This window comes from Deinococcus seoulensis (genome assembly GCF_014648115.1).
Taxonomy (GTDB): domain Bacteria; phylum Deinococcota; class Deinococci; order Deinococcales; family Deinococcaceae; genus Deinococcus; species Deinococcus seoulensis.
Map to the genome: position 1 here is coordinate 1 of NZ_BMQM01000014.1, position 56,731 is coordinate 56,731.

At 70.5% G+C, this 56,731-nt stretch carries 50 protein-coding genes (1 of these 50 cut by a window edge); 31 read left to right on the forward strand and 19 right to left on the reverse strand.

Going from position 1 to position 56,731, the window contains the following annotated elements; genetic code table 11:
• Positions 1 to 117 precede the first annotated feature (117 nt).
• The 3 genes from IEY70_RS11025 to IEY70_RS11035 all read left to right on the forward strand — a co-directional run bounded on the left by IEY70_RS11025 (position 118) and on the right by IEY70_RS11035 (position 6,813).
• A complete protein-coding gene (locus tag IEY70_RS11025; protein ID WP_189065074.1) occupies positions 118 to 1,338 on the forward strand; it encodes a transposase in 1,221 nt (406 codons plus the stop codon).
• Positions 1,339 to 1,516: 178 nt separating this feature from the next.
• The gene (locus tag IEY70_RS21035) at positions 1,517 to 1,921 is read left to right on the forward strand and encodes a hypothetical protein (protein ID WP_229777855.1); all 405 of its coding nucleotides are present in this window, start codon (positions 1,517 to 1,519) and stop codon (positions 1,919 to 1,921) included.
• Entirely contained in the window at positions 1,918 to 6,813 is a 4,896-nt protein-coding gene (locus IEY70_RS11035) for a DUF4132 domain-containing protein (protein ID WP_189065075.1), read from the forward strand. The genes IEY70_RS21035 and IEY70_RS11035 overlap by 4 nt, the downstream gene beginning before the upstream one ends.
• Before the next feature lie 41 nt (positions 6,814 to 6,854).
• Here IEY70_RS11035 and IEY70_RS11040 read toward each other — a convergent pair whose 3' ends face one another.
• Together IEY70_RS11040 and IEY70_RS11045 are read right to left on the reverse strand one after the other, a co-directional pair.
• The gene (locus IEY70_RS11040) at positions 6,855 to 7,922 is read right to left on the reverse strand and encodes an aldo/keto reductase (RefSeq protein WP_229777856.1); all 1,068 of its coding nucleotides are present in this window, start codon (positions 7,920 to 7,922) and stop codon (positions 6,855 to 6,857) included.
• Positions 7,922 to 8,731, reverse strand: coding sequence for an SDR family NAD(P)-dependent oxidoreductase (locus IEY70_RS11045; protein ID WP_189065076.1), 810 nt, complete (start codon positions 8,729 to 8,731; stop codon positions 7,922 to 7,924). Before IEY70_RS11045 ends, IEY70_RS11040 begins: the two co-directional genes overlap by 1 nt.
• A gap of 75 nt (positions 8,732 to 8,806) precedes the next feature.
• Here IEY70_RS11045 and IEY70_RS11050 point away from each other — a divergent pair, with 75 nt between their 5' ends.
• Complete coding sequence (locus IEY70_RS11050; protein WP_189065077.1) at positions 8,807 to 9,262, forward strand: winged helix-turn-helix transcriptional regulator; 456 nt, start codon at positions 8,807 to 8,809, stop codon at positions 9,260 to 9,262.
• Between the two features lie 40 nt (positions 9,263 to 9,302).
• Here IEY70_RS11050 and IEY70_RS11055 read toward each other — a convergent pair whose 3' ends face one another.
• Entirely contained in the window at positions 9,303 to 10,508 is a 1,206-nt protein-coding gene (locus IEY70_RS11055; protein ID WP_189065078.1) for a PucR family transcriptional regulator, read from the reverse strand.
• A 172-nt stretch (positions 10,509 to 10,680) separates the two neighbouring features.
• On the opposite strand from IEY70_RS11055, the gene hpaE reads away from it, so the two are divergent.
• The 7 genes from hpaE (at position 10,681) to hpaI (ending at position 17,622) form a co-directional block, all read left to right on the forward strand.
• Complete coding sequence (gene hpaE, locus IEY70_RS11060) at positions 10,681 to 12,204, forward strand: 5-carboxymethyl-2-hydroxymuconate semialdehyde dehydrogenase (protein ID WP_189065079.1); 1,524 nt, start codon at positions 10,681 to 10,683, stop codon at positions 12,202 to 12,204.
• A 1-nt stretch (position 12,205) separates the two neighbouring features.
• Positions 12,206 to 13,699 carry a 4-hydroxyphenylacetate 3-monooxygenase, oxygenase component gene (gene hpaB / locus IEY70_RS11065; RefSeq protein ID WP_189065080.1) on the forward strand — a complete coding sequence of 498 codons (1,494 nt, stop codon included), beginning with the start codon at positions 12,206 to 12,208 and terminating at the stop codon, positions 13,697 to 13,699.
• Between the two features lies 1 nt (position 13,700).
• Complete coding sequence (gene hpaD, locus IEY70_RS11070) at positions 13,701 to 14,669, forward strand: 3,4-dihydroxyphenylacetate 2,3-dioxygenase (protein WP_189065081.1); 969 nt, start codon at positions 13,701 to 13,703, stop codon at positions 14,667 to 14,669.
• 178 nt (positions 14,670 to 14,847) lie between these two features.
• On the forward strand, positions 14,848 to 15,633 hold the full coding sequence (locus IEY70_RS11075) for a fumarylacetoacetate hydrolase family protein (RefSeq protein WP_189065082.1): 786 nt from the start codon (positions 14,848 to 14,850) through the stop codon (positions 15,631 to 15,633).
• On the forward strand, positions 15,633 to 16,025 hold the full coding sequence (locus IEY70_RS11080; RefSeq protein ID WP_189065083.1) for a 5-carboxymethyl-2-hydroxymuconate Delta-isomerase: 393 nt from the start codon (positions 15,633 to 15,635) through the stop codon (positions 16,023 to 16,025). Before IEY70_RS11075 ends, IEY70_RS11080 begins: the two co-directional genes overlap by 1 nt.
• The gene (gene hpaH, locus IEY70_RS11085; protein ID WP_189065084.1) at positions 16,022 to 16,834 is read left to right on the forward strand and encodes a 2-oxo-hept-4-ene-1,7-dioate hydratase; all 813 of its coding nucleotides are present in this window, start codon (positions 16,022 to 16,024) and stop codon (positions 16,832 to 16,834) included. Before IEY70_RS11080 ends, hpaH begins: the two co-directional genes overlap by 4 nt.
• Entirely contained in the window at positions 16,831 to 17,622 is a 792-nt protein-coding gene (gene hpaI, locus IEY70_RS11090) for a 4-hydroxy-2-oxoheptanedioate aldolase (protein WP_229777857.1), read from the forward strand. The genes hpaH and hpaI overlap by 4 nt, the downstream gene beginning before the upstream one ends.
• A 13-nt stretch (positions 17,623 to 17,635) precedes the next feature.
• On the opposite strand, the gene IEY70_RS11095 is transcribed toward hpaI, so the two are convergent.
• The 4 genes from IEY70_RS11095 to IEY70_RS21045 form a co-directional block, all read right to left on the reverse strand.
• Positions 17,636 to 17,980 (reverse strand): type II toxin-antitoxin system PemK/MazF family toxin, encoded by a 345-nt coding sequence (locus IEY70_RS11095; protein ID WP_229777859.1) that lies wholly within the window; start codon positions 17,978 to 17,980, stop codon positions 17,636 to 17,638.
• A 29-nt stretch (positions 17,981 to 18,009) separates the two neighbouring features.
• Positions 18,010 to 18,387, reverse strand: coding sequence for a helix-turn-helix domain-containing protein (locus tag IEY70_RS21040; RefSeq protein ID WP_229777860.1), 378 nt, complete (start codon positions 18,385 to 18,387; stop codon positions 18,010 to 18,012).
• Positions 18,388 to 18,621: 234 nt separating this feature from the next.
• Positions 18,622 to 19,875 carry a vWA domain-containing protein gene (locus tag IEY70_RS11100; protein ID WP_229777862.1) on the reverse strand — a complete coding sequence of 418 codons (1,254 nt, stop codon included), beginning with the start codon at positions 19,873 to 19,875 and terminating at the stop codon, positions 18,622 to 18,624.
• 172 nt (positions 19,876 to 20,047) lie between these two features.
• Complete coding sequence (locus tag IEY70_RS21045) at positions 20,048 to 20,722, reverse strand: MerR family transcriptional regulator (RefSeq protein ID WP_229777863.1); 675 nt, start codon at positions 20,720 to 20,722, stop codon at positions 20,048 to 20,050.
• Between the two features lie 366 nt (positions 20,723 to 21,088).
• Between IEY70_RS21045 and IEY70_RS11110 the strand changes: the two genes are divergently transcribed.
• From IEY70_RS11110 to IEY70_RS11120, 3 genes are all read left to right on the forward strand, one after another.
• Positions 21,089 to 21,688 (forward strand): TetR/AcrR family transcriptional regulator, encoded by a 600-nt coding sequence (locus IEY70_RS11110; protein ID WP_189065086.1) that lies wholly within the window; start codon positions 21,089 to 21,091, stop codon positions 21,686 to 21,688.
• 285 nt (positions 21,689 to 21,973) lie between these two features.
• On the forward strand, positions 21,974 to 22,786 hold the full coding sequence (locus IEY70_RS11115; RefSeq protein WP_189103894.1) for an SDR family oxidoreductase: 813 nt from the start codon (positions 21,974 to 21,976) through the stop codon (positions 22,784 to 22,786).
• On the forward strand, positions 22,787 to 23,362 hold the full coding sequence (locus IEY70_RS11120) for an NADPH-dependent FMN reductase (protein ID WP_189065087.1): 576 nt from the start codon (positions 22,787 to 22,789) through the stop codon (positions 23,360 to 23,362).
• 31 nt (positions 23,363 to 23,393) lie between these two features.
• Here the strand turns inward: IEY70_RS11120 and IEY70_RS11125 are convergent, their stop codons facing one another.
• From IEY70_RS11125 to IEY70_RS11155, 7 genes are all read right to left on the reverse strand, one after another.
• The gene (locus IEY70_RS11125) at positions 23,394 to 25,481 is read right to left on the reverse strand and encodes a hypothetical protein (protein WP_189065088.1); all 2,088 of its coding nucleotides are present in this window, start codon (positions 25,479 to 25,481) and stop codon (positions 23,394 to 23,396) included.
• A gap of 231 nt (positions 25,482 to 25,712) precedes the next feature.
• Positions 25,713 to 25,946 carry a hypothetical protein gene (locus IEY70_RS11130; RefSeq protein ID WP_229777864.1) on the reverse strand — a complete coding sequence of 78 codons (234 nt, stop codon included), beginning with the start codon at positions 25,944 to 25,946 and terminating at the stop codon, positions 25,713 to 25,715.
• A 137-nt stretch (positions 25,947 to 26,083) separates the two neighbouring features.
• On the reverse strand, positions 26,084 to 27,085 hold the full coding sequence (gene rhaS, locus IEY70_RS11135; protein ID WP_189065089.1) for a rhamnose ABC transporter substrate-binding protein: 1,002 nt from the start codon (positions 27,083 to 27,085) through the stop codon (positions 26,084 to 26,086).
• A gap of 68 nt (positions 27,086 to 27,153) precedes the next feature.
• On the reverse strand, positions 27,154 to 28,143 hold the full coding sequence (locus IEY70_RS11140; RefSeq protein WP_189065090.1) for an ABC transporter permease: 990 nt from the start codon (positions 28,141 to 28,143) through the stop codon (positions 27,154 to 27,156).
• Positions 28,140 to 29,183: an ABC transporter permease gene (locus IEY70_RS11145; protein WP_189065091.1), complete on the reverse strand. Its 1,044-nt coding sequence runs from the start codon at positions 29,181 to 29,183 to the stop codon at positions 28,140 to 28,142. Before IEY70_RS11145 ends, IEY70_RS11140 begins: the two co-directional genes overlap by 4 nt.
• The gene (locus IEY70_RS11150; protein WP_189065092.1) at positions 29,183 to 30,748 is read right to left on the reverse strand and encodes a sugar ABC transporter ATP-binding protein; all 1,566 of its coding nucleotides are present in this window, start codon (positions 30,746 to 30,748) and stop codon (positions 29,183 to 29,185) included. The genes IEY70_RS11145 and IEY70_RS11150 overlap by 1 nt, the downstream gene beginning before the upstream one ends.
• Before the next feature lie 58 nt (positions 30,749 to 30,806).
• Complete coding sequence (locus tag IEY70_RS11155; RefSeq protein ID WP_189065093.1) at positions 30,807 to 31,124, reverse strand: L-rhamnose mutarotase; 318 nt, start codon at positions 31,122 to 31,124, stop codon at positions 30,807 to 30,809.
• 144 nt (positions 31,125 to 31,268) lie between these two features.
• Between IEY70_RS11155 and IEY70_RS11160 the strand changes: the two genes are divergently transcribed.
• The 8 genes from IEY70_RS11160 to IEY70_RS11195 all read left to right on the forward strand — a co-directional run bounded on the left by IEY70_RS11160 (position 31,269) and on the right by IEY70_RS11195 (position 41,076).
• On the forward strand, positions 31,269 to 32,045 hold the full coding sequence (locus IEY70_RS11160) for a DeoR/GlpR family DNA-binding transcription regulator (protein WP_189065094.1): 777 nt from the start codon (positions 31,269 to 31,271) through the stop codon (positions 32,043 to 32,045).
• 30 nt (positions 32,046 to 32,075) lie between these two features.
• Positions 32,076 to 33,287, forward strand: coding sequence for an L-rhamnose isomerase (rhaI, locus tag IEY70_RS11165; protein WP_189065095.1), 1,212 nt, complete (start codon positions 32,076 to 32,078; stop codon positions 33,285 to 33,287).
• Positions 33,288 to 33,434: 147 nt separating this feature from the next.
• A complete protein-coding gene (locus IEY70_RS11170; RefSeq protein ID WP_189065096.1) occupies positions 33,435 to 35,516 on the forward strand; it encodes a bifunctional aldolase/short-chain dehydrogenase in 2,082 nt (693 codons plus the stop codon).
• Positions 35,506 to 36,981 (forward strand): rhamnulokinase, encoded by a 1,476-nt coding sequence (locus IEY70_RS11175; protein ID WP_189065097.1) that lies wholly within the window; start codon positions 35,506 to 35,508, stop codon positions 36,979 to 36,981. The genes IEY70_RS11170 and IEY70_RS11175 overlap by 11 nt, the downstream gene beginning before the upstream one ends.
• Complete coding sequence (locus tag IEY70_RS11180) at positions 36,978 to 37,721, forward strand: (Fe-S)-binding protein (RefSeq protein WP_189065098.1); 744 nt, start codon at positions 36,978 to 36,980, stop codon at positions 37,719 to 37,721. Before IEY70_RS11175 ends, IEY70_RS11180 begins: the two co-directional genes overlap by 4 nt.
• A complete protein-coding gene (locus IEY70_RS11185) occupies positions 37,718 to 39,142 on the forward strand; it encodes a lactate utilization protein B (protein WP_229777865.1) in 1,425 nt (474 codons plus the stop codon). The genes IEY70_RS11180 and IEY70_RS11185 overlap by 4 nt, the downstream gene beginning before the upstream one ends.
• Complete coding sequence (locus tag IEY70_RS11190; RefSeq protein ID WP_229777866.1) at positions 39,139 to 39,795, forward strand: LutC/YkgG family protein; 657 nt, start codon at positions 39,139 to 39,141, stop codon at positions 39,793 to 39,795. The genes IEY70_RS11185 and IEY70_RS11190 overlap by 4 nt, the downstream gene beginning before the upstream one ends.
• 312 nt (positions 39,796 to 40,107) lie before the next feature.
• Positions 40,108 to 41,076 (forward strand): GGDEF domain-containing protein, encoded by a 969-nt coding sequence (locus IEY70_RS11195; protein WP_189065101.1) that lies wholly within the window; start codon positions 40,108 to 40,110, stop codon positions 41,074 to 41,076.
• 73 nt (positions 41,077 to 41,149) lie between these two features.
• Here IEY70_RS11195 and IEY70_RS11200 read toward each other — a convergent pair whose 3' ends face one another.
• A complete protein-coding gene (locus tag IEY70_RS11200) occupies positions 41,150 to 41,389 on the reverse strand; it encodes a hypothetical protein (protein WP_189065102.1) in 240 nt (79 codons plus the stop codon).
• 191 nt (positions 41,390 to 41,580) lie between these two features.
• Between IEY70_RS11200 and IEY70_RS11205 the strand changes: the two genes are divergently transcribed.
• Positions 41,581 to 43,932: an ATP-binding protein gene (locus IEY70_RS11205; protein WP_189065103.1), complete on the forward strand. Its 2,352-nt coding sequence runs from the start codon at positions 41,581 to 41,583 to the stop codon at positions 43,930 to 43,932.
• 94 nt (positions 43,933 to 44,026) lie between these two features.
• Positions 44,027 to 45,232: a hypothetical protein gene (locus IEY70_RS11210; RefSeq protein ID WP_189065104.1), complete on the forward strand. Its 1,206-nt coding sequence runs from the start codon at positions 44,027 to 44,029 to the stop codon at positions 45,230 to 45,232.
• Between the two features lie 40 nt (positions 45,233 to 45,272).
• Here the strand turns inward: IEY70_RS11210 and tal are convergent, their stop codons facing one another.
• From tal to rutA, 3 genes are all read right to left on the reverse strand, one after another.
• On the reverse strand, positions 45,273 to 46,205 hold the full coding sequence (gene tal / locus IEY70_RS11215; protein WP_189065105.1) for a transaldolase: 933 nt from the start codon (positions 46,203 to 46,205) through the stop codon (positions 45,273 to 45,275).
• Between the two features lie 215 nt (positions 46,206 to 46,420).
• Positions 46,421 to 47,488, reverse strand: coding sequence for an NAD(P)-dependent alcohol dehydrogenase (locus IEY70_RS11220; RefSeq protein WP_189065106.1), 1,068 nt, complete (start codon positions 47,486 to 47,488; stop codon positions 46,421 to 46,423).
• Between the two features lie 291 nt (positions 47,489 to 47,779).
• The gene (gene rutA, locus IEY70_RS11225; RefSeq protein WP_189065107.1) at positions 47,780 to 48,841 is read right to left on the reverse strand and encodes a pyrimidine utilization protein A; all 1,062 of its coding nucleotides are present in this window, start codon (positions 48,839 to 48,841) and stop codon (positions 47,780 to 47,782) included.
• Between the two features lie 345 nt (positions 48,842 to 49,186).
• Between rutA and IEY70_RS11230 the strand changes: the two genes are divergently transcribed.
• The 4 genes from IEY70_RS11230 to IEY70_RS11245 are packed head-to-tail and all read left to right on the forward strand — an operon-like array spanning position 49,187 to position 53,040.
• Entirely contained in the window at positions 49,187 to 50,011 is an 825-nt protein-coding gene (locus IEY70_RS11230; protein WP_189065108.1) for a FadR/GntR family transcriptional regulator, read from the forward strand.
• Complete coding sequence (locus tag IEY70_RS11235) at positions 50,008 to 50,763, forward strand: isochorismatase family protein (RefSeq protein ID WP_229777867.1); 756 nt, start codon at positions 50,008 to 50,010, stop codon at positions 50,761 to 50,763. Before IEY70_RS11230 ends, IEY70_RS11235 begins: the two co-directional genes overlap by 4 nt.
• Positions 50,760 to 52,043 carry a CaiB/BaiF CoA transferase family protein gene (locus IEY70_RS11240; protein WP_189065109.1) on the forward strand — a complete coding sequence of 428 codons (1,284 nt, stop codon included), beginning with the start codon at positions 50,760 to 50,762 and terminating at the stop codon, positions 52,041 to 52,043. The genes IEY70_RS11235 and IEY70_RS11240 overlap by 4 nt, the downstream gene beginning before the upstream one ends.
• A 7-nt stretch (positions 52,044 to 52,050) precedes the next feature.
• Positions 52,051 to 53,040 (forward strand): hydroxymethylglutaryl-CoA lyase, encoded by a 990-nt coding sequence (locus tag IEY70_RS11245; RefSeq protein WP_229777868.1) that lies wholly within the window; start codon positions 52,051 to 52,053, stop codon positions 53,038 to 53,040.
• A 34-nt stretch (positions 53,041 to 53,074) separates the two neighbouring features.
• Here the strand turns inward: IEY70_RS11245 and IEY70_RS11250 are convergent, their stop codons facing one another.
• On the reverse strand, positions 53,075 to 53,782 hold the full coding sequence (locus IEY70_RS11250) for a FadR/GntR family transcriptional regulator (protein ID WP_189065110.1): 708 nt from the start codon (positions 53,780 to 53,782) through the stop codon (positions 53,075 to 53,077).
• Positions 53,783 to 53,958: 176 nt separating this feature from the next.
• Here IEY70_RS11250 and IEY70_RS11255 point away from each other — a divergent pair, with 176 nt between their 5' ends.
• The 3 genes from IEY70_RS11255 to IEY70_RS11265 all read left to right on the forward strand — a co-directional run.
• A complete protein-coding gene (locus IEY70_RS11255) occupies positions 53,959 to 54,723 on the forward strand; it encodes a hypothetical protein (protein WP_189065111.1) in 765 nt (254 codons plus the stop codon).
• A 124-nt stretch (positions 54,724 to 54,847) separates the two neighbouring features.
• Positions 54,848 to 55,948, forward strand: a complete 1,101-nt coding sequence (locus IEY70_RS11260) for an ATP-grasp domain-containing protein (protein WP_189065112.1) — start codon at positions 54,848 to 54,850, stop codon at positions 55,946 to 55,948.
• Positions 55,945 to 56,731 carry the 5' portion of a phosphoribosyltransferase domain-containing protein gene (locus IEY70_RS11265; protein WP_189065113.1) on the forward strand. It continues 374 nt past the right edge of the window, so 787 of the gene's 1,161 nt are visible here — the first part of the coding sequence; its start codon is at positions 55,945 to 55,947; its stop codon lies beyond the right edge, outside the window. Before IEY70_RS11260 ends, IEY70_RS11265 begins: the two co-directional genes overlap by 4 nt.

The window sequence follows — 56,731 nt, forward strand, 5'->3', positions numbered from 1 at the left end:
TCTTCACAAACAGAAAGTGTCCCCTATCGGGGACGCTTTCTCATAATTTCTGTCAGGCGGTCAGGGTCTCCTATACGGTGAAGTTGAAACGACACCACCGAAAGGAGACCTGCCCCCATGTTACCCCTACTGCTGCTCTTCCTGGGATTGCCTGCCCATCAAACCCGCTTCTTCGCTCACCTCATTCCCCTCTGGCAAGCCATACCAGGTCGGGTCAACGCCAGGAACTTCAGCCGCTATAGCGAGTGGGATGAACGCACCTTCCGTCGATGGATGCACAAGACGCTGCCCTGGGGTGAACTGCACTGGGGACTGGTGCGACTCCTGATTCGCTGGGGGGTCCTCGGTTCACGCTTCATCCTGGCCATCGACGCCAGTTTCATTCCCAAGTCAGGCAAGAACACCGAAGGGCTCGGGGCATTCTGGAACGGCTCACAGAGCCGTTCCGAGACCGGACTGGAGTTGTCCTGCCTGGCCCTGATCAGCCTCACCGGACAGCATGCCTTCCCGCTGGACATCCGCCAGACCCGGCCCAAACAGGACCGGGCGGATCGCCTCGAACAGTATCTGGAGCAACTGAAAGACGTCTTCAGCCAGCGACGCACTTGGCTGTCCGGTCATCTGCGCGCGGTGGTTGCCGACGGTCAGTACGCCAAGAAGATGTTCATGGACGCCGTCCATGCCGAAAAGATTGCCTTCGTCACCAAGCTCCAGTCGAATGCCAATCTGCTCTACCCGTTTACGGGCGAGCATCCCACACGCCGGGGTGCCCGGCGGAAGTGGGGTGGCAAGGTCGATTTCAAAGACTGGAGCGGGTGGCAGAGCGTCCCGGGTGACGCTCAGGAGCGGGTGTGGACGCGGGTGGTGTGGGCGCCGCACTTCGACCGCTTTCTGCGGGTGGTGGTGATCGAGCGTCTGGACCGGAAGGGTCAGGTGAAGGCCCATGTGGTCCTGTGCAGCACGGATACGACCATGCCGGCGCAGGAGATCCGGGCGCTGTACAGCGCCCGGTTCCAACTGGAGTTCGTCTTCCGTGATGCCAAGCAGTTCGCGGGGCTGACGACCTGCCAACTGCGGTCGACGACGGGGCTGGAGAATCACTGGAACGCCGCGTGTTTCGCGTTGTCGCTGGGTCGTGCGGAGCAACTGCTGGAGCGGTCTGCCCGTACGGGCAGACCGGCGGGCGTGGTGCCGTTTTCGTACGAGGATGTGAAGCGCCGCGCGTATAACAGGCTGTTTGCCTCGCGAATTATGGCCAATCTGGGTCTTTCACGGCGATTCGCTGAATTGGAGGAACATCCGTCCAGGCCGCTGGATCTCGGCGTCAAAGCTGCTTGAACCTGTCCGCACCATTGGTCATGCGGAATTCGTCTGACCGCCTGTGGTCGGCCTGCCAGAGCAGCCCATGCGCAGCAGGCGAGGTGTGACCCCGTATTATGCTATTTACATATTTGATCTCGTGGGGTAGGGTGAAAAGTGAAAACCTTACTCTTCCATCTCCCTTCCGAGGTTCCCCATGATCGTCGAGACGAAACTGATCGGCCGCCGCACTCCCTTCGAACGCCGCCCCATCGACCTCCCGGACGGCCCGCACACCCTGGCGGGCCTCCTCACGCACCTCGTCGAGCATGAGGTCGCGGCGTACCGGGAACGCCAGGACAGCGTGGGCGTGCTGCGCGTCCTCACCGAACGCGAGTTGCAGGACGCCGCCCAGACCGGCCGTGTCACGGTCGCCCCGCAGGAACGCGGCGGCGACGTGCACACGCCCGACGCGGTCCGCACTGCGCTGACCGCCTTCCGGGACGGCCTGTACTACGTGTTCATCGACGAGCAGCAGGTCACGGAACTCGACGACCCCGTCACCATCCGCCCCGACAGTACCCTGCTGATCGTGCGCCTGACCGCGCTGGCGGGCGGATGAGCGGGGACGTGCAGGACCTGCTGCGCGCCAGTCAGCAGCCCTGGAAGGCGGCGTTCGAGGCGCGGCTGGCTTCCCTGCCCACGGAACTGGCCGGGCCGCTCGGCGCACTCCACCGGGGAAGCAGCGACCCGCAGGTCCGCGAGGGCCAGCAGCAGGCCGTCACGGACCTCCTGCACACCAGCACGCCAGAAGTCCGGCAGCTCATCGCGGCCGCGTTCTTCCCGCAGTTCCCGGAGCTGGCGGCCCGCACGCTGGAGGCCCTGCTCACCCGCCACCCGTACCCGCAGGGGTACGCCCGCCGCGCCTTCCGCGCCCCCGGTCACCGGCTGGCCGCCGCGCACGCGCAGGCGTGGCTGTGGCAGACCTGGCACGCCACCCGCGAGTACCCGCAGCCTATCGGGTGGTTCGCGGTGCACGCGGGCCTGCTGAACGCCTGGCAGGCGCACGGCCTGGGCCTGCTGCTCGGGCAGGCGATCAGCGACGGCAACGAGGAAGTGTACGGCGTGCTGCGCGACACGGCGGGCACGCAGCACCCGGTGGCGCGCATGGGCCGCCACGTGCCCGGCGCCCTGCTGAGCAGCACCCGCGAGGACGCCTGGACGCTCGCCGAGGGCCTGCTGCTCGCCGCGCAGCGCCAGGAGGGCCTGCGTCAGGTGATCCTCGAGACGGTGGACGAGGCCAGCCCGGACGCCTTCACCCGCCTGCTGCGCCTGATCCTGAAAGAGGACCTGCTGCGCTTCGCCGCGACCCTGCGCGCCGCGTGCGTGTGGTTCGGCCTGAACTACGACGTGACCGACCTGAAAACGGTACGCGCCCACCTCACGCAGGCGCTCGCCTTCCTGGGCGACCCGGCTGCCGCCCGCGCCACTGTGACGACCGGGGCGGGCGTGGACACGTACCTCGCGCTGTTCACGCTCGCCATGCGCGACGCCGTGCACGCCGCCGACCTCGCCCGCCCGCTGCTGGGGGACGCCGACGCCGCCCGCCGCATGGCCGCCGCGCAGTACCTGACGGCCGCCGAACTCCTCACGGACGACGACCGCCGGACCCTTCTGCGCGACCCGGACCTGCGCCTCGCCGCGCTGGCGGGCAGCGCCGTGAACCGCTGGGCGGGCAGCGACCTCTTCACCTTCGAGGCATTTGAAACCTACGCCCAGCGCCTGCCGGAATCGGCGCGGCACGACCCGCTCCTGTTCCCGTGGCTGGGGCAGATTCCGGCCCGCGACTCCGCCCTGGACGCCCTGCCCACCCTGCGCGGCGGGCGGCCCTTCACGGTCCTCGCCCCGCACCTGAACGGCATGAGCGTGTACGGCAAGACGGCCGTGCTGCGCGCCCTGGGCGAACAGGCGAAGGCGGCGCCGCTGGACGCCCCGACCCGCGCCCTGCTGCTGACCCTGCTTCAGGACCGCAACAGCAGCGTCTCGCAGGAAGCCGTGACCGTCATGGCGCACTTCACGCCCGAGCCCGCCGAGATCGGCGCCGTGCACACCCTGCTGAAACGCAGGAGCGCCGACCTGAGGCGCGGCCTGATCCGCCTGCTCGCCAGCGACCCCGCCCAGGCGCAGGCCAGCGCCCACACCCTGCTCGGCGGGAACACCGACCAGCGGCAGGCGGCCCTGCAACTCCTGATCGAGACGGGCGGCACCCTGCCCGGCGACTTCCGCCCGAAGAACGTCACCGAGCAGACCCTGCTCGCGCGCCTGACGGACCCCGGCTCGCAGGTCAGCCTGCACGACGGGCTGGGCCTGTTCGACCCGTCCCGCCTGACCCGCCCCGCGCCCCTGCACGCGCGCACGCGGGACTACCCGGCGGAATTGCAGCGCGGCGCGGCCCTGCTGCGCAGCCTGGACGCCCTGATCGTCCAGCACCGCGAGACGCCCCTGGTGGGCGTCGGCTGGGACGGCCGCGAGACCGTGCTGCTCGGCAACGTCAGCCCCTGGTACCTGCGGCCCGGCCGGGACGGGCAACCCATGCCGCTCGATGACCTGTGGCAGGCGTGGTGGAACGCCCGCCCGGACGCGCAGGACGGCGACCTGACCCGCATGCGCTGGACGCTGGCGCACTTCGTCGCCCGCAACGACACCACCGAAAGCGAACTGCAGAGCGAACTGGACGGCGCGGAACTGGGTCCTGCCACGCAGGTCGCGGCCGACATCTCCGACGCGGACGGCAGTGGAGCTGATGCCGATAGTTCCGATGCCCCCACTGCAACGCAGGTATTCCAGGACTTCCAGCGTATCTTCCGCCTCACGCTCGGGCCTCTTGTCGCCATGCGGCTGGAGCACCCGGACATCGCACGCGTGATCGTGGACGCCCTGCACGATCAGCACGCCACGCACACCGACACCGAGATGGCGCTGGACGCCTGGGAGACGGCCCTGAGTCACGTGCCGCTTGACCTCGAGTTGTGGGTCGATCCCAGATATTCCTGGCGCAGGGACGACCCCCGCGACCTGCTCGACCCGCTGCGCCCGCGTGGTGCCTGGGTCAGCTGGACGGCGGAGCACGTGCAGCGCCTGTGGAACGTGACCCTGCACCTGGGGCAGGCGTTCCCGGAGCTGCCGCGTCAACGGCCGGACACCGCGCTGCTGCTGCGCGCATACGAGCACGGCTGGGCGAACCGCGACGACCTGCTCGACCAGCTGATCGGAGCACGCCCGGAACGCGCAGGGTATTCCTCCGGCAGCGACTTCCGTGACCTGGGCGCCTACACGCGCCGGACCGTCCGGGCGGACCTGCCCACCCACCCGGACTGGCTGAGCGCCGTGAACGCCGTGCGCGAGAGGGTGCTGGAGGTGGAACTGGCGCGCGGGGATCTGGAGACGCCGGCCACGCGGCCCGCGCTGGCCCTGCAGGGCGCGCACGGTGCGGACCTGCCGCTGCGTCTGCTGGCCGCCCTGGGCAAGAATTCCCTGAAGCGCGGCTACCAGGGCCGCAACGAGAGCCGCGACGTGACGTTCAGTCACCTGATCCGCGTGTCGTTCCCGCTGCCGGGCGACACGCCCGCCGGGTTCCGCGCGCAGGCGCAGGCGCTGAAACTGACGGACGCGCGTCTGCTGGACCTCGCGATGTTCGCGCCGCAGTGGGCGCCGCTGGTGTCCGGCGCACTCGGCTGGCGGGGGTTGCAGGACGGCGTGTACTGGCTGCACGCGCACACCCGCGACAGCAACTGGAGCGTCCCGCAGGACGTCCGTGACGCGTGGGAGGCCGAGATCACCGAACGCACGCCCCTGAGCGCGGCCGACCTGACCGAGGGCGCCGTGGACGTCGAGTGGTTCCGGCGGACCCACGGGGCGCTGGGCGCGCAGCGGTTCGCGGCGTTGCTGGACGCCGCGAAGTACGCCAGCAGCAGCGGCGGGCACAAGCGGGCCGAAACGTTCGCCCGCGCGGTCCTCGGCGAGCTGGACGAAACGGAACTGCGCGCCCGTATTCACGACAGGCGCAACCAGGACGCCGTGCGCGCCCTGGGCCTGCTGCCCCTGCCACGCACGAAGGGGGCGGCGCGGGCGAAGGCGTCGGCGGCCCGTCACGTGACGGAACGCTACCGCGTGATCAGCGAGTTCCGGCGCGGCGCGCGGCAGTTCGGCGCTCAGCGGCAGGCCAGCGAGCGCCGCGCGGCCGACATCGGCCTGCACAACCTCGCCCGCACCGCCGGGTACACGGACCCGCAGCGGCTCGTGTGGGCCATGGAGGCCCGCACCGCGCCCGACTGGACGCAGACCGTCACCGTGGACGGCGTGACGCTCGGCATCGCCCTGACGGACGCCGGGGAGGCCAGCCTGACTGTCCGGCGCGACGAGAAGACCCTCAAAACCCTGCCGCCCGCCCTGAAGAAGGTGCCGGAGGTGATCGCCCTCCGGGAGAGCGTCACCGAGCTGAATGCCACGCGTCTGCGCATGCGCGCCGCGCTGGAGGACGCCATGATCCGCGGCGACCACCTGCAACCGCAGGAACTGAGTGACCTGGCCGCGCACCCCGTCATCGCGCCCATGCTGCGCAGCCTCGTGTGGGTCATGAACGAGGAGCACGCCGGGTGGTGGCAGGGCGACACCCTGGGCACGCCCGGCGGCCCCCGGGTGATCGGCGAGCACGCCCTGCGGCTCGCGCACCCGCACGACCTGTTCACGCTCGGGCAGTGGCCAGCCTTCCAGGCGCAGGTCATGGAACGCAGCGTCACGCAGCCGTTCAGGCAGGTGTTCCGCGAGTACTACCCGCCCACCCCGGCCGAGGCGGACGCGAAACGCAGCACCCGCTTCGACGGGCATCACGTGCAGCCCGGCAAGGCCGCCGCCCTCCTGAAAACACGCGGCTGGGTGCCGGTGCCCGAGGAAGGCGTCCGCAAGACCTGGCACGCCGAGGGCCTCAACGTGTGGATCGACACCAGCCTCGGCTACGGCACCCCGAACGAGGTCGAGGGCACCCCGCTGAACGCCGCGTACTTCCTGCCGCACGGCGCGACCGAACCCCTGACGCTCTCACAGGTGCCGCCCCGCGTGTTCAGCGAGACCATGCGCGACCTCGACCTCGTCGTGTCCGTCGCGCATGTGGGTGGCGTGGACCCGGAAGCCACGCAGAGCACCACCGAGATGCGCGCCGCCCTGCTGCGCGAGACGCTGCGCCTCCTGCAACTCGGCAACGTCCGCCTGGAGAACGACCACGCTCTGATCGACGGGCATCACGCGCGCTACACCGTGCACCTCGGCAGCGGCACCGTGCACCGCCAGCCCGGCGGATCCCTGTGCATCATTCCCGTGCACAACGCGCACCAGGGCCGGGTGTTCCTGCCGTTCGCGGACCCCGACCCGCGCACCGCCGAGGTCGTCAGCAAGGTCCTGCTGCTCGCCGAGGACCGCAGGATCCAGGACCCCACCATCCTCGAACAGCTGCGCTGACCGGCCGGGCGGGGCGGGGGACCGGGTCAGGGCGTGGTGCTTCAGCCCGGCACAGGCCAGCCCTGGACCGACACGCCGCCGAAGACAGCGCGTTGCAGGCCGGGCGAGAAGAAGTCGGGGCCGGGCGAACTGACCCGGTCCAGCGTGCCCAGGTGCTCTGGCGTGAGCTGCACCTCCAGCGAGGCGAGGTTCGCCGCGAGCTGCGCGGGTGTGCTGGCCCCGATCAGGGTGGATGTCACGCCCGGTTGCGCCGCCGCCCACGCGAGGGCCACCTGCGCGGGCGTGTGGCCGGTCTGCGCGGCGACTTCCCGCAGGGTGTCCAGGATCGCCCAGTTGCGGTCCGTGAATTTCGTGAACGGACCCTGGAACGGGTTGCTGCCGCTCAGGCGTCCCTGGCTGGCCGTGTCGGCGCGGGTGTACTTGCCGGTCAGGAACCCGCCGGCCAGCGGACTCCAGGGCACGAGGCCCATGCCGCTGTCGGCGGCGGCGGGACGATGCTCGGCTTCCAGTTGCCGGGCCACCAGTGAGTACTCCAGCTGACTGGCGACCGGTCCCGGCACGTGGTGCGCCTGCGCCAGCGTGGCCATCTTCGTGGCGTACCACGCGGGGATGTCCGACAGGCCGAAATAACGGATCTGCCCCGAGCGCACCAGATCACCCATGGTCTGCAAAACCTCTTCTGCGGGCGTGACCATGTCGTACACGTGCAGCCAGTACAGGTCGACGTAGTCGGTCCCGAGGCGCCGCAGAGACGCATTGAGGGCGGCGTGGATGTGCTTGCGGCCGTTCCCGCCAGCGTGCGGGTTGCCGGGCTGGACGTTGAAGCCGGACTTGGTCGCCAGGACCACCTGATCGCGGACGCCGCGCTCGGCGATGAAGCGGCCCACGAGTTCCTCGCTGCGCCCGCCGGAGTACACGTCGGCCGTGTCGATGAAGTTCCCGCCGCCCTGCAGGTAGGTGTCGAACACCTGCCCGGACACGTCGTCCGGGGAACCCCAGGCGGCGTTCCCGAAGGTCATGGTGCCCAGCGCCAGCGGGCTGACGATCAGGCCGGAGCGGCCCAGCGTGCGCCCGTCGCTCAGCTTCACGCGTGTGGTGGGGGTGCGCATCAGAAGCGCAGCCGGGTGTGGCTGATGCCGCCGTCCACGTCCAGAACGCTGCCGTGAATGAAGGCCGCCTCGTCCGTGAGCAGGAAGCGCACGGCGTGGGCGACATCGACCGGGCGCACGGGCCGGGCGGCGACCGTGGCGGCCGTCATGGCGTCCAGGACCGCGCCGTGCGCGGCGTTGCCGGGGGTCAGGGTGACGCCGGGCGCGACCGTGTTCACGCGCACGCCGCGCGGCCCGTACTCGGCGGCCCAGTTGCGCCCGAGCTGTTCGGCGGCTGCTTTCGAGGCGGTGTACAGCGCGCCGCTGGCCGTGCCGGTTCGGGCCATCCACGACCCGATGTTGACGATGTGGCCACTGCCGCGCGCGGCCATGCCCGGCGCGATGGCCGCCACCAGCACGTGCGGGGCGCGGATGTTGACGTTCAGGATCGCTTCGAGGTCGTCGTCGGTCAGGTCCTCGGTGGCGGTGACGGGGTACACGCCGGCATTGTTGACCAGGATGTCCACCTGCCCGCCGAGGGCGTCGGTGGCGTGGCGCGCGAAGGTGCGCACGTCGTCGGGCGTGCCGGACAGGTCGGCGGTGACGGCGGTCGCCTGCCCGCCAGCCCGCAGGATGCTGTCGGCGACGTGCCGGGCGCGGGCAGCGTCGCGTCCGCTGACGATCACGTGTGCGCCCGAGGCGGCCAGGACGCGCGCGGTGGCCTCGCCGATGCCGCCCGTGGACCCGGTGACGATGGCCGTGCGCCCGGCGAGGCGGGTGTCGGTGGGAAGACTGGAGAGCAGGTCGTCGTTGCTGGGTAGGGTCTGCATGGGGCGCCTCCTGGGGCAGTTGCCAGAGCGGTTGTATTGTGCAACTGGTTGCACGCTACCGTAACTGGTGCAATCATGCAAGCAGTGAAACCGGCCGCCCCCCCACCCCCCACCGGAACGCCCCGGTCAGGCTGCCCCGTCAGCCTCGGCCTCGACATCTTCGGAGACCGCTGGACCCTCCTGATCGTGCGCGACCTGATGTTCAGCGGCAAACGCCACTACCGCGAGATGCTCGCCTCCGACGAACATATCTCCTCGAACATCCTCGCCGACCGCCTCAAAACCCTGCTGGGCGAGGGCATCATCACCAAAACCGCCGACCCCACCCACCAGCAGAAAGTCATCTACAGCCTCACCGAGAAGGGCGTCTCACTGCTGCCCATCCTGATGGCGATCAGCGACTGGAGCCACGCCCACCGCCCCGTCAGCGACGCGTACCTTCCCGCGCCCGCCCCGGCGACCCTGCCGCCCGCCTGGCAGCAGGAACTGGACCGCGTGCGCGCCGCGCACCTGAACCCGGAACTGCTGTAGGCCAATCCGTCAGCCCCGGTGCCGTCAGGGCACTTCCTCCTCAGGGCACCTCCCCGAACGCGAGGTACACCCGCGCGACGAACGCCGGGTCGCCCAGCTGCCCGCCCAGCAGCTCCTCGATTCGCTTCAGGCGGTAACGCAGGGTGTTCAGGTGCAGGTTCATCTCATCTGCCAGCACGGCCAGTGAGCCCGTGTGGCCCAGGTAGGCGCGCAGAGTGGCGGCCAGTTTCCCGTCCGGGTCCCCGGCGCGCAGTCGGGCCTGCCAGTCGGCGGCGTGCGCGGCCCGCTCTGGGCTGTCCAGCAGGGGCCGCAGGGGGTCGGGCTGCGTGAAGGTGGCCGACCCGCGCGGCCCGGCGTGCGCGAGGGCCTGCGCCGCCTCCCGCAGCGCCGCGCCCACCGCGCCGGGGTCGGCGTGCGGGCGGCTCACGCCCAGGCGGAACGGGGCGGCTGTGGCGTTCAGCAGCGCCTCGTGCAACCCGGCCGCCCCGGCCGGATCGGCGGCGGGCCACAGCCACACGCTCACGTCACTGTCCCCCTGTGCGCGTACGGCGGTCAGGCTGGTCAGCCCCCGGCGGTAGAAGAAGCCCTCACCGACGCTGCACAGCACGTCCAGCTGCGCCGTGCGGGCCTCCCGCGCGCGGGCTGAACGCGGGGGCGGGCCGTCCAGGCGCAGCGCGGCGACCGTGAAGCCCTCGCCGGGTGGGAGTTGCGCCGCGTCCCCCGAGAGCAGTGCCTCGAACTGCCGCTCGCCGACCCGCCGCCGCGCCGCGCCCGCCGCCGCCGCCTGAAGCCGCGCCAGCCGCAGCAGTTCCGCGATCAGCGCCGCCAGATCCGCCCAGCCGGGATCGGCGCGCAGGTGTAGCGTCCCGACCGGGCGCCGCTCGAACGCCAGGGGCACCTCGGTCAGTTCCGCGCCGTCCGGAGCGTGCCCGGCGTGCGCCACGACGTCGCCCCAGCTGGCCCGCACGGTCACCTCGCCGCCCGTCACCCCTGCCAGCCAGCGGGCCAGCGCCGCCTCCGGTTGCGGGTGGTTCAGGGCGCGCTGCGCGCCGTCCAGCAGGGCGCGCAGGCCCGGCAGGTGCGGCCTTAGCGTGTCTGCCTGGAGGCGAGTGAACGCGGCGCGGACGTCCGCTGCCGGAACGTCAGGCACCGCACGAACAGCCGCTTCCACGTCCAGCACAACCTCATCGCCTGCTGTGTGGGAGAGGCCCAGCGCCTCCCGCAACGCCGCGAGCGTCACCGTCATGCCGTCCACCCCAGCCTGTGCATTGTCGATCTGGGCATTGTCGGATCATACAAAAGCCCTTGTGGTTTCTGTGCATCACGCCGTTGAGCCTCTCGCCCGCGCGGGCCTACGCTGCGGGGAAGCACAACTCACGTTCCGGGCGCATCCCGACGCGCCCCTCTCTGGAGGGTTCATGACCACCATTCCGTCCCCGTCCCCCGTGGACGCCCTGCACGACCGCCTGCGCGAGCCGCTGCGCCACTTCATCGGTGGCGAGTGGGTCAGCGCGCAGTCCGGCGACACCTTCGACTTCCACGCGCCCAGCGACAACCGCGTGCTGGGACAGGCCGCCAGTGGCGACGCGCGCGATATCGACCGCGCCGCGCAGGCCGCGCACGCCGCATTCCCCGCCTGGAAAGCCCTGAGCGGCAAGAAGCGCCGCGCGCTGCTGTACCGCGTCGCCGACCTGATTGAAGCCCGCGCGCACGACATTGCCGTGGCCGAGAGCACCGATACCGGGCAGCCCATCCGCTTCATGAAGAGTGCCGCCGTGCGCGCCGCCGAGAACTTCCGCTTCTTCGCCGACCGCGCCGAGGGCGCCCAGGACGGCCTGAGCCTCCCCACCGACGGTTTCCTGAACTACACCGTCCGCCAGCCCATCGGGCCGGTCGGCGTGATCACCCCCTGGAACACGCCGTTCATGCTGAGTTCCTGGAAGATCGCGCCCGCCCTGGCCGCCGGGTGCACGGTCGTGCACAAACCCGCCGAGTGGAGCCCGGTGACCGCCACGATCCTCGCGGAGATCATGCACGAGGCGGGCATTCCCGCCGGGGTGGTGAACCTCGTGCACGGCTTCGGCGAGAGCGCCGGGAAGGCCCTGACCGAGCACCCGCTGATCCGCGCCATCGCGTTCATCGGCGAGAGCCGCACCGGCAGTCTGATCCAGAAGCAGGGCGCGGACACCCTCAAACGCGTGCACCTCGAACTGGGCGGGAAGAACCCGGTCGTGGTGTTCGACGACGCCGACCTGGACAGGGCGCTGGACGCCGCGATCTTCATGATCTACTCCCTGAACGGACAGCGCTGCACGAGTTCCAGCCGCCTGCTCGTCCAGCGCGGCGTGCACGACCAGTTTGTCGAGCAGCTGGCCGCGCGCGTGGCGAACATCCGCGTGGGCGATCCGCTGGACCCCGCCACCGAGGTCGGCCCACTGATCCACCCCCGGCAGTTCGAGAAGGTCTGCTCGTACTTCGACGCGGCCCGCGCGGACGGCGCGACCATCCGGGTGGGCGGCGAACGCATCGGGGACACCGGGAATTACGTGCGCCCCACCCTCTTTACCGACGCCCGCAACGACATGCGCATCGCCCAGGAGGAGATCTTCGGCCCGGTCCTGACCGTCATCCCGTTCGACACGGACGGGGACGCCCTGCGGCTCGCGAACGACGTGCCGTACGGCCTCGCGGCGTACCTGTGGACGAACGACCTGACCCGCGCGCACACCTTCGCGCACGGCCTGGACAGCGGCATGATCTGGGTGAACAGCGAGAACGTCCGCCACCTCCCCACCCCGTTCGGCGGCATGAAGGCCAGCGGCATCGGCCGCGACGGCGGCGACTACTCCTTCGACTTCTACATGGAAACGAAGAACGTCGCCATCAACCTGGGCGGCCACCGCGCCCAGCAGCTCGGGATGCCCAGCAACAAGGAGAATTGAGATGGCCCGCACCGGACAGCAGTTCCTCGACCGCCTGCGCCTGAACCCGCCCCACCTGTACATCGACGGGCAGCGGGTGGAGGACGCCACCACGCACCCCGCCACGCGCAACATCGCCCATTCGCTGGCCGGGCTGTACGACCTGCAACACGACCCGCGTTACCGTGACGTCCTGACCTTCGAGGAGGGCGGCGAGCGGCACGCGACGGCATTCATGGTGCCCCGCACCAAGGAGGACCTGCGACGGATCGGCGAGGCGCACCGCCTCCGCGCGAACTACTCGCTGGGCACGCTGGGCCGCGCGCCGGACTACATGAACACGAACGTCATGGCCGCCGGGATTGCCAGCGCGTACTTCGACCAGTGCGAGTCCAGCGGCGAGCCGGGCTCGGGCCGGAACTTCAGTGAGAACATGCGCCGCTACTTCGAGTACGTGCGCGACCACGACCTGTGCCTCACGCATGCCCTGACGAACCCGCAGGTGAACCGCAGCAAGCAGGCGTCTGAGCTGCCCGACCCGTACATCGCCATGGGCATCGTCGAGGAAACCGAGGCCGGTGTGATCGTGCGCGGCGCGCGCATGCTCGCCACCCTCCCCATCGCGGACGAGATCCTGATTTTCCCCTCGACCGTGATCAAGGAGAACGGCGACCGCAGCCGCTACGCCATCGGCTTCGGGCTGCCCACGAACACGAAGGGCCTGTACTTCCAGTGCCGTGAACCCTTCGACCTGGGCCGCGACGTGGAAGACCACCCGCTGTCCAGCCGTTTCGACGAGCAGGACGCATTCGTGATTTTCGACGACGTGCTCGTGCCGTGGGAGCGCGTGTTCCTGATGTACGACATGACCCTCGCCAACCAGGCGTACGCCAGGACCGACGCCGTGCTGCACATGGCGTACCAGGTCGTGAACCAGAAGGTCAGCAAGACGGAAGCGTTCCTGGGCCTCGCGCAGAGCATCGTGGACACCGTCGGCAGCGGGCAGTTCCAGCACGTGCAGAGCAAGGTCAGCGAGATCATCGTGACCCTGGAGATCATGAAGGCCCTGCGGGTGGCCGCCGTGGAGGGCGCGCAGCTCAACGCGTACGGTGTCATGACGCCCGCGCGAGGCCCGCTGGATGCCGCGCGGAACTACTACCCGGCGATCTACCCGCGCCTGAACGAGATCATCCAGCTGCTCGGCGCGTCCGGGATCATCATGATGCCCAGCCGGGCCGACCGCGAGGGGCCACTCGGGGCGTTCATCGAGAAGCACCTGCAGGCCACGAACGCCAGCGCCGAGGAGCGGCTCAAGCTCTTCCGCCTCGCGTGGGACCTGACCCTGAGCAGCTTCGGCGCGCGGCAGAACCTGTACGAGAAGCACTTCTTCGGCGACCCCATCCGCATGCACAGCGCCCTGTACGAGGTCTACGACAAGAAACCCTACGTGCAGCGCATCCGCGAGTTCATCCACCAGCCTCAACCCAACCAGTCCAAAACCGTGGCGGCGGACTGACATGCAGACGCCGAACACCATCCGCATCGCGCACGGCATCTTCTACGTCACCGACCTCGCCGCCTCCCGCCACTTCTACGTGGACCTGCTGGGCCTGAACGTCCTGCATGAGACCGACGGCGCCCTGTACCTGCGCGCCAACGAGGACCGCGAGTGGACGCTGAAACTCGAACTCGCGCCCGAGGCCGGCGTGAAGCACCTCGCCTACCGCGTGGGCACGGACGCCGACCTGGACGCCCTGACCGTGTTCCTGGACGCACAGGGTATTCCGTGGCGCTGGGAGACGGAACTCGACCGGCCGCGCCTGCTGCGCTTCCAGGACCCGTACGGCGTGCCCGTCGCGTTCTACGCTCAGTCCGTCAAGCACCCCTGGTTGCTGCAGGACTACCACCTGCACCGCGGCGCGGGCCTGCAACGCATCGACCACATCAACGTCATGACCCCGGACGTGGAAGGCGTGATGCGCTGGTACATGGACCACCTCGGCTTCCGCCTCAGCGAGTACACCGAGGACGACCACGGACGCATCTGGGCGGCCTGGATTCAGCGGCGCGGCAGCGTGCACGACCTCGCCCTGACCAACGGCATGGGGCCGAGGCTGCATCACTTCGCGTACTGGATGCCGGACATGGGGAGCATCATCCGCACCTGCGACATCCTCGCGGGCGCCCGCATGCCCGAACACATCGAACGCGGCCCCGGCCGCCACGGCGTCAGCAACGCATTCTTCCTGTACATCCGCGACCCCGACGGGCACCGCATCGAGCTGTACACCTGCGACTACCTGACCGTCGACCCGGACTTCGAACCGATCCGCTGGTCGCTGAACGACCCGCGCCGCCAGACCCTCTGGGGCGCCAAAACCCCGAAAAGCTGGTTCGAGGAAGGCTCCCTGCTCGAAGCCTACGACGGCGGCTGGGTGCAGCCCCGCGAGAGCGACCTGAAAGGCCTGCCCGTCCACGTGATTTAAGTTGAGTGAACCCCTCCGCCCCCTGACGGGGGCACCTCTGCTCCGCAGCTCTACGAGTCCCCTCGAAGGGGAGGCTAAAAAACTCTCCTGCGCGGTTTGGCTCCCCTCTAAGGGGAGCTGGCCGCGAAGCGGCCTGAGGGGTCCCCCCGCGACTCCGTTCCCAACCGAGGTTTCCCTGATGAAAACTGCGAATTTTATGGCCCGAGGTCGTCAGCACCGTGGCGTGCTGCAAGGCGGCATGCTGATCGACGCGGCGGGTGAGGCGCACCGTCCGGACGAGGTGCAGTTCCTGCTGCCGGTGAATCCCGGGAAGGTGATCGCGCTGGCGCTGAACTACGCCGATCACAACGCGGAGCTGGGCTTCAAGACGCCGGAGGAGCCGGTGATGTTCCTGAAGCCGAACACGAGTCTGTTGCCGCACGGCGGGACGGTGGAGTACCCGCGTGGGGCGCAGTTCATGCACTACGAGGTGGAACTGGGCATCGTGATCGGCCGGGACGCGCGGCGCGTGAAGGTGAAGGACGCAGAAGACTACATCGGCGGGTACACCATTGCGAACGATCTGGTGGTGCGTGATTACGTGAGCAACTACTACCGCCCGCCCATGCGTGCCAAGGGCTGGGATACCTTCGGGCCGCTGGGGCCGTACCTCGTGTCGGCGGACGAGGTGCCGGACCCCTACAACCTGGGTCTGCGCGCCTTCGTGAACGGCGAGCTGCGCCAGGAGGGCAACACGCGCGACATGATCCTGCGCGGGCCGGAACTGATCGAGTTCATGAGCCGCTTCATGACCCTGCAGGCGGGCGACGTGATCCTGACCGGCACACCGAAAGGTGTGTCGCACGTGAAGCCGGGGGACGTGATGCGCCTGGAGATCGACGGGCTGGGCGCGCTGGAAAACCCGGTGGCCTGGGAGTCGGAGGATGCCGAACCGCTGATCGCGCAGGAAGGGCAGCGGATCTGATGCCGCACCTGACCGTCGAGTACACCGACAACCTGAATGCGCCGCGCGTGCCGGAGCTGCTGCGCGCCCTGAACGGGGTGCTGCTGGCCCGTCCGGACGTGTACCCGCCGGGCGGCATCCGCGCGCGCGCGCACCGCCTGACGGAGTACGTGGTGGCCGAGGGCGCGCATGACGACGCGTTCGTGCACGTCACCCTGAAGATCGCCGCCGGGCGCAGCGAGACCGTGAAGGCCGAGACGGGCGCGGCGCTGTTCGAGGTGCTGAAAAACCACTTCGCGGCGGACTTCGAGTCCCGCTTCCTGGCCCTGTCGCTGGAGATCGCGGAGTTCAGCGAGGCCGGGACCTTCAAGCACAACAACATCCACGCCCGCTACCGCAGGGAGCAGGCATGACGGGCCTCTCTGACGCGCAGGTGCAGGACGCCGCGCGCCGCCTGCACGCCGCCGAGCAGACCCGCACGCCCATGCGGCAGCTGTCCGGCCAGTACCCCGGCCTGACCATCGCAGACGCATACCGCGTTCAGGACGCCTGGGTGAGCCACAAGCTCACGCAGGGCCGCCGGGTGATCGGGCACAAGATCGGCCTGACGTCGCGCGCCATGCAGCAGGCCGTGAACATCGACGAACCCGACTACGGCACCCTGCTGGACGACATGGTGTTCAGCGAGTTGCAACCCATCCCGTCCGGGCGGTTCATCGTGCCGCGCGTGGAGGTGGAACTGGCGTTCATCCTCGGCAAGGACCTGCGCGGGCCGAACGTGACGGTCATGGACGTGCTGGACGCCACGCGCTGGGTGGTCCCCGCCGCCGAGATCATCGACGCGCGCATCGAACGGGTGGACCGCGAGACCGGCGCGACCCGGAAGGTGACGGACACCATCAGCGACAACGCCGCGAACGCCGGGATCGTCCTGGGCGGGCGGCCCGTGCGGCCTACCGATGTGGACCTGCGCTGGGTGGGCGCGCTGCTGTTCCGCAACGGCGTGATCGAGGAGACCGGCGTGGCGGCCGGCGTGCTGAACCACCCGGCCGAGGGCGTGGCGTGGCTCGCCAACCGTCTCGCGCCGCATGGCGTGACGCTGCGGGCAGGGGAGACGGTGCTGGCCGGGTCGTTCGTGCGCCCGGTGGACGCCGCGCCCGGCGACATCTTCCACGCGGATTACGGCCCGCTGGGCAGCGTGACCCTGAGGTTCGCGCGGTGAGCGCCCCCGACCTGCACAACCCCCTGAAGGCGGCCCTGGCGCGCGGGGAGTTCCAGCTGGGCCTGTGGCTGGCGCTGGCCGACCCGTACAGCGCCGAGATCATCGCCGGGGCGGGCTTCGACTGGCTGCTGATCGACGGCGAACACGCGCCGAACGACGTGCGCAGCACCCTTCTGGTGCTCCAGGCCCTCGCGGCGTACCCGGTGATGCCCATCGTGCGGCCTCCCATCGGGCAGACGCACCTGCTCAAGCAGTACCTCGACCTGGGCGTGCAGACGCTGCTGATTCCCATGGTGGAAAGCGGCGCGCAGGCCCGCGACCTCGTCGCCGCGACCCGCTACCCGCCGCGCGGTGTGCGGGGCGTGGGCAGCGCGATTGCCCGTGTCTCGCGCTGGAATGCCGTGCCGGACTACCTGCACCGCGCCGACGAGCAGGTGTGCCTGCTGGTGCAGGTCGAGAGCGCCGCCGGACTCGCCGCGCTGGACGACATCCTGGCCGTCGAGGGCGTGGACGGCGTATTCATCGGCCCGGCGGACCTGAGCGCCAGCCTGGGCCACCTCGGGAACCCCGCGCACCCGGACGTGCAGGCCGCGATCCTCGACGCGGTCAGGCGCACCCGCACGGCCGGGAAGGCGGCAGGCATCCTCTGCACCGAGGCTCAGGTGCCGCACTACCGCGCGGCGGGCTGCACGTTCATCGCAGCGGGCGTGGACACCACCCTCCTGGCCCGCGCCGCCCGCGACCTGGCCGGGCGATTCCAGTCCGACACCGGCCAGGACGTGTACTGACACGGAGTCCTTATCAGAGGCTCAGGATGCTGCGGAGCGCGGTGTGGACAGGCGCGTACTCGGTGGTCGTCAGGGTGTTCAGGCGCCTTGCGACCTGACCGGCGTCGAGTGCGCGCAACTGGTCGGTGAGGACGACTGAATCGACCGGCAGACCACCGGCGCCAGCGGGGAGGATGGGGTAGAGGCCGGGGGCTGCACTGGCCCACGGTTGCCCCCGGTGGGTCGTCACTGGAACCACCAGGATCATCGGGTACCGGTCGGTGCCGGCGCGCTGCGGCAGACCGACAACCACGGCAGGACGGTACCCTTCCTGCTCGCGGCCGTTCGGGACCTGCTGTGGCAGCCGGGCAACAATCACGTCCCCGGGTTTGAGGGCGACCGATCCGCTCAATGTTCCGCCGCGATTTCGCCGCTGGCCGTGACGTGTACCGCCTTGCCCAGGGTGAGGGGGTCGACTCCGCCCCAGTCGTAGGGTTCTTCGTCGGCGAGGCGTGACAGGTCGGCTGTCTGCCATGAGGTGTCTTCGGCACTGCGGGTTTCCACGATGGCGATCAGGTCGTTCGGCGTGACGTCTTCGCCCGTGACGCGCCGTAGTCCGGCGATCACCTGAGAGAGGACATCGAAGCTGACCGACTGGGGTGTCTCTTCAGCGGCGAGTCGGTAGATCGTTGCCTGCCGCATTTCGGGAAGGGCTTTCGCCAGCCTGTACGGCGTGATCCCGTGGGCCTGGAGGTAGGCTCTGAGTTTCCACTGTGCCTGCATCATAGGAGAAGCATACTCTGGAGTACCTGTCAGGAGGAGTACTCTTGAGCGTACTATCGCCGAATGCAGGTAGGCAGGCACCGAGGCGGGACGCGCCTGATCAAGCCCGGCTCCCCTGCAGAACCCGGCTGTTGAGGTCGCGATGATGTGGCGGGTGACCCCGAACTGTGACGTGAGGGAGGGGAGAAGTGACCTGAACCGGCACTCCTCCCCTCCCTCATGCGTCGTGTGCCGTGGTCAGAGTTCGGGTTTGCTGCGGCGGACGTTGTAGCTCTGGCTGGCGGCGCGTTTGCGGGCCAGGAGCTCGTCGGTGGCGAAGTCCTGGTCGAGGCTGAGGAGTTCGTCCACGTCGCTCTGCAACCCGTGCAGGTGCAGGGCGCTCAGGCGCTGGCTCTCGCGGGTCAGGGTGGTGCGGGACTGCTGGATGTTTCCGGCGGCGGCGTACGCGACGGCCTGCTCGCGGACGCGGGCGGCGCGCAGGCGTTCGGCGGCCAGGGCCACGCGGGGGTCGTCGGGCAGCGCGGCGTACGAATCGGCGTCCAAGACCGGGAGGGTCAGTTGCGCGCGGAGGGTCTGCCGGAGGCTCTGCCGGTCGTTCCAGGCGAGGCGTACGCGGGTCACGCCGGTGGCGGGCGCGGCGCTCTGCGCGGGCACGTGCAGCGTCAGGACGAGATCGAGCGGCTGTCCGGCCTTCAGGTTCGGGAGTTGCCAGCGGCCGTACGAATTGCGGGGCAGGTCGTTCAGTACGTCGCAGCGCAGGCTGCCGAGCGCCGGGTTGGGTTCGATGCCCAGGCTGACGGTCTGCCCGGTGGTGCGGGTCAGGCCCTGCAACTCGGCGCTGAAGAACGCGGGGAGGCCTTCCTCGTTCTCGATGTGTTCGTAGTTGCCGTCCCCGGCGTCGGCCATGGCCTGCAGCAGCGTCTCGTCGTAGTGGCGGCCCAGGCCGACGGTGCTGGTGCTGACGCCGCGCGCGGTGAGGCCCCGGACGTGCTGCGCGATCACGTCGGTGCGGGTCTCGCCGGCGTTGGCCTGCCCGTCGCTGAGGATCAGGACGCGGTTGAGGGCCTGCGGGTCGAGGTGCTGCGCGGTCAGCATGGCGCCTTCGAGCCAGCCGCCGTACAGGTTGGTGCTGCCCCGGTCCGTGACGCCTTCCACGGCGCGGCACAGGGTTTCGGGGTCCGTGACGTGCTGCGGGGCGATGACGGTGTCGATGGAGTCGTCGAACGCGACGACGCTGACGCGGTCGTGGGGTTGCATCAGGCGGATGGCGGTCTGCGTGGCGCGGCGGGCCATCTCGATGGGCTGGCCGCTCATGGAGCCGCTGCGGTCGATGATGAACGACAGGTTCAGCGGGGGCCGCGTGCCGTTGCCGCTGGGGGCGGGGGCCGGGTGGACGCGCAGCAGGACGGTCAGTTCGCTGTCCTGTCCGGCGGGCAGGGCGGCGCGCAGGGGCAGGAGTTCGAGGGTGGGCATCTGGGGGAGGTGGGTCATGGCGGGCTCCTGTGGGTGCAGAGGGGGATCCACCGGCCGGTCAGGGTCGGGTGGCGTGTGGTGCGGGCCGGGCTGGGTGGAACTGAAACAAGTCTGACACTGACAACAGTAATTGTCAACAGTCTAGGTTGTGTTCATTCTCTCGCCTGCACCTACCCGCAGTGTCACCCGCCTACGCGTCATCCCCTGACGCGCCCCGCTGCCGCCGCTGCACGTCACTCAGTGACTCGCGCACCTCACCCAGCAACTCGTCCCAGTCCGCCTCGTCACGCGGCCAGCGGAACCGCTCTCCCACCAGCACCTCCAGCCCACTGCGCACCAGCACCTGCGACCGCACCTGCACCGACCGCGCCGCCCGCCGCTCCGGCACCGCCCGCGCCGTCAGTTCCGGCGGCCGTATGTTCAGGCTCTCGGTCACCCCAGTGCCCCGCAACCTCATGAGGTACTCCATCGCCGCCCCGCCCTGAACAGAACGGCGTGCCTGACTTCCCACCACCACGGCCTCGTGCTGGCCCGCCTCCGCGCCCCACTGCGCCAGCCGCTCCAGATCCGCCTCCGACCGGCCCGACAGCGCCGCGAACAGCGCCTTCCCGCTCAGACCGTCCGCCATCAGGCGCCGCAACGCCAGCAGGTGCAGCAGGTGCAGGCGGTCATACCGCGCCTCACGGCCCTCCCGGCGCGGCGCCGGAAGTAACCCCGACGTGGTGTAATGCCGCACCAGCCGCGCATTCACCTCATCCTTCGGCCGCCCCGCGCGGTCCTCGGGCAGCAGGCGCGACAACCACACGTTCGCCTCCGCGACGAACTCGTCGATTCCGCCCACCCAGTCCTGCGCGATTCCCAGCATCCACCCACACTACCAGCGTCCGGGCGTCACTGACAACGCAGAGTGGCAACGTCCGGGAACGGCAGGCGTGCCGTGACGCTGGCCTGATGGGTGTCTCGTTCCGTCCTGTTCCAACGCCTCCTGGAAGCGGCGGCAGGGCAGTGGAGGGCGGCTACAGGCTGCTGTCTGAAGCAACGCTGGCCTCTTTCGGCAGGTAGGAAGGCTGCTGGATTCCGGGACGCTGGGGTTCGGGAGTTCCTGGCACGTCCGGGGAAGGCCGTGCCGGATGGGCCGGGTGTTCGGGCCAGCGACGGCGTTCTTCAGCTCGTATTAATCTTGGACGGATCTATATTTACACCCGTCCATTTTCGTGGCATGATCTGACCTGTGGAGGTCACCCCAGCACCCGGACGCCGTGAACGCAAGAAACTCGAGACCTGGCGAACGATCCGCCACGTCGCCCTGAACCTGATCCTCGAACGCGGCTACAGCAACGTCAGCCTCGAGGACATCGCCCGGGCCGCCGACGTCTCCCGCGCCACGCTGTTCAACTACTTCCCGTCCAAGGAAGCCATGCTCTTCGCACCCGACCCCGAGGAACAGCAGCGCTGGCAGGCCTTCCTGGACGCCCGCCCCCACGAAGAACACCCCTGGACCACCCTGGAAGCCTTCTTCCTCGACTACACCGCCGGGTACGAGACGAAACTCCGACTGCAGAAGCAGCTGCAGGCCGAGGTCGCCGCGCTCCGCCAGGGCAACCAGGACGTCAGCGAACGCCTCAGCACCTTCCTCACCGACTGGCTCGGCGCGCGCCTGCACGCCCAGCGGCGCGACCCGCAGGACGCCGCCCTGCTGAGTGCCCTGGCCTTCACCGTCATGGGCGTCGTCTTCGCCCGCTGGCAGGCCGACGAGCCGTTCAGCGTCTTCCAGGACCTGCTGCGCACCACCTTCCGCCGCGCCGGACAGGGCCTGACCTCCACCCTCTGATACGGGATGAAATTGACTTGCTTCCAGTCTGGTCGCGTTCCGTTGTCCCCTCTCCCCTCGTGGGAGAGGGAGGGACTCGCAGAGCTGCGCAGCTGAGGAGCGAAGCGACGGAAGGGCGAGGGGGCCACCGGGTGACCCTGTCTGGTTTGGAATCAATTCAGTCCCGTATGACCTCCACACGCTGACCCGCCCCACCTGATCCATCTACAGCCCCCCCCTCAGGTTCCGTCCCGCACGGCGCCACACTCCTCTCATACCCCAATCTCGGGGAAAGGCAGGTTCATCATGTCCAGAGTCTGGTTCATCACCGGCGCGTCACGCGGCTTCGGCCGGGAATTCGCCCTCGCTGCCCTGAATCGCGGGGATCGCGTCGCCGCCACCGCCCGCACCCTCAGCACCCTCGACGACCTGAAAGCCCACGGTGAGGCGTTCCTGCCCATCGAACTCGACGTGACCGACCGCGCCGCCGATTTCGCGGCCGTGCAGCAGGCGCACGCGCACTTCGGGCAGCTGGACATCGTCGTGAACAACGCCGGGTACGGCCACTTCGGGTTCTTCGAGGAGATCAGCGAACAGGAAGCCCGCGACCAGCTGGAAACCAACGTGTTCGGCGCCATGTGGATCACGCAGGCTGCGCTGCCGATCATGCGCGCCCAGGGCGGCGGGCACATCATTCAGGTGTCCAGCATGGGCGGGCAGGTGGCGTTCCCCAGCCTGAGCATCTACCACGCCTCCAAGTGGGCGCTGGAAGGCATGAGCGAGGCGCTCGCGCAGGAGGTCGCCGCGCAGGGCATCCGGGTCACGCTGGTGGAACCCGGCGCGTACGGCACCGACTGGGCCGGCACGTCCGCCAACCACTCGCAGCCCAACCCCGTATACGACGGGTTCCGTCAGGCCATGGCGGAGCGCGGCGCCGGTACGCAGATGGGCGACCCGGCCGCCGCCGCCCGCGCCCTGCTGAACGTCGTGGACAGCGAGCACCCGCCGCTGCGCGTCCTGTTCGGCACGCAGGCCTACGACGTGGTGCAGGGCATCACGGCGCAGCGCGTGCAGACCTGGAAGGACTGGGAAACCGTGTCCCGCGAGGCGCAGGGCTGAATGCCGCGCATCGGTGTCATCGTCGGCAGCACCCGCCAGGGCCGCTTCGCGGATCAGGTCATGGCGTGGCTCACGCCGTTCCTGGAGGGGCGAACCGACCTGAGTTTCGAGACCCTCGACCTGCGTGACTTCGACCTGCCGTTCTTCGACGAGCGGGCCTCGAACGCCTACGCCCCCACGCAGAACGCAGAGGGCCGCCGCTGGCAGGAGACGCTGGCCGGATTCGACGGGTTCATCTTCCTGGTCGCCGAGTACAACCACGCCCCGACCGCCGCCCTGAAAAACGCGCTGGACTACGCGTACCCGGAATGGCAACGCAAACCCGGCGCCTGCGTCGGCTACGGCGGGGTCGGCGGCGCCCGCGCCGTGGAGGGGCTACGGACCATCCTGATCGAACTGCAGATGGCGCCCGTGCGGCACGCCGTGCACATCGCCGGGAACGACTTCTACGCCGCCGTGACCGGACAGCGGCCCCTGGGTGCCCTCACGTACCTGGACGCCAGCGTGAACGCCATGCTGGACGACCTGTCCTGGTGGACGCACGCGCTGAACGCCGCCCGCACCGCCACGGCCTGACTCGCCCCTGGCCCCTGAACCGGACTCCGATTCAGGTCAGGGCGTTCAAGATGGCGCTGAGGTCCCGGTGGAGTTCCCCGGTGCGTTCGTAGTGCCGGTACGGGGCGGGGAAGGTCGCCAGGAGCCACTCGGGGCCGCGCGCCGCGAGGGGGTCACGCAGATGCGGGACACCCAGGTCGGTGAACATGCGGGCCAGCGCGGCGGCGTACGCGGCGGGCGTGCGCGGGTCGCTCCGGTCGGTGAAGACCTTCCTGGGCGGGCTGGCGGCGCGGGTGGCGCGGCGGTACACGTCCAGCGCGTGCCGCGCGGCCCGCACCTGCTCGGGGTCGAGTTTGCCGGGGGGTTGATGCACGGCGCGGCTCACGGCGCGGCGGTGCCGGGGCGGCACGAGGCTGGACAGGCCGCGCCCCCAGCCGTCCTGCAGTTCGGGGCGCTCGGCGCTGAGCGGATCGGTGCGCAGCGGATCGGCGTTCGGCAGGTCGGTGCCCGGCGTGACCGGGGCGGGCGGCGGAGTCTGCGCGTTCGGCTGTTTCGGGGGCTTCTTCGGTGATGCCCCCGGTGCCTGCTTCGACTGTGCCTGCTTCGGCTGCACCTGTTTCAGCTGTGCGGGGGCCGGTTTCCCGCCTTTCCCTGGCGCCGCTTTCGCCTGCGCCGTCCCGGCTGGCGCGGCGTTCACTGCGGCGGCCTTCCGGCCGGGCCGGGCGGCGGGCGGCGTGGGGGCCGGGGCGTCCCGGCGGGTGCCGTTCAGGGCGCGGCCGATCAGCTCCGATTCCTGAATGGGTTTGCCGTCACGGTAACGTTGCCACAACCCGTCGAGGACGATCAGGCTGGTCGCCTGCCGCCGCTGGTGCAGCAGTTCACGGGCGCGTTCCACCCGTTTCTCACGGCCCAGCAGCAGCGCCACGTACGTCAGGAACTGCCGCGCGGTCCGGGGCACGCCCGGCTCACCCTGGTCCGGCAGGGCCAGCAGCGTCTGCCGCAGCGCGGCGTAATCGTCGGCTCGCAGCGCCCCGGTGTTCACGCCGGCCTCCACGCGCCGCCACTGCGCGGCGCTGAACACGGCCTTCAGGCCCCACAGCCACGCGCGCGCGCCCTGCACGTGCGGGTCGCCGCGCACGTCCAGCAGTTCCAGGCCACTCTCGGGTTCGATGACCCGTTCTATGCGCGCGGCCCGCACGGCCGGCCTGAGCCGCTCGGGCGGCCCCAGGTCCCGCAGGCGTTCCAGGACCGCCTCGCTGCGCGTCAGCGTCTGCAGCAGCGTCAGGTCCTCCAGGCGGAAGGGGCGGCGCCCACGGATGGTTTCCAGCAGGAAGTCACGGGTGTCGTCCGGCAGGTCCAGGTGCTCCTGCACCGCCCCCCAGTGCCCCACGAGATTCGTGAGGCGACTGGCGCGCAGGTACTCCTCCCACTCGGTGTGATCCATGCGGTTCCCCGCCCCGGCGCGGGCGCGCAGGGTGCGGCGCGGCCGGGCGTCCGGCGAGACCTGCGGCTGGAACGCGGCGGGCGAAGGCGTGAACGCACTCGGGGCGGGCAGTTCGCTGCGCGTGCGGGTCAGGACCCGCAGTTCGGTCAGCAGTGCCAGCGGCAGGGGTTTCTCGGCGTCCTGCAGGCGCTGGAGTTTCTCACGCAGGTCCGCGCTCAGGCCGCCGCTGCCCGCCATGGCCGGCAGCACCCAGTCGAACCCCTGCGCGCGCAGGTACTCCCGCCAGTTCCCGGCGCTGGCCAGCAGGTCCGCCTGCGTCTGCGTCTGCGTGCGCCGCACGTGCGCGCCCACCTGATCGGTCAGGTGCGCCCCGACCTGCCGCCCGCGTTCCTCGCCCAGCACCCGCGCGAACACGCAGGAACTCCCGATCGGGCCGATCTGCTCGCCGTCCAGGGTCGTCACGCGGAACTCGTACCGCAGGTGATGCCCGGACCCCGGCGGGCACAGCAGGCACTTCAGGTGCGCCTGCCGCGCCCCGTGATCCACGACGTGCAGACCCAGGAACAGGTCGAAGGCCACCGGCTCGGCGCGCCCCGGCACCACCAGCGAGGCGTGCGAGAGACCCTGATCGGTCAGTTGCTGATGAACGCTTTCCAGGGTGGAACGCGCGGCGGGAACGTGTGCAAGCAGGTACATGACAGGCAGAAGGCAGCTTTCCGGAGGGGAGAGGGCACGCCCACACGCAGGTCTTCGGCGTGGGCGGCGGGGCGGGAGAGACTCGGACTGGAGCTGCCGGGCAGCCTGCGCGGCCAGCTCCGGTCGCCGGGCAGCGAACGCCCCAGAGTATGACACGGGGCGCCCGTCCGTTGTGCACCGGGCTGTTGTGCACCGGGCCGCCTGACGCGGGCTACCTGCGCCGCCGCCCGCTCAGCAGACCTGCACGACCGGCAGGCCCCGCAGCGCCCCGAACTGGTGAACGCGGTCCGCGACGTGCCCCACGCCGACCGCGCAGTGGTGCGCCGGCCCCTGCGCGTTCCACGCCTCCACGAACGCCCGCGCGCCGATGGGAAAGCGGTAACGGCTGTTCGTGTTCCCGATCTCCAGGATCGGGCCGGGCACCGACTGCCCCTGCGCGACGAGGAGTTTCAGGCCGCCAGCCATTCGCAGCGCTCCGTTGCGGCGAGGGCAGGAATGCGCCGCCCTCGCCTTCACTGCGGCCGTTCACCGCCCGGTGACTCGCTCCGCTCGGGTCAGGGCTGGGGAGGGCGCAGTTCCCTCCCAGCCCTGACCGCCGACGTTCAGAAGTCGAACTTGTCGATGTTGGCCTTGTCGAAGGTGTAGGGCGGCCCGACGATGATCTCGCCGTTCTTGCCGATGGTGTACTCGCCGAGTTTCCCGGCCTTGAACTTCTCGCCCTGCTTGCCGCTGATCTGCCCGCTGACGAGCGCGGCGGCGGCGTACGTGGCAAGGTAGCCGACGTCGGCGGGATTCCACAGCTGGAAGGCGGTGACGGTGCCGTCCTTGACGAACGCGCGCATCTGGTTGGGCGTGCCGAGGCCGGTGAGCATGACCTTGCCCTTGCTGGGGCTGGTGGACAGGTAGCGCGCGCCGGCGCTGATGCCGACCGTGGTGGGCGAGATGACGCCCTTCAGGTTCGGGTACGCCTGGATCAGGCCCTGCATCTCGGTGAAGGACTTCTGGTCGTCGTCGTTGCCGTACGCGATCTTGACGAGTTTCATGTCCTTGTACTTGGGCAGTTTGAGTTCTTCCTGCATCCACTTGATCCAGGTGTTCTGGTTCGTGGCGTTCGGCGTGGCACTCAGGACGGCGATGTCACCCTTGTATCCGATGAGCTTGCCGAGAAGCTGAACCTGCGCGCGGCCGATGCCCTCGCTGTTCGCCTGGTTGATGAACAGCGTGCGTCCCGACACGGCGGTGTCGGAGTCCATGGTGACGATCTTCATGCCGCTCGCCTTGGCCCGCGCGAGGTACGGCAGCAGGGCGTTGGCGTCGTTCGCGGCGAGGATCAGGGCGTCCTGCCGCTGGGCGATGGCGGTGTTGATGTAACTGACCTGACTGCTGGCGCCCGCGTCGGACGGACCGACGACCTTGACGACCGCGCCGGTCTCCTTGCCGGCCGCGGCGCCGCCGCCCGTCTGGATGACGTTGTAGGGGTTGTTGATGTTCTTGGGAAGCAGCGTGATCTTCAGGCCCTTTTTCAGGGCGGGCGTCTGCGCGTAGGCCAGGGTGGCGAGGGAGCCGAGGGCAAGTGCGGACAGCAGCAGGGAACGCTTTTTCATACGACCTCCGGGTGGAGTGAGGGGGCGGACTGGGGATGGGTCGGTGGCGTGTGGTGCGGGCGGGTGGCTCAGGGGCTCACGGTGGCCTCCCTGGATGTCCGCCGCTGCCGGGCGGTCTGCACGCGGGCCACGAGGTTCGGGACGAGCACCGACCCGATCAGGAGCAGGCCGGTCACGATGGTGAGGATCTCGTTGCTGACGTCCACGATGGTCAGCGCGCCGTTGATCAGGCCGATCAGGAACACGGCCAGCACCGCGCCGACCACCGAGCCGCGCCCGCCGAAGATGCTGACCCCGCCCAGCAGCACGGCCGCGATCACGCCGAGTTCGAAGCCGGCCGCGTTGTCGCCGCGCGCACTGGCGAAGCGGAAGGTGTACACCACGCCGGCCAGGGCGGACATCAGGCCGGACATCACGAACAGCAGCAGCTTGGTGCGTTCGACCCGCAGCCCGGAGAAGCGCGCGGCGACCTCGTTCGCGCCGATGGCGTACAGCGAGCGCCCGAACGGCGTGGCGTGCAGGATCACGGCGGTCAGGATCGCCAGTGCGACGCCCAGCGCGATGGGAATGGGAATCAGCGTGCCGGGCACCGTGCCGAAGCCGAAGTTCGTGTAGGCCTGCGGGAACTCCGCGACGGCGCGGTCGCCGAGCAGCACGAAGGCCAGTCCGCGGTACAGGGCGAGCGTGCCGATGGTCACGGCCAGCGACGGCAGGCCCAGCCGCGTGACGAGCAGACCGTTGAGCAGGCCCGCCAGCCCACCGGCGACGAAGGACGCGAGAATCGCCAGCGGCATGGGCACGCCCGCCGCGAACAGCACGCCCAGCACGGCCGAGCACAGGCCCAGGATGCTCGCCACGGACAGGTCGATCTCGGCCACGATCACGAGCAGGGTCATGGTCAGCGCCATGAGCAGGATCTCGCTGAAGTTCGCGGTCAGGAACGACAGGTTCTGGGTGGTCAGGAAGTCCCTGGAGAGCAGGCCGCCGCCGAGCAGCGCGACGATCACGAGCAGGGCCAGGGTGGTCTCCCAGCCGGGCAGGTTCCGCAGGGTCTTCATTTTGTCCTCCTGTCACGTTCCGGGGCGGCCTGAAGATGCCGCGCCGCGCGCCGGGCGACGAGCATGTCCACGCTGATCGCCCCGAGCAGCAGCGCGCCCTGGATGGCCTGCTGGTAGAAACCCGGCGCGCGCAGGGTCACCAGGGCGCTGCCCATCACGCCCAGCAGCAGCGCGCCGATGCCCGCGCCGAGCAGCGTGCCGACCCCGCCGCCGATGCTCACGCCGCCCACCACGGCCGCCGCGATGACCTGCAACTCCAGGCCCGTGCCGGCGGTGGCGTCCACGGTGCCGAAGCGCGCGAGGTACAGCACGCCCGCCAGTCCCGCGATGGCGCCGCTCAGGACGAAGCCCGTCATGGTGCGCCGCGTGACGCTGATCCCAGCCAGCACGGCCGCCTCGGCGTTCGAGCCGAGCGCGTAGTACTCGCGCCCGCCGCGCCACGAGCCCAGGTACGCCCCGAAGCCCAGCATGACCACCAGCACCAGCAGCACGAGGTTCGGGACGCCCAGCACACTGCCGGTGCCGAAACTCAGGAACCCGGCCGGCAGGTTCGAGGCGTTGATCTGCCCGCCGTCCACGACGGCGTACGTGACGCCCCGGAAGACGTACAGCGTGCCGAGCGTGGCGACCAGCGCCGGTACCCGCCCGTACGCGACGAGCAGGCCGTTCACGGAACCCAGCGCGGCCCCCAGCGCGAGGCCGAACAGCAGCGCCAGCGGGACCGGCAACCCCGGGTACGCCATGAACAGCGACCCGGTCAGGAACGCGCTCAGGCCGACCACGCTGCTGATGCTGAGGTCCACGTGCTTCATCACGAGTACAGTGGTGGCGCCGACGACCAGCAGCGCGATGATCGCCACGTTCAGCAGCAGGTCGCGCACGCTGCCCGCTCCCAGGAACAGCGGGTTGATGGCCGCCGTGCCCAGCGTGACGAGCAGCAGCAGCCCGATCAGTCCGGCCTCGCGGGCGCGCAGCAGCCGGGTCAGCAGGCCCGGCGCGTCCGACGTGGCCGGGGTGGGGACAGTGTCACTGCGGGTCATCACGCTGCGCCGTCCACGGCCCCGGCCCGCTGCCCGGTCGCGAGGTACATCACGGCCTCCTCGCTGCCCTGCGCGCGGCTGAGTTCCCCGACCAGGGTGCCCTCACGCATGACCAGAATCCGGTCGGCCATGCCGAGCACCTCCGGCAGGTCGCTGGAGATCATCAGCACCGCGAGGCCCTGCGCGGCGAGTTCCGCCAGGGTGCGGTGCACCTCGGCCTTCGCGCCCACGTCGATGCCGCGCGTGGGTTCATCCACGATCAGCACGCTGGGGTTCGTCGCCAGCCACTTTGCGAGCACGACCTTCTGCTGGTTCCCGCCCGACAGGCTGCTGGCCGGGTCGCTCAGGCGGTGCGCCTTGAGTTGCAGCTTCGACGTCCACTCCTGGGCGTTTCGGGCCTCGGCTGCGCGGTTCATCAGCAGGCCGCCCGTCAGGCGGTTCAGGACCGCGAGGTTCGCGTTGCGTTCGATGCTCATGTCCATCACGAGGCCCTGCGCGCGGCGGTCTTCGGGCACGAGGCCCAGCCCGGCGTCCATCACGGCGCGCGGATTCCCGGCCGGCAGGACGTGCCCGCCGACCCGCACCTCGCCGCCCACGCGGGGATCCACGCCGAAGATCGCGCGGGCCACCTCGCTGCGGCCCGCGCCGACCAGTCCGGCCAGCCCGACGATCTCGCCCCGCCGGACCTCGAAGCTGATGTCGCGGAACACGCCCGGCTGCGACAGGTTCCGGACGCTCAGGGCGACCTCACCCACCTGCGCGTCGCCGCGCGGGTACAGTTCGCCCAGGTCACGGCCCACCATCTGCCGCACCACGATGTCCGTGTCGTAGTCGGTGACGGGGCCGCTGCTGACCCACGTGCCGTCGCGCATGACGGTCACGCGCTGGCACTCCGCGAAGACCTCCTCCAGCCGGTGCGTGATGAACAGCACCGCCGCGCCCCGCGCGCGCAGCGAGCGCACGACCCGGAACAGCCGCTCGGTCTCCTGGAGGGTCAGGGCGGCCGTGGGTTCGTCCATGATCAGCACGCGCGCGTCCAGCGACAGCGCCTTGGCGATCTCCACGAGCTGCTGATCCGCGATGCTCAGGCCCCGCACGGGCCGCGCCGGGTCGAGCGGCACGCCCAGTTCCGCGAGCAGGCCCGATACCCGCGAGCGCATGGCCCGCACGTCGATCCGCCCGAGCGCGCCGCGCGGCTGACGGCCCATCAGGACGTTCTCGGCCACGCTCAGGTCCGGGAACAGGGTGGGTTCCTGGTAGATGATCGCGATCCCCGCGTCCCGCGCGTCGGCGGGCGAGTGGAAGTGCTGTTCCGCGCCGCCCACCACCAGCGTGCCCGAGTCGGGGCGGTGCACGCCCGCCAGGATCTTCACGAAGGTGCTCTTGCCCGCGCCGTTCTCGCCCAGCAGCGCGTGCGCCTCGCCGGGGAACAGTTCGATACTCACGTCCCGCAGCGCCTGCACCGGCCCGAAGGACTTGCTGGCGTTCGTGAGGGTCAGGAGGGAGTGGGCGCGGCCCGTGTCGGTTCCCCCTGGGGTTCCGACAGCCACCGTGACAGAACCCATGACCGGCGCCGCCTGTGCGGACGGGCTTCTTTCGCCTCTCGCTCTGCTCGCCGGGCGATTACTCAAGGTGAAACACCTCCTCCAGTTGCAGGAATCCCTGGTCCGGCGTGCCCTGAAGTTCCACGAAGAACGGGGCCATCTCGGCCTGCCAGCGGGCGTTCACGTCGGTGCGGGCCATGCCGTCGCGGGCGGCCTGGAGGCTGGGTGTTTCGAAGTAGCCGGTCAGCAGGCCGTCAGGGCGCAGGAACAGTGAGTAGTTATGCCAGCCGGTGCTCCGCAGGGCGGCGAGCATCTCGGGCCAGACGGCGCGGTGGCGGGTTCTGTACTCGTCCAGGCGGTCTGGGCGCACCTGAAGCTGGAAGCAGACTCGTTGCATTGAAGCGGACATGATCCTCCGTGTCAGCCGGGGGTGGCTGTGGTTGTGTTGTGTGTCTGGAATTGACTGCTCGCATTGAACACTATCTAACAGAACATTGCAAGACCTTGTCATATTTTGTTCGATTTATGTTAGGATCTGGACATGTCCAACGAACTCACGGGCCTGCTCCCAGGCAGGCAGCAGGACATCCTGCGCCGCGCACTGACCAGCAAGATTGTGCGCATCAAGGACCTGTCTGCAGAACTCGGCGTGCACGAGATGACCGTCCGCCGCGACATCGACGCCCTGTGTGAGCAGGGCAAACTTCAGCGCGTGCACGGCGGCGCGCAACTCCTGGAACGCACCGCCGAGGAACTCTCACAGACGCTGCGCGCCGGGCAGAACGTCGAGGCCAAGGAACGGATCGCACGCGCCGCCCTGAACCTCATTCAGGACGGCGACACCGTCGCACTCGACGCCAGCACCACCAGCCTCGCCCTGGCACGCCTGCTGCCCACCCGTAAAGTGCAGGCCATCGCGTGCTCACTTGACGCCGCAAACGTGCTGGCCGCCGGAGGGGTGCCGTTCCTGATGGTCGGCGGGAACTTCCACGCACCGGCGCGCTCCTTCGTGGGCGCGTTCTTCCTCGACACGCTGGCGCGCCTGCATCCGGACCTGGTGTTCTTCAGTGCCAAGGGCTACTCGCCGGGCGCCGGCTTCACCGACCCGCACCTGCCGGAGGTCGGCAGCAAGCAGGCCCTGATCCGCTCGGGCAGCTCCGTGGTCGCGCTTGTGGATCACAGCAAGTTCGGCCGCCGCGCCCTGGCGACCATCGCCACGCACGCCGACGTGAACACCGTGATCACCGACCGCGAACCAGGCGACGAGTACCGCTCGCAGTTCGACGCCGACGACATCCAGCTCATCCTCGCCCCCTGACCTGCCCCCATACGCCCAGACGGAGACCCCATGACCCAGTTGACCGACGACCTGAACGCCGCCCTCTCCCGACAACGCATCGAGACTCCCAGCTGGGGGTACGGCAACAGCGGCACGCGCTTCAAGACCTTCGCCGCCCCCGGCGCGGCCCGCGACGTCTTTGAAAAGCTCGACGACGCCGCCGAGGTGCACCGCCTGACCGGCGTCGCGCCCAGCGTCGCCCTGCACATCCCCTGGGACGAGGTCGACGACTACGCCGCCCTGGGCCGGTACGCGCGGGAACGCGGCGTGGAGATCGGCGCGATCAACCCGAACGTCTTCCAGGACGACGTGTACCGCCTGGGCAGCGTCACGCACCCGGACGAGGCCGTGCGCGAACAGGCCGTTTCTCACCTGCTCGACTGCGTGGACGTCATGCGGCAGACCGGCAGCCGCGACCTGAGCCTGTGGTTCGCGGACGGCACCAACTACGCCGGGCAGGACGACCTGCGCCGCCGAAAGCACGCCATGCGCGCCGCCCTGAAACGCGTCCACGACGCCCTCCCAGAGAACGCCCGCATGCTCGTCGAGTACAAGCTGTTCGAACCGGCCTTCTACGCGACCGACCTGTTCGACTGGGGCGCGGCGTACGCGCACTGCGTCGCCATCGGCGACAGGGCGCAGGTGCTCGTGGACCTGGGGCACCACGCGCAGGGCGTGAACATCGAGCAGATCGTCGCGTTCCTGCTCGACGAGGGCCGCCTGGGCGGCTTCCACTTCAATGCGCGGCGCTACGCGGACGACGACCTGATCGTCGGCACGGGCAACCCCTTCGAGCTGTTCTGCATCTACGCCGAACTCGTCGCCGCAGAGCACAGCACGGATCAGGTGACGCGTTCCACCGCGCAGCACGTCGCGTACATGATCGACCAGAGCCACAACATCGAACCCAAGGTCGAGGCGATGCTCCAGTCCGTCCTGAACTGCCAGGAAGCGTACGCCAAGGCCCTGCTGATCGACCGGGACGCGCTGAGGGAAGCGCAGCAGGCCGGGGACGTGCTCGCCGCGCACCGCGCCCTGACCGACGCCTTCAGGACCGACGTGCGCTCCCTGCTCGCCGAATGGCGGGAGGTGCACGGGCTGCCCACCGATCCCATCGCCGCGCACCGCGCCAGCGCGTACCAGCAGACCGTCACCCGCGAGCGCGGCACCGCGCAGGGCGGCGGCGGGTACCCCGTCAGGGAGAAGGTCATGGGGACGTAGACGCCGACATCGCGTGCAAACCCCTCAGTCGGCTTCGCCGCCAGCTCCCCTCGGGGGGAGCCAGTTATCAGCTCCCTGCCTCCCCTCCAGGGGGAGGTCAGAGGGGTTCACCCGCGACCCCCTCGCCATCCTCAAGGAGTCTCCACCATGACGACCACGCACCCGAAGACGACCATCGCCAACCGCTGGAACGACGCCGAGGCCCCCTCCGGGGACGGGCTGGCGTCGCTGACGTACCGCTCGAACCTGCTGGGCGCCGACCGGACACTCGTGAACATCTACGGCGGGAACACCAGCACCAAGAGCGTGGAGAAGGATCACCTGGGGCGCGACGTGACGGTGCTGTGGGTGAAAGGCTCCGGCAGCGATATCGCCAGCATCACGCCCGCAGGCTTCGCGGGCCTGAAGCTCGATGAGGTGCTGCCCCTGTTCGACCGCCCCGGCATGACCGACGAGGAGATGACCGCGTACCTCGACCGCACCGCCTTCGAGCCATCTCGCCCCCGCCAGAGCATCGAGACGCTGCTGCACGCCTTCGTGCCCGCCAGGCACGTGGACCACACGCACCCGGACGCGATCATCGCGGTCGCGTGCACGCCGCGCGGGCCGGAGATCATGCGCGAGATCTACGGCGACCGGGCCGCGTGGGTGGACTACATCCGCCCCGGCTTCACCCTGAGCCAGCAGATCGGCGCGGCCGTGCGCGACAACCCGGGCCTGGAGGCCGTCGTGATGGGCAAGCACGGCCTGGTCACGTGGGGCGACACGTCGAAGGAAAGTTACGAGACGACCCTGCGGATCATCGGGGAGGCGCAGGCGTACCTGGACGCGCACGCCGACGCTCAGCCCTTCGGCGGGGCGCGGGTGACGGGCGTGACCGGGGACGCCGACGCGCTGCTGGCCGCGGTGCTGCCGGTGCTGCGCGGCGCGATGAAGGGCGACCGGCCCGTGATCCTGAGCGTGGACACCAGCGCGCCCGTGATGGAGTTCGTGAACTCGAACGCCGCGGCCGAACTGTCGCAGGTGGGCGCGGCGTGCCCGGATCACCTCGTGCACACCAAGCGGGTGCCGCTGTACCTCGACTGGACGCCGGAGCAGGGCCAGGACGCCCTGATCGCGGCAGCAAAGGCGGGTGTGGAGCGCTTCAGGGCCGAGTACGCCGCGTACTTCGAGGAGAACAGGGGAGACGGCGACGTGATGTTCACGCCCGCGCCGCGCGTCGTGCTGATCCCCGGCCTGGGCATGGTGACCAGCGGCCCGGACGCCATGGGCGCCGAGGTCTCGCGGCAGCTGTACATGCGCGCCATCCAGGTCATGAAGTCCGCCAGCAGCCTGGGCGGCTTCGTGAGCCTGTCGGCTGCCGAGAGTTACGCCATCGAGTACTGGCCGCTGGAACTGTACAAACTGAGCCTGAAGCCCGCTCCGAGGGCGCTGGAGGGGCACGTGGCGCTCGTCACGGGCGCGGCGAGCGGCATCGGCCGGGCCATCGCATCTCGGCTCGCGGCGGACGGCGCGCACGTCGTGATCGCCGACCTGAACGCGGACGGCGGGCAGACCGTCGCCGATGACCTCGTGAAGGCGAGGGGCTTCCGGCGCGCGACGAGCACCGGCATGAACGTCACCGAGGAAGCGCAGGTCATGGCCGCGTACCGGCACGCCATCCTCACGTACGGCGGGGTGGACATCGCCGTGAACAACGCGGGCATCGCGTCCAGCGCGCCCATCGAGGAGACGAGCCTGGAAATGTGGAACCGCAACCAGAGCATCCTCTCGACCGGGTACTTCCTGGTGGCGCGCGAGGCCTTCAAGCTCATGAAATCGCAGGGCACCGGGGGAGGGCTGGTGTTCATCGGCAGCAAGAACTCCGTCGCCGCCGGGAAGAACGCCGCGGCGTACAGCACCGCGAAGGCCGCCGAACTGCACCTCGCCCGCTGTCTCGCCGAGGAGGGCGGCGCGTCCGGCATCCGCGTGAACTCCGTGCTGCCGGACGGCATCCTGGCGGGCAGCTCGATCTGGGACGGCAAGTGGCGCGCCGAGCGGGCCGCGACCTACGGCATCGAGCCGGACAAGCTGGAGGAGTTCTACCGCGCCCGCACGACCCTGAAGGTCAACGTGCTGCCCGAGGACATCGCCGAGGCGACGTACTGGCTGGCCTCGCCCGCTGCGGCGAAGACGACGGGCGGCGTGATCACCGTGGACGGCGGCGTGCCCACCGCGTATGTCCGCTGAGCTGAGCGGCGCGCCCACCCGCCACGTCGCCATCGACCTGGGCGCGTCGAGCGGCCGCGTGGCCCTCGGGACGGTGCAGGACGGGTGGCTGGAGGTGGAGGTGCTGCACCGCTTCCCGAACGGCGGCGTGCCCGTAAGCGGCGGGTTGCAGTGGGACATCCTGGGCCTGTGGCGCGAGGTCCTGCACGGCCTGACGCTGGCCGGGCAGCGCGGCGTGGTCGCCAGCGTGGGCGTGAACTCCTGGGCGGTCGATTACGGCCTGCTGGACGCGCACGGGGAGTTGCTGGGCGGCGTGCACCACTACCGCTCGCCGCGCCTGGACGGCGTGATGGAGCGTGTCCGCACCGACCTGGGCGACGACGCCATCTATGAGGCGACCGGCATCCAGTTCCTGCCGTTCAACACGCTGTACCAGCTGGCCGCCGAGAGACCGGAACGGCTGGCAGAGGCGGAGGTGCTGCTGATGGTGCCGGACCTGCTGCACTTCTGGCTGTGCGGCGCAAAGGCCACCGAGCGCACGAACGCCAGCACCACGGGGCTGTACGACCCGCGCACCGGCGACTGGGCGTGGGCACTGGTGGACGCCGCCGGGATTCCCCGCGCGCTGCTGCCCCACATCGTGGAGCCCGGCACCGACCTGGGCGAATTGCGTCCAGACGTGGTCAGGGAGACAGGATTGACCGGTACGCGCGTGATCGCGCCCGCCACGCACGACACCGCGTCCGCCGTGGCCGCCGTGCCCGCGGGCGAGGAGGGGGGCTGGGCGTACGTGTCGAGCGGCACGTGGAGCCTCGTGGGCGTGGAATCACCGCGCCCCGTCCTGACCGATGCGGCACGGAACATGAACCTCACGAACGAGGCGGGCTTAGGCGGCACGACCCGCCTGCTGAAGAACGTGATGGGCCTGTGGATCGTGCAGGAATGCCGCCGCGCGTGGAACGCCGACTTCGCCGCCCTGTACGCGGACGCGGCTGCCCTCTCCACCGGCGGTCCGGTGTTCGACCCGGACGACGCGCGCTTCCTCGCGCCCGGCACGGACATGCCAGCGCGCGTGCAGGCCGCGTGCCGTGAGACCGGCCAGCCCGTGCCCCAGACGCCACCCGAGATCGTGCGCTGCGTCCTCGACAGCCTCGCGCGGCGCATCGCGGACGTGCTGGACGGCCTGGAGGCCGTGACGGGCACGCCCATCGACACGCTGTACGTGGTGGGCGGCGGCTCGCAGGGCGACCTGCTGAACCAGCTCACGGCCGACGCCACCGGCCGTCCCGTGATCGCCGGCCCCGTCGAGGCGACCCTGATCGGGAACCTGCTCGTGCAGGCGCGGGCGGGCGGGCACCTGGGCGGCGCGCGCTTGCGGGACGTGGTGCGGGCCAGCAGTGAGCTGCAGACCTTCACGCCGTCCTCCGGTCCTGCCCGTGCGCCGCGTGCCGGGACGGGGCAGACTGTGGGGGAGGTGATCCCTTGAAAATCGATCTGTTCGTCACCTGCCTGAACGACGCACTGTTCCCGAAGACCGGGCAGGCGACCGTGGCACTGCTGGAGCGTCTGGGGCATGAGGTGCGCTTCAATGCCGCGCAGACCTGCTGCGGGCAGATGCACCTGAACACCGGGTACCGCGCGGACGCGCTGGGTCTGGTGCGTAAGTTCGTGCGGGACTTCCGGGACGCGGAGGTGATCGTCCTGCCGAGCGGGTCGTGCGCCGCGATGCTGCGTGAGCTGGCGCCGGACGCCGCGCACTGGGAGGGCGACGAGACCCTGCGGAGTGAGGTGCAGGCGCTCTCCGGCCGCATCTTCGAACTCAGCGAGTTCCTGGTGAGGAAGCTGGGGGTCGAGGATGTCGGCGCGGCGTACCCGCACCGCGTCACGTACCACCCGACCTGCCACGCCATGCGCTCCCTGCGGGTGGGGGACGCGCCGCTGCGGCTGCTGCGCCACGTGCGCGGCCTGACGCTGCTGGAGCTGCCGCACGCGGACGAGTGCTGCGGCTTCGGCGGGACGTTCAGCGTGAAGAACCCCGACGTGAGTACCGCCATGCTCGCCGACAAGGCCCGGCACATCCTGGAAACGGGTGCGGAGGCCTGCACGGCCGGGGACAACTCCTGCCTGATGCACATCGGCGGCGGCCTGCACCGCCTGCGCAGCGGCGCCAGGACCGTTCACCTCGCCGAGATCCTCGCGAGCACCCCTGAGCGGGTGTGGGCGTGAGCGGCCTGCACCCGGAGCAGTCCTTCCCGCAGGCCGCGAAGGCCGAGGTGAACAACCCGCAGCTGCGCGCCAACCTCCGCAAGGTCACGACCACCATCCGCGAGAAGCGCCTGAAGGCCGTGGGCGAGCTGCCCCACTGGGAGGAGCTGCGCGTGCTGGGCGCGGCCACCAAGGACGAGGCGCTCGCGAACCTGAGCGACCGCCTGCTGGAACTGGAATCGAGCGTCCGGGCGCGCGGCGGGCACGTGCACTGGGCGCGGGACGCGGCCGAGGCGCGCGAACTCGTGGCGCAGATCGCGCGGGGGCACGGGGTCACGGAACTCATCAAGGTCAAGAGCATCACGTCCGACGAGATCGAGCTGAACGCGGCGCTGGACGCGCACGGCATCCACGCCATCGAGACCGATCTGGCCGAACTGATCGTGCAACTGTCGCGCGACACGCCCAGCCACATCCTGGTGCCCGCCATTCACCGCAACCGCGCCGAGATTCAGGCGCTGTTCAACCGCGAACTCGGCGACCCCGAGCACCTGTCGGACGAGCCCGCCGTGCTGGCCGGGGCGGCGCGCCGCTACCTGCGGCAGAAGTTCCTGACCACGAGGATGGCCGTGTCCGGCGCGAACTTCGCGGTTGCCGACACCGGAACCGTGTGCGTCGTGGAGTCCGAGGGCAACGGCCGCATGTGCCTGACGCTGCCGGAGGTGCTCGTCAGCGTCATGGGCATCGAGAAGGTACTGGCGACCTGGGAGGACGTCAGCGTCTTCATGGAACTCCTGCCGCGCTCCAGCACGGCCGAGCGCATGAACCCGTACACGTCCTTCTGGAGTGGCGTGACGCCCGGCGACGGCCCGCAGGAATTCCACCTGATCCTGCTGGACAACGGCCGCACCGACGTCCTGGCCGACGAGGTCGGGCGGCAGACGCTGCGCTGCATCCGCTGCTCGGCGTGCCTGAACGTCTGCCCCGTGTACGAGCGGGCGGGCGGGCACGCGTACGGCAGCGTGTACCCCGGGCCGATCGGCGCGGTCCTCACGCCGCAACTGCTGCACATGCAGGATAAGAACGCGAACACCCTGCCCGGCGCGTCCAGCCTGTGCGGCGCGTGCTTCGACGCCTGCCCGGTGCGGATCGACATCCCGCAGGTGCTGATCTACCTGCGCGGCGAGGTGAACGCCGGGAAGGGCACGACCCTGGAATCCGTCGCGATGGGCGCCATGCGCTACGCCATGAGCGAGGGCTGGCGTTTCGAGGGAGCCGTGAAACTCGCCCGGACCGGCCAGGGGCCGCTCGTGCATGACGGGCAGATCACGGCCCTGCCGGGCCTGCTGGGCGGCTGGACGCAGAGCCGCGACCTGAATCCCTTCCCGCCGCAGAGTTTCCGCGAATGGTGGAAGAAGCGCGAACCGGGAGGGGAATCGTGAGCAATGCCGAGGCCAGACTGGAGATCCTGACCCGCATCAACCGCGCCACGCAGGGCGCACAGACGCCACAGCGGCCCGCGTATCCCCGCGCGGCCACGCAGTCCCGCGAGGACGTGCTGCTCACCTTCGAGGACCGCATCCTGGACTACCGCGCCGGGTTCGTGCGGGTACCGGCGAGCGGCGTGCGCGGGGCGGTGCGGGCCGCCCTGGGCGACGCGCGGCGCGTGGTCGTCCCGGACGGCCTGGACGCCGCGTGGCTCCCGGACAGCCTGGACGCCGCGTGGCTCCCGGACAGCCTGGACGTCCTGCGCGACGAGCCGACCCTCACCCACGCGGAACTCGACGGCGCGGACGCGGTCGTGACCGGGTGCGCGGTCGCCGTGGCCCGCACCGGCACGATCATCCTCGACCACGGTCCCGGCCAGGGCCGCCGCGCCCTGACCCTCGTGCCGGACACGCACGTGTGCGTCATTCACGCGCACCAGATCGTGCCGGACGTGCTGGACGGCGTGCAGGCGCTCGCCCCGGCCGTCCGCGCCGGGCAGCCCCTGACGTGGCTCAGCGGCGGCAGCGCCACCAGCGACATCGAACTCGTGCGCGTCGAGGGCGTCCACGGACCGAGGCACCTGCGCGTGATCGTCATCAGCGACTGATACGGACTCCGATTGAATGGACTGCAAAGGCCATTCAATCCGAGCGGATGCGAGAAGGAGAGAAACGGGTTCCGGACGTGGAGTTGGCAACCCGGCGCCCTTCCGGGTTGCCAACGAAACAAACGGAATCCGTATGACGGCTGGTCAGCACGGGAAGGTCCGCGTGGGTCAAGATGCGGGCAAGATGAGACGCGGAGGTGAACGGCCGTTTCGCAGCATGAACTAGCTGACCTGCCGGTCCAGCCCCGGCAGCGGTTCGATGATCGCCGCCAGCGGCAGGCGCTTCAGGGCCTCGCGGGCCTGGCGACGGCCGTGAACGCCCTGATCCTGCTGCAACTGTCCAGGCAGGACGATCCGCTTCAGCAGGCGGGCCGCGCCCTGCCCGGACTGCTGATCTCGCTGGGACTGCTGCTGCTGACCCTCTGGCCCCGCGCGAGCCTGCGTGCCCTGCAACGCGTGGCGGTCAGCGTGCTGCTGCTCTGGTTCGCTGCGAACGTGCAGAACGTGACGGTCACGCAGCGGCCGGTCGCGTCGGGCCTGCTGATTCACCTGATTCTGGTGGCGCTGTTCGCGTTCACGTGGCTGAGCCTGCGTTCCGCCGCCCTGATGGTCTGCGCGGGGTACGCGCTGCTGCTGCTCGCCGCGTTCGCCAGCCGCCAGCCGGACGTGCCGGGCGTGCTGCTGACCGGGCTGACCCTGCCGGTCATCTGGTACCTCACGCAGCACGGACTGGCCGTGAACCGCGAACGCATCCGCAGCGAGGCCCTCCTGACCCTGGCGACCACCGACCCGCTGACCGGGATCCTGAACCGCCGCGCCGGGCAGGCCGCCCTGGACGACGCCGCCGCCCGGCACGCCGCGACCCCGCACCTGCTGTGCGTCGCGCTGCTGGACATCGACCACTTCAAACGCATCAACGACAGCCTCGGGCACCAGACGGGCGACCGGGTGCTGGTGGCCGTGGCGGCCGTCCTGCACGGGGGCCTGCCGCCCGGCGGGGCCGTGATCCGCTGGGGCGGCGAGGAATTCCTGCTGCTCCTGCCCGGCCAGACACTCGCGCAGGCCCGCGTGCGTGTCCTGGACCTGCTGGGCCGCGTGCGGCAGTTGCGGCTGCCCGGCATTCAACCCGTCACGCTCAGCGGCGGCGTCGCCGTCCTGAGTCAGGCGGGGTCGGCCAGCGTGCTGCTCGACCAGGCGGACCGCTTCCTGTACGACGCGAAAGCTGCCGGGCGCGACCGCCTGCGCAGCGCCACCGCGCCCGGCACCCTGGACGACCTCTGATACGGATTCCGGACGAGGAGTTGGCCGGGGCGGTGTGGGGGCGGCTTGTCAGCGCAACAGACGGCAGTCCGTATCAGTCGGCCGCTTCCCGGCCCAGGGCCGCGGCACCTTCCGGCGTGAGGTTCAGGTACGCGGTGTGCGTCATGGGCAGGCGGAACGTGACCAGCTGGGCGTCCCAGAGGACCTGCAGGTCACTGAACGGGACGCGCTGCCCGTCCAGTTCCCAGTCCTCGCCGGGGCGTTGCAGCAACTCGGTGCCGTTCAGCATGGCGGCCAGGATGCGCCGGTGCGTGGCGCTCAGCCCGGCGGTCACGGGGTTCCCGCGGCGCTGCTGGAACGGTCATGGAAAAGGCGGTGCATGCCTTCATGGTATGGCGCGGCAGCCCGCGACCGGTGCGAGATTGCCCGCGCCCCGGTCCGGGCTCCGGTTGGGCACTGTTCGGGGCGGGTGGCCGGGTGGTAGCTACCGGTGGGGGATGGGCGTAAACCAGTTACTCTGGTCGAATGCCTGTCCCCCCTGACCCTGACGCTTCCGCGAGCGCTCACCTGAGTGACCGCCTTCAGGCCGTCACGGAAGCGCTCGCAGCTGCCAGCCGTCAGGACGACGTGCTCGCGGTGGTCCTCACCTCTGCCCGTGACGCGCTGGGCGCCACCGCCGGGTCCGTGCTGCTGCTCGACCCGCCCGGCCAGTCCCTGACCCTGATCAGCGCCCAGGAGCGCAGCCGTGAACTGTCGCGGCTGGGGCAGGCCGGACCGCTGGACGTTCACGGGCCGGTCCGTGACGCGCTGGAGAAACGCGAGGCGCTGTTCTTCGAGGATCAGCGGTCCCTTGGGCAGCGCTACCCTCGGTGGCCGCACGCCCAGGGGTCACAGCCTCAGGAACCGCACGCCCAGGAAGCGCAGTCGCAACTGCCGATCGGCGTGCCGGGCGCGGCGGTCGCCACGGCCGTGCTGCCCATGCTGCTCGGTGATCACCCGCTGGGCGCGCTGACGGTGGACTTCCAGGAACCGCATCACTTCACCGACCCCGAAATCCGGTTCCTGCGGAGCCTGACCGCCCAGTGCGCCGTGGCCCTGGACCGCGCGCAACTCCGCCAGGAACTCGAGGCGCGCGTCGAGGCCCGCACCGCCGAACTCGAGGGAGAGCGCGCCGCGCTGGACGCCTTCGTGGCATACAAGGAAGCCGTGGGTGCCGAGAGTGACGTGCACGTCCTGGCCGGGCAGGCAATCCGGGTCGTGCAGGCCGGACTGCAGCACGTGAGCGCCGCGTACTACGAACTGGAGGGCGGCTGGTGGAAGGCGCGCGTGTGGTCCGAGGACGTGGCGCCGGACGTCGCCGCCGAAATCCAGGCGGGCGTGCCCGAGGACGCCCCGGATTTCAGCAGCGCGGCCCGCTCGCAGACGGCGGTGTTCGCGGACGGCTGGAACGCCGACGCGAACGACCTGCCCAGCACCGGCACGTACGGCGCGGTCGCGCTGCTCCCCCTGACCGTGAACGGCGAGACCCGCAGCCTGTTCGCGGTGGGTACCCAGGACGCCCGCATCTGGAGTGACCGTGAAAAGGCGCTGGTGCGCGCCGTCACGCGCGGCCTGGGCATCACGCTGGAACGCACGGAGATCACGCGGCAACTCCAGGCCCGCAACGCGGAACTCGACGCGCGCACGCAGGCGCTGGAGGCGTTCGCGCGGCTCACGCAGGACCTCGCCACGCACGGCGACCCCCACGAGTTCGTGCGGCGCGCGCAGGAGGTCACGCTGTCCCTGCTGCCGCCCGGCTACGCGCTGTACTACGAGCAGGACGGCGCGCACTGGCGTAACCGCGTGCAGGTCGGCAGCGTGGGCAACGACGACCTGCAGGCGTTCATCGACGCGGGCCCGCCCGTCGGGCACACGCCCAGCGTCGACGTGCCCTGGACGACCGGGCAGGCGTACTACCAGGACGACTACGCGCGCGGCAGCGACACGCCGCCCGAGATCGTGCAGCACGTGAACACCGTGGCGTCCCTGCCGGTGTTCCGGCACGGCGCGGTCGTGGGCGTCCTGATTGCCGTGCTGTTCGACGGGCGCCAGTGGACGCCCACGGACCGCGTCACGCTGGACACCGTCGTGCGCAGCCTCGGGCTGGCGCTGGAACGCGCCGAGCAGGCCGGTGAGCTGCGGCGGCGCACCGAGCAGCTCGAACGCAGCAACGCCGAACTCGAACAGTTCGCGTACGTCGCCTCGCACGACCTGCAGGCCCCCATCCGGGCCGTCACGAGTTTCGCCGGGATCATGGAACGCCGGTACGGTTCGCTTCTCGACGAGCGGGGGCAGCTGTACCTGCGGCAGATCGTGACCAGCGGCGAGCACATGAAACAACTGGTGGACGACCTGCTCACCTTCTCGCGCGTGCACACCGAGCCGCACGAGGTGCTGCCGGTGGACTCGGCCGCCGTGTTCGACCGGGTCGCGCAGCGCCTGCAGGTGGACGCCCCGGACGCGCAGGTGACCCGCGCGGCCCTGCCGACCGTCCGCGCGGACGCGCTGCAACTCGATCAGCTGCTCCAGAACCTGATCTCCAACGGCCTGAAGTACCGCCGGCCCGACGTCACGCCGCACGTGCGGGTCAGCGCCGAGCGGGACGGACCGGTGTGGCGTTTCGCGGTCGCGGACAACGGCATCGGCATCGAACCGCAGTACTTCGGGCGGATCTTCGAGATCTTCCAGCGGCTGCACGTCCGGGAGACGTACGAGGGCACCGGCATCGGCCTGGCTGTCTGCAAGAAGATCGTCGAGCAGCACGGCGGGCAGCTGTGGCTGGACAGCACGCCCGGAGAGGGCAGCACCTTCTACTTCACCCTCCCCGACGCGGGCTGACCGTGGGCCTGCCGGCGGGTGGGTTCAGGCCGGACAGTGGAACGAACGGGACGCAGCTTCCCGTCGCGGCGCCCGGCCTGCGTCATGCTGGGGTATGACAGCCCTGCTGACCCGAGTGCTGAACCGAGTGCTGACCTGCGCGCTCCTGGCCGCGCCGTTCCTCGCTGCGGCGCAGACGACGTCCCCTTCCGCACCGCCTCCTGCCGCACCGACCGTCGCGGCGCGCCTGCCGGACCCGGCGGTGTCCCTGGCGTACGTGACCGCCACGGGCACGCTGTACGCGCAGACGGACCGGGGCGAACTGTGGACGGTGGGCGCCGCCCCGGCCCGCCGCCTGAGCGGCCTGGCGACCGACGCGCCCATCACGGCCTGCGGGCCGGACGTGGCGGCCGTGCTCGAAGGCGGCCAGTTGTGGTGGGGCGGCCTGACCGGCGTGCGCGGCCTGAGCACCGTCGCCGGGACGCTGTGCGCTCCGGACGGCGCGCTGCTGGTCGTGGCGGGCAGCGGTGACCTGCTGCGCGTCGAGGCGGGCGGCCGCGTGAGCCGCCGCGCGGCCCTGAAGCTCCTGCCGGACGCGCGGCCCACGCTGGCGGACCTGCGCGGCGACGGCCGGTTCAGTGTGGCCGTGCTGGCCGATCCGGGCGACCGCCTCGCTCACGGCGTGCTGGGTGACGCGCTGGAAGCCACGACCCTGCTGAGCGTGGACCCCGTGACCCTGCGCGTGCACTCACGCCTGACCCTGCCCGCCCCGTACGTGTTCGAGGACTGGGAGGCCCGCCCGGTCCGCGCGGGAACGCGTGACCTGCTGGCCGTGGTGCGGTCCTCCGCGCAGCGCGGCGCGGCCCTCACGCTGGTCGGCCTGGACGCCGCCCGCGCGGCCCTGCGGATCGAGGCGGTCGGCCCGGATTTCGGGCGGGGCGGGCGCTGGCTGGCGCCGTTCACGGACGGCGCGGCCCTGTACGCCGTGCACACGCCGCACATCGGCGGCGTCCTGCACCGCTACGAGCGGGTCGGGTCGGCGCTGCGGGCCACGGCGCTGACCACCGGGGTCAGCAGTCACCAGATCGGCGCGCGGCGCGTCACGGGCGGCGTGTGGCAGGGCGCGGCGTGGGTCGGCACGCAGGACGGAACCCGGACCCGGCGCGTGACGCCCGCCCCGGAAAGTCCCGCCTCTGCCCCCGTCAACGCCAGTCCCGTGAACCGCGCCGTGCTGAACGCCGGGCCGTCCAGTCCGCTGCTGATCACGCCGCGCGGCGCGTTCCTGGGCCTGAACGACGGGCAGGTCGTGCAGTTGCCCTGAACGCGCCGCGCGGCGCCGGGTCGAATGGTCGGGCTGCTGTTCAGGCTCCGGCGGGCTGGGGGGCGCGCAGCAGGGCGCGCAGTTTCTCGGTGTCCTCGTGGAAACCACGGATGCCCTCGGCGAGCTTCTCGTTCGCCATGGGGTTCGCGGCCAGCGCCCAGCGGAAGTCCGCCTCGGTCATCGCCGCTTCCTTCTCGGTGGCGGGCTGGTCGTTCAGCACGCGTTCCAGCGTGCCGGTGTCCCCGGCCAGTTCGCCCAGCAGGGCGGGACTGACGGTCAGGCGGTCACAGCCGGCCAGCGCCTTGACCTGCGCGGCGCTGCGGAACGACGCGCCCATGACGACCGTCGGGTACCCGTGCGTCTTGAAGTGACGGTAGATGGTGCGCACGCTCTGCACGCCCGGATCCTCGTCGGTGGCGTACTCGGCGGTGCCGGTGCTCTTCTTGTACCAGTCGGTGATGCGGCCCACGAACGGCGAGATCAGGTACGCCCCGGCCTGCGCGGCGGCCACGGCCTGCTCCAGGCTGAACACCAGGGTCATGTTGCAGCGGATGCCCTCGGCTTCCAGCACGCGCGCGGCCTCCACGCCCTCCCAGGTGGTCGCCAGTTTGATCAGGATGCGGTCCTTACCCACGCCCTGCGCGGCGTACAGTTCGATCAGGTGGCGGGCCTTGGCGATCATGGCGTCCGTGTCGAAGGACAGGCGGGCGTCCACCTCGGTGCTGACGTAGCCGGGCACGATGCGGGTCAGTTCCGTCCCGATGCGCACGGTCAGCTGATCGATGGCTGCCTCGACGTCCCCGAGTTCCTGCGCTTCCTTCAGCGCCTGCGCGTACCCGCTGAGGCCAGCGGCCTTCAGGATCAGCGAGGGGTTGGTGGTGCAGTCCTGCGGCTGGTACTGGCGGATGGCGTCCAGGTCGCCCGTGTCGGCCACGACGACCGTCATCTGCTTGAGTTGTTCGAGTGCGTTCATGTGAACCTCCGAAAAAATAGGGGAAAGAGTCGGTACAGAGGGAGAGGGCGGCGGGCACGGAGCGCGCCTGCCGCGCGACACTGCGTACCATACGCCCCACTCCCTGAGGAGTCCCGCCTTCATCCAGACGTTTCCTTGAACCGACGCTCATGCCCCCACGCGTATCCGGCCCGCAGGGAATGCCGGGCCGGTCGGGAACGCTCAGGGGCGCGCGGTCAGTCGGCGGCCGATTCCTGCTCGGCGCGGTAGGCGGCCATGTCGATCACGAAGCGGTATTTCACGTCGTTCTTCAGCATCCGCTCGTAGGCCTCGTTGATGTCCTGCATGCGGATCATCTCGACGTCAGCCACGATGCCGTGCTCGGCGCAGAAGTCCAGCATCTGCTGCGTCTCGGCGATCCCGCCGATGTTGCTGCCCGCCACGCTGCGCCGCTGTCCGACCAGGGGCATGCCGCTGAGGCCCACGGGTTCCAGCGCGCCCACGATCACCAGTTGCCCGTCGCGCTTGAGGGTCATCAGGTACGGGTTCAGGTCGTGGCCGCTGGGCACGGTGCTGATGATGAAATCGAAGCTGCCGCGCGCGGCCTTCATGGCGTCCCTGTCGGTGCTGAACACCACGTGGTGCGCGCCGAGGCGGATGGCGTCGTCGGCCTTGCCCTGCGAGGTCGTGAACAGCGTCACGTCGGCGCCCATCGCGACCGCCAGTTTGATGCCCATGTGCCCCAGGCCGCCCAGGCCCACGATGGCGACCCGGTGCCCCTTGCCGATCTTCCAGTGGTTCAGCGGGGAGAACATGGTGATCCCGGCGCACAGCAGCGGCGCCACCCCCCGGATGTCCAGCGTCTCCGGGACGTGCACGGCGAAGCCCTCGGTCACGACGATATCGGTGGAGTACCCGCCGTGCGTGGGGAGTTTCGTGTCGCGTTCACGCGAGTTGTACGTCCAGGTGGCGCCGTTCTCGCAGTACTGTTCAAGGCCCTCGGCGCAGGAATCGCAGTGCTGGCAGGAGTCCACCATGCAGCCCACGCCCGCCAGGTCCCCGACCTTGAAGCGGCTGACCTGCTCACCCACAGCGGTCACGCGGCCCACGATCTCATGGCCGGGCACCAGCGGGTAGATGGCTGGACCCCACTCGCTGCGCGCCTGGTGCAGGTCCGAGTGGCACACGCCGCTGTACAGGATCTCGATCTGGATATCCGTGGGTTTCAGGTCGCGTCGCTCGATCACGTGCGCCTGAAGGGGAGTGGTGGCGTCGAGGGCGGCGTAGGCATGCACTTTGGTCATGTGGAACTCCTGATGGCGGGGGGCTCTGCGCGCCTGTGGACGTGAGAACGTGGCGTCGTGTGTGCTGGGTGTGTGCTGGCCGCTCGGCGCGCGGAACGCGGAAAAGTCGGCGGGTGCCCGGAAGGCTACGTCCAGGCACGCCACCCAAATCAGTGCAGGCCCACAAAGTCGGCCCCCACAACACCGGCCCTACAACTTCGGCCCGATAAACTCGGCGGGGCGCCCAGCGCTGCCCCCGCGGATCCCGGAGCGGTTCTGGACGCCCACGCCGGGCCGGCCGTCTTCAGGTCTTCAATCGGCCGCTGTGGCCTGACGGCACTGCAGCAGCGGCATGACCTCGCTGCCGAAGCGTTCCACGCCCTTCACGAAATCATCGAAGGTGAGCATCATGCCGGACGTGCCGGGAATCTGCGCCAGACGGTCGATCTGCTGCGCGACGGTGGCGGGCGAGCCGACCAGCAGGCCGATTCCCATGAAGGTCGCGCCCTGCAACTCGGAGATGACCTGCGCGGTCGTTCCGGCTGTGTCCAGGCTGGCCTGACCGGTCATGAAGGCGATGGCGTCCAGGTCGGCGCCGTCGCGGTAATGCTGTTCGCGGGCGCGGGCTTCCTCGTCGGTGTCGGCCAGGATCACGGTGTACAGGGCGTACGTGCCGATCTCGCGTCCGGCGGCGGCGGCCACGCCACTGAGGGTCTCGTTGAAGGCGCGCAGCTTGTCGCCCTCGGTGTCGGCGATCATGAAGTTGTAGTGGCCGTGCTCGGCGCAGAAGGCCATGCCGCGCTCGCTGGCCCCGGCGCACACCAGCGGGATGTCGTGGCTGGGTCTGGGCAGCAGGCGGCAATCGTCCATCTGGAAGTACTGCCCCTTGAAGTTGCTGACCCCGTCCCGCCAGAGTTCCTTCATGACCTGCACGTACTCGCTGGCGTGGTCGTAGCGGGAGGCGTAGTGCTCGTCGCCGGGCCACACGCCCATCTGCGCGTACTCGCTGCGGTTCCAGCCGGACACGATGTTGATGCCGAAGCGCCCGCCGGAAATGTCGTCGATGGTCACGGCCATGCGCGCCACCATGGCGGGGTGCAGGGTCAGCGTGGCGACACTGGCGTACAGCTGGATGCGGCTGGTCACGGCGGCCAGCCCGGCCATCAGCGTGAACGATTCGAGGTTGTAATCCCAGAACTCGGTCTTTCCGCCGAAGCCGCGCAGTTTCACCATGCTCAGCACGAACTCGAAGCCGTGTTTCTCGGCGGCCAGCGTGATGTCCCTGTTCAGTTCGAAGCTGGGCCGGTACTGGGGGCTGGTTGCCGAGAGCATCCATCCGTTGTTGCCGATCGGTAGAAACACGCCAAAATCCATGCAGACTCCTTGTGCGCCCCGGGGTGGGCGCGGTGGGGTGCGGAAACGGGTGAAACGGGCTGCGGCCGCCGGCCTCGCCCATGCAGACGTGAACCCTTGCAGACGCAAACCGGCGCGCGGCCGCTTCCTGGGAGGGGCAGGCCGGGCAGAAGGTGGGAATTGGAACGGGGTTCCTGATTCACGAGTGTAGTCACGGCGGGGCGAGGAGTGTGTGGCGGCGCGGCTAGTCAGGTGACCTACCGGTCCTGTACAGTGGTCTGACATCTGACCACTTCCGGCGTGGCGGCCCTTCCGCCGCCGACCGCACTCCTGACCGGCCCCGCAGGCCGCCCCGAGGAACCCCGCATGACCCACGCGACCCTGTTTCAACCCGCTGCCACCACCCGCAAGGTCGATCACGTGCTGCACGAACTGCGCCGCGCCATCCAGGACGGCCAGCTCAATCCCGGCGACCGCCTGCCGGCCGAGCGTGAACTGGCCGCGCAGTTCGGCGTGGGCCGCTCCAGCGTCCGCGAGGCCCTCAGCGTGCTGCAGATGTCCGGCCTGATCGACGTGCGCCACGGGCAGGGCACCTTCGTCCTGCCCGCCCCCCCCACCACGCCGCCACACGCCGCCACCCCGGACGATCAACTGGACTTCCTGCCCCTGACCGAGGCCCGCTACGCCTTCGAGCTGGGCGTGGCCCGCCTCGCCGCGCAGCGCCGCGATCCCGCCGGACTGCGGGACCTGCGCGCCGCCCAGGCCGCCCTACACGCGGCCGCGCACGCCGCCGACGCCGCTGCCTTCGAAACCGCGAACCTCGACTTTCACCTCGCGCTGGCCGCCACCACGGGCAACGCTGGCCTGATGGCCGTGGCCGCGCAACTGCACGCGCCGCTGGCCTCGCAGGGCGCGCGGCGCGTCCGGCGGGCCTTCTACGACGTGACCCCGCAGCGGATCCTGCAGGCCGCGCCACTGCACGCCGCCCTGGCCGACGCTGTGGCCGCCGCGCAACCCGAGGCGGCCATGCGCGCCGTGATGGCCCACTACGCCAACGTGGCCGCGCCCCTGCTGGACGAGGGGAACCCGGACGACGCTCCCGACGCCCCGACCCAGCCGGAAGAGCGTCAGCCAGAACAGGTGCGGGCAGAACAGCTGCGGGCCGCTGCGGGGCAGGGGAGAGAAGTGTGAGCGATCCTGCCCGCCCGAACGACTCCGTACACCTGAACGGCTCCGCGCCGCTCGGCACTCCCCTCCCACCGGCGGACCTAGGCGAGGCGTTCCGGCAGCGCGGCCTGGGGGCCTCCAGCGGGTTCGGGGTGCGCCCGGCCGTGATCGTGGTGGATTTCAGTCTGGGATTCACGGACCCGGCCAGCCCGCTGGGCGCCCCGGCAGACGCCCCGTACGACGACGCGCTGCTCGCCACGCGGACCCTGCTGGACGCCATGCGCCTGCGGGAACTGCCGGTGGCGTTCACGACCGTGTCGTACCCGGACGGGCCGCACGAGGCCGCGCATTTCCTGGCCAAGGTGCCGTCGCTGGCGCTGTTGCGTGACGGTTCCCGCTGGGCACAGCTCGACCCTCGCCTGGGGGCGCGGCCCGCCGAGCCGGTCTGGATCAAACGCTTTGCCAGCGCGTTCTTCGGGCCGCCGCTGCACGAGTGGCTGCGCGCGCAGCGGGCCGACACCCTGATCGTGTGCGGCGCGACCACCAGCGGCTGCGTGCGCGCCACCGTCGTGGACGGCCTGCAACACGGGTACCGCGTGATCGTCCCGCGCTCCTGCGTGGCTGACCGCGCCGAGTCCCCCCATCAGGCCAGCCTGTTCGACATGAACGCCAAGTACGCCGACGTGCTGTCCCTCGAAGACGTGCTGGCGCAGCTGCCATCACCTGACCCGGCGGCCGCCCCTCCCACCTCGCCGACTCCCCTGGAGACCCCATGACCCAGCCAGACGCACCCCACAGCCCACCCTCCGGTCAACCGGTCAATCCACCCTCCGGGCCTGCCCAGGCGCGGCCCGGCCCGCTGGACGGTCTGCGCGTCGTCGAGATGGGTTCGCTGCTGGCCGGACCGTTCGTCGGGCAACTGCTGGGCGATTTCGGCGCGGAGGTCGTGAAGGTCGAGCCGCCCGGCGTGGGCGACCCCATGCGCGCCTGGGGGCGGCACAAACCGCAGGGGCATAGCCTGTGGTTCCCGGTGATCGCCCGCAACAAGAAAAGCGTGACCCTGAACCTGCGCCAGCAGGCCGGTCAGGCACTGGCCCGCGAACTGATCGCGGGGGCGGACGTGCTGGTCGAGAACTTCCGGCCCGGCACGCTGGAACGCTGGGGCCTGGGCCCGGACGACCTGCACGCCCTGAACCCCCGGTTGGTGATCGTGCGCGTCAGCGGGTACGGGCAGACCGGACCGTACCGGGGCCGCGCGGGCTTCGGCAGCATCGGCGAGGCTGTGGGTGGCCTGCGCGCCCTGTCGGGCGAGCCGGGGCAGCCGCCGGTGCGGGTGGGCATCAGCATCGGGGACATGCTGGCGGGCACGCTGGGCGCGCTGGGCGCCATGATGGCCCTGTTCGGCCGCCTGACCAGCGGGCAGGGACAGGTCGTGGACATCAGTCTGTACGAGGCGGTCCTGACCTACATGGAAAGCATGATTCCCGAGTACGCCCTGACCGGCCAGACCCGCGAACGCAGCGGCAGCGTGCTGCCCGGCATCGCGCCCAGCAACATCTACCCCGCGCTGGACGGGAACGGCCAGCCCGGCGAGTGGGTGGTGATCGGCGCGAACGGCGACAACGTGTTCCGCCGCCTGGCCGCCGCGATGGGTGAACCCGCCCTGGCCGACGACCCGGACTACGCCACGCACGAGGCGCGCGGCCGCAACATGACTGCCATCGACGAACGCATCGCCGCGTGGACGGTCTCGCTGCCCGCCACCGAGGTCGTCGCGCGGCTGGAAGAGGCGGGCGTGCCCGCCAGCCGTATGTACTCGGCGCGCGACATGATGAACGACCCGCACTTCGCGGCGCGCGGGAACATCGTGACCCTGCCGCACCCGGTCCTGGGCGACTTTCCCATGCAGGGCGTCGTGCCGCGCCTGACCGCCACGCCCGGCAGCGTCCGCACGCTGGGCCCGGAACTCGGTCAGCACAACGCCGAGATCTACGGCGAACGCCTGGGCCGCAGCGCCGAGGCCCTCGCGCAGCTCGCCGCGGACGGCGTGATCTGAGGCGCGCATGACCGGTTCCAGCGCGTTCCATCCCGGCCGCCCGGATGCCATGACCCCGGATCACGTCACGATCGTGGAGGTCGGCCCGCGCGACGGCCTCCAGAACGAGCCCACGCACCTGAGCCCAGCCGTGCGCGCCGAACTGGTCGCCCGGCTGGCGGCGGCGGGTGTACCGGAAATCGAGGCCGTGAGTTTCGTGCACCCGCAGCGCGTGCCGCAGATGGCGGGCGCGGAGGACGTGATCGCCGCCGCCTCTGCGCCCGGCGCTGCGACAGCGGGGGGGGCGACAGCGGGGGGGGCGACAGCGGGCGGGACGATCCTGATGGGTCTCGTCCTGAACGAACGTGGGTTCGAGCGGGCAGTCGCGTCGGGCCTGCGGCACGTCCGCTACGCCTTCCCGGTCAGCGAGGCGTTCGCGGCGCGCAACCAGAACCAGACGGTCGCGCAGGCCACCGCCCTGGCCGCCACGCTGACCGCCCGCGCCCGCGCCGAGGGTGTCGGGATCGGGATCGTGCTGGCCACCAGCTTCGGCTGCCCCTTCGACGGGCGCATCCCACCTGCCGCCGTGCTGCGCGTGGCCGAGGCGGTCGCGCAGGCCGCCCCGGACGAACTGGTGTTCGCGGACTCCATCGGCGTGGGCAACCCGCGCGCCGTGCGGGACCTGCTGCGCGGCGCGCGCACCTTCGCTGCGCCCGGCACCCGCCTGGGCATGCACTTTCACAACACCCGCAACACCGGGTACGCGAACGCCGCAGCGGCCGTCGAGCACGGCGCGCAGTCCCTGGATAGCAGCGTGGGCGGCCTGGGCGGCTGCCCGTTCGCGCCGCGCGCCACCGGCAACGTCGCCACCGAGGACCTGGGCTACCTGCTGCGCGAGATGGGCGTGCACACTGGCCTGGACCTGGGCGCCCTGACCCGGACCGGCGCGTGGCTGGCCGCGCAGCTCGGGCATGACCTGCCGGGCATGCTGGCCCAGGCGGGGGATTTCCCGGCGTAAAGGGTCGCCGGGCCGGCCGGGTGGGCTGGCCGGGTCAGCCGCCGGTTCCGAACACGCTGTCCTCGCTGTCGCGCGCGGTCTGGAGGATGTGGGCGCGCATCAGGGTGCGGGCGCGTTCGCCGTGGCCGTCACGCACGGCGTCGAGCACCTCGCGGTGCGCCTGGGTGGTCCGGGCGATGTACGTCTGGAACTGGGATTCCGGCAGGCGCATGTCCATCTCCAGGAAGAACGCGGAGCGGGCGCGTTCCACCGCGTCGATCAGCATCTCGTTGCGGGTGGCGGCGGCCAGCAGGCCGTGAAAGTCAGAGTCCAGGCGGCGGAAGGCGCCCGAGCCGGTCACGCCGCCCAGGCGGGCCTGCACGTCCTCCAGGGCCAGCAGGTCGTGGTCGGTGCGGCGCGCGGCGGCCAGCGCGGCCACCTCGCCCTCGACGGCCGCGCGGAATTCCAGCACCTCGCTGAGCGCCTGCCAGCGGCCCTGCACGTGCGCGCGCAGTTCCGGGGACAGTTGCGGTGAGGGCTGCACCATGCAGGTGCCGCCGTTGCCGCGCCGTTTCACGAGGTACCCCTGGCGGGTCAGGACGTCCAGCGCCTCGCGCACCGTCACGCGCGACACGCCCAGGTCCGCCGCGAGTTGACGTTCCGAGGGCAGGGCGTCCCCGGCGGCCAGTTCCCCGACCGAGATGCCGCGCAGGATCTCGTTCACGACCAGCTGATGCACGGGCACAGGTTCAATACGTCGCATCCGCCCGCATGGTAGACCACCGGGCTGGCGGTACCACGGTCGCCTCCCAGACAGCCGGGCCAGACAGCAGGGCCAGTCAGCCGTGGCAGACACCTCCGGCTCCGGTGAGGACGGGGTCCGCCGGGAGGCTGTGACCGGGCTGCTGTGACCGGGACGCTGCGGCCGGGCGTGCCAGAATGCCCTCTGTGACGGACGCTGGAACGGACGGGGCTGCGCTGGAACGCGGCCGGAAACTGATGGGTCTGTACCGGGGCGGCGTGGGCGGCGAGCGCGCCAACGCGGGCCGCCTGCTGGCCGCGCACCTGCGCACGCACGACCTGACGCTGTTCGACCTGCACCCGGCGCTGCCGGTCACGCAGGACCTGTCGGCGCTCGATTCGTTCCGGGAGTCCGCGGCGCTGCTCTCCCGGCTGGGAACGGACGGGCAGGACGACGCCCTGACCGCCCTGGTGGACGCCGAGGACCTGACAGAACCGGAACTGCGCCGCCTGCTGGGCGCCGTGGACCTGCACAGGCTCGCTGCGGCGCGCGTGGATGGCTGGGCGTCGCTGGACGGCGTGGACCCGCAGGCACTGGCGCAGGCGGCGGGCCACATCACGGAAGCGGACGTGCTGGCGGGCAGCGGCTCACTGGCGCGGCGGCTGCGCTTCGCGGCGGCCCGGCAACTGTACCGGCAGACGCACCCGCTGCGGCTGATCCGCACGGGCAGCGCGGTGCAGTCGGCGTTCGTGCGGGCGCTGCTGGACACCCTGAGCGGCCACCCCAGCGCGGAACGCCGGGACGATCAGGGCGCGCTGCTGGGCGTCGAGGCGCACCTGAGCGCCCCGCAACTGGCCCGCGCGCGGGCGCTGATCGCCACGTTCGCGGCCGAGGCCGACCGCCGCGCCGCGCAGGCCGCCCGCGACTTCGGCGAGGAACTGGCCCGCCGCGACGCCCCCTGAGCGGGAGCCACAGAGAGATGCAGAGGCAGATGCCAGGAATGCAGTGGTGCGGCGCGCGACTTTCAGGCAGAGTATGTGTTCCGCCTCTGCTGCCCCGCAGCCGGGCGGCGCGCAGGAGTTCATCATGACGAGTGACCGCACCACCACCCCGACCGCCCGGCCCCGCCGGGTGCTGTTCAACAAGAATTTCAGCGTGACGGCCGCGCAGATCACGGCCCTCGAAGGCAGCGGCTTCGAGGTCTGGGCCAGCCACACGGACGCCGGGCACGGCACGCTGGCCGCCGCGCCGCACACCTTCCTGGAACCGCGCGGCCTGATCGGCGACGAGTACGCCGACTGGCTGCGCCGCGCCTGCCAGGAGCGCGGTATCGACGCCCTGATTCCCGGCAAGGAACGCGAGTTGCTGGCCCGGCACGCCCCGGCCTTCGCGCAGTCGGGCACGGCGGTGCTGGCCCCGGCGTCCGAGGACACGCAGCGCCTGCTGGAACGCAAGGACGAGTTCCTGCGCGGCTGGGACGCGTCGGTGCTGCCGATTCCGCGCTGGACGACCTTCGATTCGCTCAGCAGTTTCGACGCCGCCTGGGACGCCCTGAGCGAGAGCGGCGTGCGCCTGTGCGTGAAACCCGCGCGTGGCATCTACGCCAGCGGCTTCCGGGTGCTGACGCCCGAACCGGACCTGGGGTCGTTCCTGAAGGGCGAACTGTACCAGATGAGCCACGCGGCCGCCCGCGAGATGTTCGCCGCGCCGGGCCTGCCCACCATGCTGCTGATGCACACCCTGGAGGGCGCCGAGCGCAGCGTGGACTGCGTGGCGTGGCAGGGCCGCCTGATCCGCGCCGTGGTGCGCCGCAAGGGCCCGGACGGTCAGCGGATCGAGGACCGCCCGGACCTCGTGCGGGCCGCCGAGCAGATCGCGCAGGCGTACGGCCTGAGCGGCATCTTCAACTTCCAGACCAAGGACCAGTCCCGGCCCGGCGATCCGGCGCGCGTGGCGAACATGCTGGAAATCAACGCCCGCGCGTCCGGCGGCCTGCGCTACAGCATGGCGGCCGGCGTGAACTTCCCGCTGCTGCTGCTGCGCGCCTGGGAGGGTACGCTCGACTGGGACGCCCTGCCGCCCGTGCAGACCGGCCTGAACGTCGCCGAGGATAAGGTCGTACGCGTCGTACAGCCGGAAGTGTCGCCGGAAGTGTCTCAGGAAGAAGTGGCGCAGGCACCGGCGTGACCGCCAATCCATCCGCCGCGACCGACGGGACGACCCGGACGTCCGTGACGCTGCCCAGCGGGCGGCTGGAGCTGCACCTGGAGCGCTCGGCCCTGCCGCTGGACGACCTGCTGGAGTTCGCGGTGCGCCGCAACCCGAAACGCGGCTTTCTGTTCGTGAGCCGCGTGCTGGGCAAGCACATTCCCATCCGGCCGCAGGTGGCGGCGGGCACGCACGCGGCGCTCGCGGCGGCCCTGCCGCCCCTGACAGAGCCGCACTTCATCGGACTGGCGGAAACGGCGACCGCGCTGGGCGAGGGCGTGTTCCGCGCGTGGCAGGCGCAGCAGCCCGTGCACTCGGGCGGCCCGGTGGGTACCTTCCAGCACACCACCCGTTACCTGAGCGGGCACCCGCTGCTGCTGCGCTTCGACGAACCGCACTCTCACGCGCCCGCGCACCTGGTCTACGATCCGGGCGTGCAGGCCCGCGCCGCGCGGGAACTGGTGCTGATCGACGATGAACTCTCGACCGGCACGACCCTGGAGAACCTGGCGCGCGAGTGGCTGGCGCTGCACCCGCACGTGACGCGGGTGGTGCTGGTCAGCCTGACCGACTGGTGCGTGCGCCGGGGGGCCGTGCAGGCCGCGCTGGGCGTTCCGGTGGACTTCGTGAGCCTGTCGAGCGGCACCTTCGAATTCACGCCGGACCCCGCCTGGACGCCCGCCGCGCTGCCCGCCGTGACCGGTGACGGCGGCGACCGCAGCCACCTGCTACCCACCCGCAGCGCCCGCTACGGCCACCCGG

Excerpts from the sequence above, each read along its gene's own strand:
- IEY70_RS11115 (WP_189103894.1), top strand. The coding sequence starts at position 21,974 with ATGTCCAGAGTCTGGTTCATCACCGGCGCGTCACGCGGCTTCGGCCGG.
- IEY70_RS11050 (WP_189065077.1), top strand. The coding sequence starts at position 8,807 with ATGCAAGCAGTGAAACCGGCCGCCCCCCCACCCCCCACCGGAACGCCC.
- IEY70_RS21045 (WP_229777863.1), bottom strand. The coding sequence starts at position 20,722 with ATGCTGGGAATCGCGCAGGACTGGGTGGGCGGAATCGACGAGTTCGTC.
- IEY70_RS11205 (WP_189065103.1), top strand. The coding sequence starts at position 41,581 with ATGCCTGTCCCCCCTGACCCTGACGCTTCCGCGAGCGCTCACCTGAGT.
- IEY70_RS11100 (WP_229777862.1), bottom strand. The coding sequence starts at position 19,875 with ATGACCCACCTCCCCCAGATGCCCACCCTCGAACTCCTGCCCCTGCGC.
- IEY70_RS11245 (WP_229777868.1), top strand. The coding sequence starts at position 52,051 with ATGACCGGTTCCAGCGCGTTCCATCCCGGCCGCCCGGATGCCATGACC.
- IEY70_RS11055 (WP_189065078.1), bottom strand. The coding sequence starts at position 10,508 with ATGACGGTGACGCTCGCGGCGTTGCGGGAGGCGCTGGGCCTCTCCCAC.
- IEY70_RS11120 (WP_189065087.1), top strand. The coding sequence starts at position 22,787 with ATGCCGCGCATCGGTGTCATCGTCGGCAGCACCCGCCAGGGCCGCTTC.
- IEY70_RS11210 (WP_189065104.1), top strand. The coding sequence starts at position 44,027 with ATGACAGCCCTGCTGACCCGAGTGCTGAACCGAGTGCTGACCTGCGCG.
- IEY70_RS11250 (WP_189065110.1), bottom strand. The coding sequence starts at position 53,782 with ATGCGACGTATTGAACCTGTGCCCGTGCATCAGCTGGTCGTGAACGAG.
- rutA (WP_189065107.1), bottom strand. The coding sequence starts at position 48,841 with ATGGATTTTGGCGTGTTTCTACCGATCGGCAACAACGGATGGATGCTC.
- IEY70_RS11045 (WP_189065076.1), bottom strand. The coding sequence starts at position 8,731 with ATGCAGACCCTACCCAGCAACGACGACCTGCTCTCCAGTCTTCCCACC.
- rhaI (WP_189065095.1), top strand. The coding sequence starts at position 32,076 with ATGACCCAGTTGACCGACGACCTGAACGCCGCCCTCTCCCGACAACGC.
- IEY70_RS11140 (WP_189065090.1), bottom strand. The coding sequence starts at position 28,143 with ATGAAGACCCTGCGGAACCTGCCCGGCTGGGAGACCACCCTGGCCCTG.
- IEY70_RS11145 (WP_189065091.1), bottom strand. The coding sequence starts at position 29,183 with ATGACCCGCAGTGACACTGTCCCCACCCCGGCCACGTCGGACGCGCCG.
- hpaB (WP_189065080.1), top strand. The coding sequence starts at position 12,206 with ATGGCCCGCACCGGACAGCAGTTCCTCGACCGCCTGCGCCTGAACCCG.
- IEY70_RS11130 (WP_229777864.1), bottom strand. The coding sequence starts at position 25,946 with ATGGCTGGCGGCCTGAAACTCCTCGTCGCGCAGGGGCAGTCGGTGCCC.
- IEY70_RS11040 (WP_229777856.1), bottom strand. The coding sequence starts at position 7,922 with ATGCGCACCCCCACCACACGCGTGAAGCTGAGCGACGGGCGCACGCTG.
- hpaH (WP_189065084.1), top strand. The coding sequence starts at position 16,022 with ATGACGGGCCTCTCTGACGCGCAGGTGCAGGACGCCGCGCGCCGCCTG.
- hpaD (WP_189065081.1), top strand. The coding sequence starts at position 13,701 with ATGCAGACGCCGAACACCATCCGCATCGCGCACGGCATCTTCTACGTC.
- IEY70_RS11255 (WP_189065111.1), top strand. The coding sequence starts at position 53,959 with ATGCCCTCTGTGACGGACGCTGGAACGGACGGGGCTGCGCTGGAACGC.
- IEY70_RS11230 (WP_189065108.1), top strand. The coding sequence starts at position 49,187 with ATGACCCACGCGACCCTGTTTCAACCCGCTGCCACCACCCGCAAGGTC.
- IEY70_RS11035 (WP_189065075.1), top strand. The coding sequence starts at position 1,918 with ATGAGCGGGGACGTGCAGGACCTGCTGCGCGCCAGTCAGCAGCCCTGG.
- hpaE (WP_189065079.1), top strand. The coding sequence starts at position 10,681 with ATGACCACCATTCCGTCCCCGTCCCCCGTGGACGCCCTGCACGACCGC.
- IEY70_RS11260 (WP_189065112.1), top strand. The coding sequence starts at position 54,848 with ATGACGAGTGACCGCACCACCACCCCGACCGCCCGGCCCCGCCGGGTG.
- IEY70_RS11175 (WP_189065097.1), top strand. The coding sequence starts at position 35,506 with ATGTCCGCTGAGCTGAGCGGCGCGCCCACCCGCCACGTCGCCATCGAC.
- IEY70_RS21040 (WP_229777860.1), bottom strand. The coding sequence starts at position 18,387 with ATGATGCAGGCACAGTGGAAACTCAGAGCCTACCTCCAGGCCCACGGG.
- IEY70_RS11025 (WP_189065074.1), top strand. The coding sequence starts at position 118 with ATGTTACCCCTACTGCTGCTCTTCCTGGGATTGCCTGCCCATCAAACC.
- IEY70_RS11150 (WP_189065092.1), bottom strand. The coding sequence starts at position 30,748 with ATGGGTTCTGTCACGGTGGCTGTCGGAACCCCAGGGGGAACCGACACG.
- IEY70_RS11155 (WP_189065093.1), bottom strand. The coding sequence starts at position 31,124 with ATGCAACGAGTCTGCTTCCAGCTTCAGGTGCGCCCAGACCGCCTGGAC.
- IEY70_RS11080 (WP_189065083.1), top strand. The coding sequence starts at position 15,633 with ATGCCGCACCTGACCGTCGAGTACACCGACAACCTGAATGCGCCGCGC.
- IEY70_RS11220 (WP_189065106.1), bottom strand. The coding sequence starts at position 47,488 with ATGACCAAAGTGCATGCCTACGCCGCCCTCGACGCCACCACTCCCCTT.
- rhaS (WP_189065089.1), bottom strand. The coding sequence starts at position 27,085 with ATGAAAAAGCGTTCCCTGCTGCTGTCCGCACTTGCCCTCGGCTCCCTC.
- IEY70_RS11075 (WP_189065082.1), top strand. The coding sequence starts at position 14,848 with ATGAAAACTGCGAATTTTATGGCCCGAGGTCGTCAGCACCGTGGCGTG.
- IEY70_RS11160 (WP_189065094.1), top strand. The coding sequence starts at position 31,269 with ATGTCCAACGAACTCACGGGCCTGCTCCCAGGCAGGCAGCAGGACATC.
- IEY70_RS11125 (WP_189065088.1), bottom strand. The coding sequence starts at position 25,481 with ATGTACCTGCTTGCACACGTTCCCGCCGCGCGTTCCACCCTGGAAAGC.
- IEY70_RS21035 (WP_229777855.1), top strand. The coding sequence starts at position 1,517 with ATGATCGTCGAGACGAAACTGATCGGCCGCCGCACTCCCTTCGAACGC.
- tal (WP_189065105.1), bottom strand. The coding sequence starts at position 46,205 with ATGAACGCACTCGAACAACTCAAGCAGATGACGGTCGTCGTGGCCGAC.
- IEY70_RS11240 (WP_189065109.1), top strand. The coding sequence starts at position 50,760 with ATGACCCAGCCAGACGCACCCCACAGCCCACCCTCCGGTCAACCGGTC.
- IEY70_RS11170 (WP_189065096.1), top strand. The coding sequence starts at position 33,435 with ATGACGACCACGCACCCGAAGACGACCATCGCCAACCGCTGGAACGAC.